The 57671-nt window shown below is 44.3% G+C and carries 49 protein-coding genes (2 of these 49 running past the window's edge); 27 read left to right on the top strand and 22 right to left on the bottom strand.

What is annotated here, in order from left to right; translation table 11 throughout:
* The 7 genes from F7Y48_RS01185 to purT all read left to right on the top strand — a co-directional run.
* A protein-coding gene (locus F7Y48_RS01185; RefSeq protein WP_005397784.1) for an NAD(P)H-binding protein crosses the window boundary here: on the top strand, positions 1 to 229 show its 3' portion. Its footprint begins 461 nt before the window's first position; 229 of the gene's 690 nt are visible here — the last part of the coding sequence; its start codon lies off the left edge, out of view; its stop codon occupies positions 227 to 229.
* Between the two features lie 200 nt (positions 230 to 429).
* Positions 430 to 1803: an L-cystine transporter gene (locus F7Y48_RS01190; RefSeq protein ID WP_258507966.1), complete on the top strand. Its 1374-nt coding sequence runs from the start codon at positions 430 to 432 to the stop codon at positions 1801 to 1803.
* A gap of 156 nt (positions 1804 to 1959) precedes the next feature.
* The gene (sbcB, locus tag F7Y48_RS01195; RefSeq protein WP_005397785.1) at positions 1960 to 3381 is read left to right on the top strand and encodes an exodeoxyribonuclease I; all 1422 of its coding nucleotides are present in this window, start codon (positions 1960 to 1962) and stop codon (positions 3379 to 3381) included.
* A 55-nt stretch (positions 3382 to 3436) separates the two neighbouring features.
* On the top strand, positions 3437 to 3811 hold the full coding sequence (locus F7Y48_RS01200) for a CidA/LrgA family protein (RefSeq protein WP_005397786.1): 375 nt from the start codon (positions 3437 to 3439) through the stop codon (positions 3809 to 3811).
* Position 3812: 1 nt separating this feature from the next.
* Entirely contained in the window at positions 3813 to 4490 is a 678-nt protein-coding gene (locus F7Y48_RS01205; protein WP_005377888.1) for an LrgB family protein, read from the top strand.
* 443 nt (positions 4491 to 4933) lie between these two features.
* A complete protein-coding gene (gene cdd, locus F7Y48_RS01210; RefSeq protein WP_316679709.1) occupies positions 4934 to 5821 on the top strand; it encodes a cytidine deaminase in 888 nt (295 codons plus the stop codon).
* Between the two features lie 145 nt (positions 5822 to 5966).
* Entirely contained in the window at positions 5967 to 7142 is a 1176-nt protein-coding gene (gene purT / locus F7Y48_RS01215) for a formate-dependent phosphoribosylglycinamide formyltransferase (RefSeq protein ID WP_258507967.1), read from the top strand.
* 71 nt (positions 7143 to 7213) lie between these two features.
* Here purT and F7Y48_RS01220 read toward each other — a convergent pair whose 3' ends face one another.
* Positions 7214 to 7864, bottom strand: a complete 651-nt coding sequence (locus F7Y48_RS01220) for a thiopurine S-methyltransferase (protein WP_176320410.1) — start codon at positions 7862 to 7864, stop codon at positions 7214 to 7216.
* Positions 7865 to 8180: 316 nt separating this feature from the next.
* Here F7Y48_RS01220 and F7Y48_RS01225 point away from each other — a divergent pair, with 316 nt between their 5' ends.
* A complete protein-coding gene (locus F7Y48_RS01225; RefSeq protein ID WP_006741655.1) occupies positions 8181 to 8960 on the top strand; it encodes a RelA/SpoT domain-containing protein in 780 nt (259 codons plus the stop codon).
* Between the two features lie 123 nt (positions 8961 to 9083).
* Here the strand turns inward: F7Y48_RS01225 and ihfA are convergent, their stop codons facing one another.
* Positions 9084 to 9380, bottom strand: a complete 297-nt coding sequence (gene ihfA / locus F7Y48_RS01230; RefSeq protein ID WP_005377899.1) for an integration host factor subunit alpha — start codon at positions 9378 to 9380, stop codon at positions 9084 to 9086.
* 533 nt (positions 9381 to 9913) lie between these two features.
* Between ihfA and F7Y48_RS01235 the strand changes: the two genes are divergently transcribed.
* The gene (locus tag F7Y48_RS01235) at positions 9914 to 10795 is read left to right on the top strand and encodes an AEC family transporter (protein ID WP_258507969.1); all 882 of its coding nucleotides are present in this window, start codon (positions 9914 to 9916) and stop codon (positions 10793 to 10795) included.
* A 217-nt stretch (positions 10796 to 11012) separates the two neighbouring features.
* On the opposite strand, the gene pheT is transcribed toward F7Y48_RS01235, so the two are convergent.
* The 12 genes from pheT to thrS form a co-directional block, all read right to left on the bottom strand.
* Positions 11013 to 13418 carry a phenylalanine--tRNA ligase subunit beta gene (pheT, locus tag F7Y48_RS01240; protein ID WP_006741657.1) on the bottom strand — a complete coding sequence of 802 codons (2406 nt, stop codon included), beginning with the start codon at positions 13416 to 13418 and terminating at the stop codon, positions 11013 to 11015.
* Positions 13419 to 13436: 18 nt separating this feature from the next.
* Positions 13437 to 14420, bottom strand: coding sequence for a phenylalanine--tRNA ligase subunit alpha (pheS, locus tag F7Y48_RS01245; protein WP_005385470.1), 984 nt, complete (start codon positions 14418 to 14420; stop codon positions 13437 to 13439).
* A gap of 191 nt (positions 14421 to 14611) precedes the next feature.
* Complete coding sequence (locus F7Y48_RS01250) at positions 14612 to 15787, bottom strand: hypothetical protein (RefSeq protein ID WP_258507970.1); 1176 nt, start codon at positions 15785 to 15787, stop codon at positions 14612 to 14614.
* 10 nt (positions 15788 to 15797) lie between these two features.
* The gene (locus F7Y48_RS01255) at positions 15798 to 16589 is read right to left on the bottom strand and encodes an outer membrane lipoprotein-sorting protein (protein WP_005395903.1); all 792 of its coding nucleotides are present in this window, start codon (positions 16587 to 16589) and stop codon (positions 15798 to 15800) included.
* Between the two features lie 18 nt (positions 16590 to 16607).
* Positions 16608 to 18986 (bottom strand): efflux RND transporter permease subunit, encoded by a 2379-nt coding sequence (locus F7Y48_RS01260; protein ID WP_258460573.1) that lies wholly within the window; start codon positions 18984 to 18986, stop codon positions 16608 to 16610.
* Positions 18987 to 19232: 246 nt separating this feature from the next.
* A complete protein-coding gene (locus tag F7Y48_RS01265; protein WP_005395898.1) occupies positions 19233 to 20021 on the bottom strand; it encodes a TetR/AcrR family transcriptional regulator in 789 nt (262 codons plus the stop codon).
* A gap of 486 nt (positions 20022 to 20507) precedes the next feature.
* On the bottom strand, positions 20508 to 21317 hold the full coding sequence (locus tag F7Y48_RS01270) for a helix-turn-helix domain-containing protein (protein WP_006741660.1): 810 nt from the start codon (positions 21315 to 21317) through the stop codon (positions 20508 to 20510).
* Between the two features lie 354 nt (positions 21318 to 21671).
* The gene (locus F7Y48_RS01275; protein ID WP_005377919.1) at positions 21672 to 21989 is read right to left on the bottom strand and encodes a heavy metal-binding domain-containing protein; all 318 of its coding nucleotides are present in this window, start codon (positions 21987 to 21989) and stop codon (positions 21672 to 21674) included.
* Positions 21990 to 22177: 188 nt separating this feature from the next.
* Complete coding sequence (gene rplT / locus F7Y48_RS01280; protein WP_004727974.1) at positions 22178 to 22531, bottom strand: 50S ribosomal protein L20; 354 nt, start codon at positions 22529 to 22531, stop codon at positions 22178 to 22180.
* A 40-nt stretch (positions 22532 to 22571) separates the two neighbouring features.
* A complete protein-coding gene (gene rpmI, locus F7Y48_RS01285; RefSeq protein WP_005377932.1) occupies positions 22572 to 22766 on the bottom strand; it encodes a 50S ribosomal protein L35 in 195 nt (64 codons plus the stop codon).
* 121 nt (positions 22767 to 22887) lie between these two features.
* Entirely contained in the window at positions 22888 to 23439 is a 552-nt protein-coding gene (gene infC, locus F7Y48_RS01290; protein ID WP_074191168.1) for a translation initiation factor IF-3, read from the bottom strand.
* 3 nt (positions 23440 to 23442) lie between these two features.
* The gene (gene thrS, locus F7Y48_RS01295; RefSeq protein ID WP_005395892.1) at positions 23443 to 25371 is read right to left on the bottom strand and encodes a threonine--tRNA ligase; all 1929 of its coding nucleotides are present in this window, start codon (positions 25369 to 25371) and stop codon (positions 23443 to 23445) included.
* Between the two features lie 423 nt (positions 25372 to 25794).
* Here thrS and F7Y48_RS01300 point away from each other — a divergent pair, with 423 nt between their 5' ends.
* A complete protein-coding gene (locus F7Y48_RS01300) occupies positions 25795 to 26772 on the top strand; it encodes a DUF3187 family protein (RefSeq protein ID WP_316679882.1) in 978 nt (325 codons plus the stop codon).
* A 6-nt stretch (positions 26773 to 26778) separates the two neighbouring features.
* Here the strand turns inward: F7Y48_RS01300 and F7Y48_RS01305 are convergent, their stop codons facing one another.
* Positions 26779 to 27522 (bottom strand): sporulation protein, encoded by a 744-nt coding sequence (locus F7Y48_RS01305; RefSeq protein WP_134646802.1) that lies wholly within the window; start codon positions 27520 to 27522, stop codon positions 26779 to 26781.
* A gap of 247 nt (positions 27523 to 27769) precedes the next feature.
* Between F7Y48_RS01305 and hutC the strand changes: the two genes are divergently transcribed.
* The 6 genes from hutC (at position 27770) to F7Y48_RS01335 (ending at position 35250) form a co-directional block, all read left to right on the top strand.
* On the top strand, positions 27770 to 28477 hold the full coding sequence (gene hutC / locus F7Y48_RS01310) for a histidine utilization repressor (RefSeq protein ID WP_046874833.1): 708 nt from the start codon (positions 27770 to 27772) through the stop codon (positions 28475 to 28477).
* Between the two features lie 129 nt (positions 28478 to 28606).
* Complete coding sequence (gene hutI, locus F7Y48_RS01315) at positions 28607 to 29857, top strand: imidazolonepropionase (RefSeq protein ID WP_301570582.1); 1251 nt, start codon at positions 28607 to 28609, stop codon at positions 29855 to 29857.
* A 1-nt stretch (position 29858) separates the two neighbouring features.
* A complete protein-coding gene (gene hutG / locus F7Y48_RS01320) occupies positions 29859 to 30869 on the top strand; it encodes a formimidoylglutamase (RefSeq protein WP_085343159.1) in 1011 nt (336 codons plus the stop codon).
* Between the two features lie 73 nt (positions 30870 to 30942).
* On the top strand, positions 30943 to 32640 hold the full coding sequence (gene hutU / locus F7Y48_RS01325) for a urocanate hydratase (protein WP_114322442.1): 1698 nt from the start codon (positions 30943 to 30945) through the stop codon (positions 32638 to 32640).
* 11 nt (positions 32641 to 32651) lie between these two features.
* A complete protein-coding gene (gene hutH, locus F7Y48_RS01330) occupies positions 32652 to 34187 on the top strand; it encodes a histidine ammonia-lyase (RefSeq protein ID WP_316679889.1) in 1536 nt (511 codons plus the stop codon).
* Between the two features lie 337 nt (positions 34188 to 34524).
* Complete coding sequence (locus F7Y48_RS01335) at positions 34525 to 35250, top strand: DUF3581 domain-containing protein (RefSeq protein WP_005395883.1); 726 nt, start codon at positions 34525 to 34527, stop codon at positions 35248 to 35250.
* 110 nt (positions 35251 to 35360) lie between these two features.
* Here the strand turns inward: F7Y48_RS01335 and F7Y48_RS01340 are convergent, their stop codons facing one another.
* Positions 35361 to 35822: an isoprenylcysteine carboxylmethyltransferase family protein gene (locus F7Y48_RS01340; protein ID WP_316679890.1), complete on the bottom strand. Its 462-nt coding sequence runs from the start codon at positions 35820 to 35822 to the stop codon at positions 35361 to 35363.
* Between the two features lie 73 nt (positions 35823 to 35895).
* A complete protein-coding gene (locus tag F7Y48_RS01345) occupies positions 35896 to 38931 on the bottom strand; it encodes an FAD-binding and (Fe-S)-binding domain-containing protein (protein WP_258643993.1) in 3036 nt (1011 codons plus the stop codon).
* A gap of 264 nt (positions 38932 to 39195) precedes the next feature.
* On the opposite strand from F7Y48_RS01345, the gene F7Y48_RS01350 reads away from it, so the two are divergent.
* The 7 genes from F7Y48_RS01350 to F7Y48_RS01380 all read left to right on the top strand — a co-directional run bounded on the left by F7Y48_RS01350 (position 39196) and on the right by F7Y48_RS01380 (position 45177).
* Positions 39196 to 39876: a DUF3334 family protein gene (locus F7Y48_RS01350; RefSeq protein ID WP_006742601.1), complete on the top strand. Its 681-nt coding sequence runs from the start codon at positions 39196 to 39198 to the stop codon at positions 39874 to 39876.
* Between the two features lie 209 nt (positions 39877 to 40085).
* Positions 40086 to 40781 carry a DUF2786 domain-containing protein gene (locus tag F7Y48_RS01355; protein ID WP_005395879.1) on the top strand — a complete coding sequence of 232 codons (696 nt, stop codon included), beginning with the start codon at positions 40086 to 40088 and terminating at the stop codon, positions 40779 to 40781.
* Between the two features lie 209 nt (positions 40782 to 40990).
* Positions 40991 to 41650 carry an OmpA family protein gene (locus F7Y48_RS01360; RefSeq protein WP_005377956.1) on the top strand — a complete coding sequence of 220 codons (660 nt, stop codon included), beginning with the start codon at positions 40991 to 40993 and terminating at the stop codon, positions 41648 to 41650.
* A 76-nt stretch (positions 41651 to 41726) separates the two neighbouring features.
* Positions 41727 to 42704 (top strand): J domain-containing protein, encoded by a 978-nt coding sequence (locus tag F7Y48_RS01365; protein WP_257897346.1) that lies wholly within the window; start codon positions 41727 to 41729, stop codon positions 42702 to 42704.
* A gap of 177 nt (positions 42705 to 42881) precedes the next feature.
* A complete protein-coding gene (locus tag F7Y48_RS01370; RefSeq protein ID WP_005377960.1) occupies positions 42882 to 43064 on the top strand; it encodes a hypothetical protein in 183 nt (60 codons plus the stop codon).
* Positions 43065 to 43477: 413 nt separating this feature from the next.
* Positions 43478 to 43870: a SulA-like leucine-rich domain-containing protein gene (locus F7Y48_RS01375; RefSeq protein ID WP_012841914.1), complete on the top strand. Its 393-nt coding sequence runs from the start codon at positions 43478 to 43480 to the stop codon at positions 43868 to 43870.
* Between the two features lie 203 nt (positions 43871 to 44073).
* Positions 44074 to 45177: a phosphoribosylaminoimidazolesuccinocarboxamide synthase gene (locus tag F7Y48_RS01380; protein ID WP_046874826.1), complete on the top strand. Its 1104-nt coding sequence runs from the start codon at positions 44074 to 44076 to the stop codon at positions 45175 to 45177.
* Positions 45178 to 45256: 79 nt separating this feature from the next.
* On the opposite strand, the gene F7Y48_RS01385 is transcribed toward F7Y48_RS01380, so the two are convergent.
* The 3 genes from F7Y48_RS01385 to F7Y48_RS01395 form a co-directional block, all read right to left on the bottom strand.
* Positions 45257 to 46930 carry an alkaline phosphatase D family protein gene (locus F7Y48_RS01385; protein ID WP_124008754.1) on the bottom strand — a complete coding sequence of 558 codons (1674 nt, stop codon included), beginning with the start codon at positions 46928 to 46930 and terminating at the stop codon, positions 45257 to 45259.
* A 329-nt stretch (positions 46931 to 47259) separates the two neighbouring features.
* Positions 47260 to 47637 (bottom strand): hypothetical protein, encoded by a 378-nt coding sequence (locus tag F7Y48_RS01390; protein ID WP_005377965.1) that lies wholly within the window; start codon positions 47635 to 47637, stop codon positions 47260 to 47262.
* 288 nt (positions 47638 to 47925) lie between these two features.
* The gene (locus tag F7Y48_RS01395) at positions 47926 to 50280 is read right to left on the bottom strand and encodes a helicase-related protein (protein ID WP_316679903.1); all 2355 of its coding nucleotides are present in this window, start codon (positions 50278 to 50280) and stop codon (positions 47926 to 47928) included.
* Between the two features lie 213 nt (positions 50281 to 50493).
* On the opposite strand from F7Y48_RS01395, the gene F7Y48_RS01400 reads away from it, so the two are divergent.
* The 3 genes from F7Y48_RS01400 to F7Y48_RS01410 all read left to right on the top strand — a co-directional run bounded on the left by F7Y48_RS01400 (position 50494) and on the right by F7Y48_RS01410 (position 54661).
* On the top strand, positions 50494 to 52182 hold the full coding sequence (locus F7Y48_RS01400) for an NAD-dependent malic enzyme (RefSeq protein WP_005395857.1): 1689 nt from the start codon (positions 50494 to 50496) through the stop codon (positions 52180 to 52182).
* A 154-nt stretch (positions 52183 to 52336) separates the two neighbouring features.
* Positions 52337 to 53071 carry a vancomycin high temperature exclusion protein gene (locus F7Y48_RS01405; protein WP_031780501.1) on the top strand — a complete coding sequence of 245 codons (735 nt, stop codon included), beginning with the start codon at positions 52337 to 52339 and terminating at the stop codon, positions 53069 to 53071.
* Positions 53072 to 53290: 219 nt separating this feature from the next.
* Positions 53291 to 54661: an SLC13 family permease gene (locus tag F7Y48_RS01410; protein WP_005395853.1), complete on the top strand. Its 1371-nt coding sequence runs from the start codon at positions 53291 to 53293 to the stop codon at positions 54659 to 54661.
* A 142-nt stretch (positions 54662 to 54803) separates the two neighbouring features.
* Here F7Y48_RS01410 and F7Y48_RS01415 read toward each other — a convergent pair whose 3' ends face one another.
* Entirely contained in the window at positions 54804 to 56141 is a 1338-nt protein-coding gene (locus tag F7Y48_RS01415) for a GGDEF domain-containing protein (protein ID WP_114322450.1), read from the bottom strand.
* 336 nt (positions 56142 to 56477) lie between these two features.
* Between F7Y48_RS01415 and F7Y48_RS01420 the strand changes: the two genes are divergently transcribed.
* Complete coding sequence (locus tag F7Y48_RS01420; RefSeq protein ID WP_065645312.1) at positions 56478 to 57302, top strand: DUF2797 domain-containing protein; 825 nt, start codon at positions 56478 to 56480, stop codon at positions 57300 to 57302.
* Between the two features lie 97 nt (positions 57303 to 57399).
* Here F7Y48_RS01420 and F7Y48_RS01425 read toward each other — a convergent pair whose 3' ends face one another.
* On the bottom strand, positions 57400 to 57671 hold the end of the coding sequence (locus F7Y48_RS01425; protein WP_316679908.1) for a cysteine desulfurase-like protein. It continues 964 nt past the right edge of the window; the window shows 272 of its 1236 coding nt (coding positions 965-1236); the start codon falls outside the window, past its right edge — the gene reads right to left on this strand; its stop codon occupies positions 57400 to 57402.

Below are 57671 nucleotides of genomic sequence, written 5' to 3' on the forward strand. Positions count from 1 at the left end.
AGGCCCGCTTGTTGGTCAACGTCAAAGCCCAAGAACGGACGAGAAGTTAGTGCAAACTCTGTTTAAGGTAATTCGCCCATTCATGCTTGGCAAACTGTCCAACTTTTTACCTATTCGAGCGGAAGATGTCGCCAAAGCGATGATTTATCAACTTTTCAGTTATCAAGAAGACTCGGTGGTTTACTTACAAAGGCAAGAAATGCGTGACTTACTGCATCACTACGAATAACCATTTTGTACATTTAACGTGCTAATTCACACTCTCACGCGACTTAGATCTCGTTTTTATATTCATTTTAGATCTAGCTAATACCCGTTTGTCATTTTTAAAGTTATATCGCGAGCGTTATCTTACGCCCCATAAACAAATCCGTATAAAACCCCGTATAAAAAACAACCGCCATTTCGGCAGGTTGATAAGGTCAGATTATGAATTTTGCAGTGATAGCCTCTCTAGCCGTCTTTGTTGGCATATTGTTCTTTCTTTTTAACCAACAACAAAAGAAACACACACTTTCTCGTCTCGTTTTAATCGGTCTTGTTACTGGTTCTCTTTTTGGTCTTGCTTTGCAACTCATTCACGGTGAAGGCAACAGCGCAATTGCTCAAACACTTGAATGGGTAGGCATTGTAGGCAGTGGCTACGTTGGTCTACTGAAAATGGTCATCATGCCACTAGTATTGGTATCGATGATCTCTGCAGTTGTTAAATTGGAGAAAGGTGGATCATTAGGTAAAATTTCTGGCCTGACCATCTCTGTTCTTCTAGTAACGACTGCAATTGCTGCACTTATCGGTATCTTGGTGACAACAACATTTGGCCTGTCAGCAGAAGGGTTAACTGAAGGTGCGCGTGAAGCCGCTCGTATCGCCGTTTTAGAAAGCCGTGCTGGTACAGTAAGTGACCTGACTATTCCTCAAATGCTAGTTAGCTTCATTCCAACCAACCCATTTGCTGATCTAACAGGTGCTCGCTCGACCTCAATTATCGCTGTCGTTATCTTCGGTGTATTAACCGGTATCGCCGCTCGCAAAGTGATGATGGAAAAAGCAGAGTTAGAATCACCGATTCGTACTTTCGTAGAAGCAGCTCAGTCAATCGTTATGCGATTAGTGAAGATGATCATGGCGTTAACGCCATACGGCATCGCAGCACTGATGGCAAAAGTGGTAGCGACATCAAGCGCAGGCGACATCCTAAACCTACTTGGCTTTATTGTGGCGTCTTATGTTGCTATCGCTCTGATGTTTGTTGTTCACGGTGTATTAGTCTCGTTTGTCGGCGTTAGCCCTGCGGAATACTTTAAGAAAATCTGGCCTGTACTGACCTTTGCGTTTACATCTCGTAGCTCAGCCGCAACGATCCCACTAAACGTAGAAGCGCAAATCACCAAGCTTAACGTTCCACCAGCGATTGCAAACCTATCAGCATCGTTTGGTGCCACTATCGGCCAAAACGGATGTGCAGGTATCTATCCTGCAATGCTGGCAGTGATGGTAGCTCCGACAATGGGCATCAACCCACTGGATCTACACTTTATCCTGTCATTGATTGCGATTATCACCATCAGCTCATTTGGTATTGCAGGTGTTGGCGGCGGTGCAACGTTTGCAGCCTTGATTGTTCTTCCTGCAATGGGCTTACCTGTGACCATCGCGGCGCTGCTTATCTCTATTGAACCATTGATCGATATGGCACGTACCGCACTGAACGTTTCAGGATCAATGACTGCGGGTACGATTGCTAGCCGAGTGCTGAAGTCACCAGAAAGCGAAACAGCATTGGAAGAAACACGAGCGTAAAGCTCAAACTACTTCCCAACCAATAAAACGTAAAATATCAAGCCGATGGTTCACCATCGGCTTTTTCATTTTCAAAAATTCAACTTGCATCTTTCGTTGCTAGTCAAGGCGTTGAATGGTCTAATACTGTTATCGGTTTTGTAAACGGTAAGCAGAATGCACCAAGATAATCAGCCCACTTTTTTCTTCTTTGATTATGAGACATGGGGAACAAACCCCGCGAAAGATCGCCCAAGCCAGTTCGCTGGTGTTCGTACAGATGAAAACTTTAATATCATCGGCGAGCCTTTAGTCATGTACTGCCAGCCACCTGCTGATTATCTTCCGTCTCCTGAAGCTGCGCTTATTACTGGTATTACTCCGCAAAAAACGGTTCAAGAAGGCCTTTCTGAGCCTGAGTTTATCGCTAAGATTCACGCTGAACTCGCGAAACCAAATACCACCAGTTTAGGCTACAACAGCATTCGCTTTGATGACGAAGTGACACGTTATACTTGTTATCGCAACTTTATCGATCCATACGCATGGAGTTGGCAAAACGGTAACTCGCGTTGGGATTTACTCGATGTATTACGCGCGTGCCATGCCCTTCGCCCAGAAGGCGTAGAGTGGCCAGAAAACGAAGATGGCTTCACTAGTTTTAAATTAGAGCACTTGTCTGTTGCTAACGGCATAGAACATAGTAACGCGCACGATGCGATGGCAGACGTGATTGCGACTATCGAAATGGCGAAAAAAGTCAAAGCAGCGCAACCAAAATTGTTTGACTACTTCTTTTCTATGCGCCAAAAGCGCAAGCTCAATGAATTAGTCGACATCGTCAACATGACGCCGTTGATGCACGTTTCAGGCATGCTAGGGCGCGAATGCCAGTACACTAGCTGGATTGTGCCTGTTGCTTGGCACCCAACCAATAATAACGCCGTTATCACTATCGATTTAGCGAAAGACCCTCAGCCTATTCTAGAGCTATCCGCAGAAGAGCTACACGAAAGACTCTACACTAAGCGAGAAGATCTTGGTGAATTGCTACCAGTGCCTGTTAAGTTAGTTCATTTAAACAAATGCCCTATTCTCGCCCCTGCAAAAACGTTAACGGCTGAAAATGCGGAGTCTATTGGCATTGATCGCCAGCAATGTCTCGCTAATCTCGCTTTGTTGCGCCAACATCCTGAAATTAGAGAAAAGCTGATTAGCCTCTTTTCAGTCGAGCGTAAATTCGATAAAAGTGATGACGTCGATACGCAACTTTACGACGGATTCTTCTCTCCGGCCGATCGCGCAGCCATGGATATCATTCGAGAAACCGACCCGAACAATCTTGCCGCATTGGACATTGAATTTGATGACAAGCGCATTAAACCTCTATTGTTCCGCTATCGTGCGCGTAACTTCCCAGGCACATTAGACGAGCAAGAACAGAGACGCTGGGCATTACACTGTCGAGAAGTGTTTGAAAGCCAAATTGAAGAGTACATGCTGAATTTAGAAAACTTAGTTCACGAACATGAAAGTGACGAAAAGAAGATTGCGATATTAAAATCCGTGTACCGTTATGTAGAGAGCTTAGCTTCTTAACTCCTCCCAATACAAGCGCACCTTATGGTGTGCTTGTTGTTTATATACTGTCAAAATGATTAAAGAACGATTCTTACAACTGATCCAACTGCTCATTTCAATCTTCCTCATTATGGGGGCACTTGGCATCGGAATTACCATTCAAAAGTTCACTGGCGTTTCCGTCCCAGGAAGTGTCATCGGTATGCTCGTACTGTTTTTCTCCATGACTCTTGGGCTTGTAAAGGTCGATTGGGTCAAACCGGGCGCCACGCTATTTATCCGCTACATGATTTTGTTGTTCGTTCCTATTAGCGTGGGATTAATGCAACATTTCGATATGCTACTCGCTAATGCCCTCCCTATCATTGCTAGCGCAGTTGGAGGCTCACTCATTGTACTGGTCAGCCTCGCTTGGCTGCTGGACTACTTGCTAAAGGAGAAGCACTGATATGTGGTTAGTTGTTACCATTGCGGTTTTTCTTGTCGCGCGCCAAATCGCAATCAAAGTGAATAATCCTCTAGCAAATCCTTTGCTAATCAGTATTGCAGTGCTCATTCCTTTGCTTACTTACTTAAATGTACCGTTTGAAACGTATTATGCGGATAACGAAGGGATCAGTTTTTTACTTCAACCAGCCGTAGTTGCTCTGGCTTACCCGTTATATGAACAACTACCACAGATTAAAGCAAACTGGCGAATCATCACTTTTGCTTGCACAGTAGGCAGTGTGATGTCGATGATGACAACCACCTTGATCGCAGTCGCTTTCAAAGCGGATATCAGTTTAATCGCAAGTCTAGTGGGTAAATCCGTCACTACGCCAATAGCAATGGAAATTTCGAGTCACCTCGGTGGTGAAGCTGCCGTTGCGGCGATCTTGGTTCTGATTGTTGGTTTATTGGGCGCGATTTTGGCATACCCAATTTACAACTTAATTGGAATTAAACACCCGATTGCACGTGGCCTAACAATGGGTACCGTGTCTCATGCCTTAGGCACCGCGACATGTGCAGAGAAACAGCCCATTGATGCCGCGTTCTCATCACTCGCATTGGTTTTATGCGGCATCATCACTTCTATTTTGGCTCCAAGCTTTTTTGCTTTGGCTGTCTGGCTATATCAATAGTTAAGCGCTCTCGGTCTGCCCTCCTTCCGGCAGGCCGTGGCCTTCCCGTTTCTTCCTTATCCCTTCCAAAATTCTGTATTACCTCATCTAACAACCCGTTCTAGTAAGATCGTTAAGGTACTCTGACGAGATACACACTAATAACTTTAACATTCAGTGCAATATTACTGACTCAACGTTGCTTAGATATCTAGGAATAACGTTGTGTGGACATGTAGGCATCGTAATTAACATATCCCAGCGTCTTGGTCATATGAATATATACTGATATGGTTAATTGTGAGACGGAGATAACGCTTCACGTCAGTGCAATCGAATACATGTGTGAGCTCACTCTAATTATGTAACAGAATTATCAATTGCATTATTTATCGTGATCTAACGCACGGAACATTTCTATCCTTCACATAGAATAACTGTCCATGCAATAACAAGGATTCAACATGAAAAGTCGCATTGAACAGGCGCTAGCAGGCGCTCCAGAAGCACTTTCCAAACAACTTGCTCCTATCATCCAAGCTGATGATTTTGATGCTACGCTTTCAGTTCAACAGTTTGAGCAGTTGCTTTCAGCTACCGGTCTATCAGATAAAGAGCTTCGTGTTGCTCTACTTCCTTTTGCCGCAGCATATTCCTATGCTCCTCTTTCTGAATTTTATGTTGGTGCTATCGTTCGTGGTCTCTCAGGTCGCCTTTACTTCGGTGCCAATATGGAATTCTTTGGTGTTCAGTTAGGTCAAACAGTTCACGCTGAGCAGTCTGTAATTAGCCACGCTTGGATGAAAGGTGAACGTGGTATTAAAGATATCACGATTAACTTCAGCCCATGTGGTCACTGCCGTCAGTTCATGAACGAGTTATCTACCGCAAACGAGCTTAAAATCCAGCTCCCAGAACGCGAAGAAAAGTCGCTGCATGAATACCTACCTGAAGCCTTTGGACCAAACGATCTCGGTATCGAATCCGGCTTAATGGCAGAAGTAAAGCATCAGTTCTCATGCGATGATGAAGACACTCTAATTCAAAGCGCTGTTGAAGCGATGAACATGAGCCACTCACCATATACCAACAACCTGAGTGGCTTAGCATTAGAAATGGCTAGCGGCCGTGTATTCCAAGGTGCTTATGCGGAAAATGCGGCGTTTAACCCTAGCTTGCCGCCGTTACAAGTTGCGCTGATCCAAGTACTACTTGCGGGTGAAACTTTTGACAATATCAAAGCCGCTGCTCTGGTAGAAAACTCAGAAGGCAAGATCAGTCATTTGGCTGATACGCAATCAACGTTAGAAGCGTTGAATCCAGATATTCCACTTAGTTTTGTCAACGTATAAGCTACAATTTCAGTATAAAAAGCTCTACGGCATGTAGAGCTTTTTTATTGCCTGAAAACCAAAAGCAAACGTTTGCTTTGTCATAAAACTTCAGTATGATCTCCTGCAATTTCTGTCTCACCACTCTATTTTGTAAGGGAACACTATGTTTGGCACTGCAACCAGCGCAAATGCTACCCGTGTATTACTTTTAGGCTCTGGCGAACTCGGTAAAGAAGTCGCAATTGAATGTCAGAGACTTGGTTTAGAAGTGATTGCTTGTGATCGCTATGCTAATGCTCCAGCGATGCAAGTTGCTCACCGTAGTTACGTCATCGATATGTTAGATGGAAGCGCCTTAGAAGAAGTTATTGCGAAGGAACAACCTACTTACGTCGTACCTGAAATCGAAGCTATCGCAACCGACAAACTGGTAGAACTTGAAGAAAAAGGGCTGAATGTTGTTCCAACCGCTAAGGCAACCAAGCTAACAATGAATCGTGAAGGTATCCGACGTTTGGCTGCAGAAGAGCTAGAACTGACGACATCACCTTATCGTTTTGCAGATACTTTTGAAGACTTCAAAGCCGCGGTTGAGCATGTAGGCATCCCGTGCGTAGTAAAGCCAGTTATGAGTTCTTCAGGTAAAGGGCAAAGTGTCATCAAGACCGAAGACGACGTAGCAAAAGCATGGGATTACGCACAGGAAGGCGGACGTACGGGTGCAGGTCGCGTGATCGTGGAAGGTTTTATCGACTTCGATTACGAAATCACTTTATTGACCGTAAGAGCCGTTGACGGTGTTCACTTCTGTGCTCCAATTGGCCATCGTCAGGAAGATGGCGACTACCGCGAATCATGGCAACCGCAAGCCATGTCAGAAAACGCAGTAAAAGCAGCAGAATACACGGCAGAGAAAGTAGTCAACGCACTCGGTGGCTACGGCATCTTTGGTGTAGAGTTATTTGTTAAAGGCGATAAGGTCATTTTCAATGAGGTCTCTCCTCGCCCACACGATACAGGCATGGTCACAATGATTTCGCAGGAAATGTCTGAGTTTGCTCTCCACGTACGTGCATTTACCGGAATGCCGATTAATAATATCGTACAATATGGTCCATCTGCGTCGGCCGTTATTCTTGGTCAAGGGACTTCCACAAACATTCGCTTTTACAACCTAACCAAAGCCTTAGCTCAACCTCAAACGCAAGTTCGTCTATTCGGCAAGCCAGAAATCGATGGTCGCCGTCGTTTAGGTGTTGTCCTTACGCGACGAAAAACCACCGAAGAAGCCGTTCAAGATGCTGTTGAAAGTGCTTCAAAAGTTAATATCACTTATTAAATACGAACCACTTATACAAAAATAGCGCAGCTCAAATTGCTGCGCTATTTCGTTTTACAAACCAAAAAAACCTATTCACTCTCGATTAGGTACACTTCTTCAGAAAAGCGACTTAAGCCTTTTTTCGCAATTTTAGGATGGTTTTCATCAGCTTCATCTACGTTCAAACAGGTAACTTTGTAACCTGAAAATAACTGCTCAATCTCTTCGACTGGCACGCTAAATGGAGGCCCTGCCATCTCTTCTTGAGGATAGTTGAGTGTAACAAGCAAAATACGACCGCCTGGATTCAAAAGTTGCTTGAGACGCTCTACATACTCCTCTCGCATATCTTGCGGTAAAGCAACCAACGCGGCGCGATCATAAATGATATCGGCTTGAGATACTGGTGCAGTGAAAAAGTCCCCAGTATAAATAGAGAGCTCATCAAATTGATAAAGCTCGTGCATACCATTAACAGTCGTCACGGTTGGCGTATAAAAATGTTCAGCAAAAAAGGCACGAACAGCGATATGGCTCAGCTCAACACCTTCAACTGAATCATGCTTCATCGCCAACCAAATCAAGTCTTCTGACTTTCCACACAAAGGCACTAACACTTTGTCTTCACGCTTTGGGTTTGTGTGTTGCCAATATGCAGGTAATAACGGGTTTACATCTTCCAAGTGAAATCCGATTTGATTACTGGCCCATTTATTATGCCAAAACTCTTGGTCTCTCATTTTACTTTCTACTTGTCGGCTGATTTTCATTTTGAGAAGTAAGACTAACGATTTTTTTCAATTTGTCTATGCCATTCATCTTTGGTTAATACAGCGGTGATAGGATGTAAACGTTCTTATAGGAACCACGCCTTTATCTGATAAACAGAATAAAGAAAAGAGAAATGGTGATCTAACGCACGATTCCACTTCAAGACAAAACTGAAACCTTGGAATCTTTCGTAATGACCCCATTAATAAGTTAGTACCTGATTTGCCGAACTTAGCGACCTTTATGTTCCCTATTTTCTAAGTACAAGCAAGTTAAGGAGAGTGAATGAGCTTATTTCTTCGTACTACAGCATTGATGCTTTTGGTACTTAGCCGTGCACCGGCATTTGCCGCACTTCCAATTACCCCAGCGCCGAGTGGCGATCAAAATCGTTCAACAAGTCAAAACGAAGTTTGTTCGAAACTCTTTAAACATAGCCTTAGCGGCTTGTATGGTATTCAGTCAATCGACGCAACTCCAACTCAGCCATACACTGACTTCGACATTCTTTACAGCAAAGCTCACCAAGCACAATTTGAGCTTGAAACTATCTGTAAAAGTACCGCACTTCTTAATGATGCTCAGCCATACTTCGCAGGCGTAAAGTCCAAACAACGAGCAGAAGAAAAAATAGCTTTGGAGTTAGATGGAAAAGTCGAACGCATTACTGACCTAGCCCGTGCCACGATTGTTGCTGAAGACGTCGCGAGCTTAGTCTCCATTTATGAAACCTTAGAGCGTGAAACAACAATTGTTAAAGTAAAAAATCGCTTCAAAAAACCTGGTCCTTCAGGCTATAGAGACTTGAACTTACTCGTTCGTTTACCAAAGACAAATCTAGTTGCCGAAGTTCAACTGCACTTAAAAGCCATCGCAGATGTGAAAAGCGGTCCTGAACACGACCTATACGAAAAAATCCAGAAACTAGAACGCCAAGCGATGATGGAGAAACGCGAACTAAGCGAACTAGAACTCGCTTCTATTCGCAACATGCGTGCACAGTCTAAAAACTTGTACCAACAAGCATGGCAACCATACTTAACAACGCACCTAGAAGCAGCGTAATCCATATCATTAAGATATACTCAAAAACAGAAAAACCACCGCATTGCGGTGGTTTTCGTTTATATGCGACACAAGTTTTACGCAAAAAAAAGACCACGCCTTAGCGTGATCCATTTATTCGGCTTACTGTACTTTCTTCAGGTTTTCTACACGAGCTTTTAACTTCTGACCCGGGCGAAAAGTCACTACACGTCGAGCAGTAATTGGAATATCTTCACCGGTTTTCGGGTTACGACCAGGTCGTTCATTCTTGTCACGAAGATCAAAGTTACCAAAACCTGACAGTTTTACCTGTTCGCCACTTTCCAGTGCCTTACGAATCTCTTCAAAGAACACTTCCACCGTTTCCTTGGCGTCCCGCTTACTAAATCCTAATTTATCAAACAGGTTTTCTGCCAGTTCGGCTTTTGTGAGCGCCATAAAACTTTCCTCAAAGCTATGTTAAACAATGCTACGTTAGTGTAGCGCCAGAGCAGTTTTACCCTACCAATTCAACAACATATCGGGGTTACATCAGGAAGTGTATGACAAGCTTATGATTTTCGCCAACTTTTTTCTTGGCGAACGAAAGGAATAGCACTATGTAAATTATTGTTAAACGCCAACATTTTGATATTTTTGTTTTTGTTTTCTCTTTAATAGGAAAAACATCCAGCTGATAAAACTAAAAGTAGTTTAAATATCAACATTAATCACTATTTAATAAAAATATCAGAGATTGGTTATTTAACAGACACTTGACATAGAACTTGTCGTAAATTCAGTGATTTGTATGTAACTCGATACGTAACAATTGAACTAAATGGTATGACCACCTGGCTTTGCAACTGTGCTTAGAAAGCTTGATTAAACCCACGCTTCTCACTGTTCAGCGATGACGCAATATATAAAGGTTGATAATGTGGTTCTTCGTGTATCTCCACATTAGCTCCTTACACTTCATCTAGGCGACCATGATTAATCAAATCATAAATATTCTTTTCCCTGTTTTTGCTCTTGTCGGCGTCGGCTATTTGGTAGGTCGTTACATCAAGCCTGACTTTCGTCCAATCAACCGCATTAACATTGAGGTTTTCACACCTGCGCTGGTGTTTTCTTCGCTCGTTAGCATGCCGTTAGACTCGAATCAGGGACCACTCCTTTTTGCAGCAATTGTCGCGGTTTTGGTTCCCGCACTACTCATGATCCCTGTATGTCGATTGACGTCACTGTCGTTTAAAACTTGGGCACCACCACATATGTTTCGCAATAGCGGAAACCTTGCTATTCCTTTGTTTACCTATACGTTTGGAGAAATTGCGCTATCCCCAGCAGTACTGCTATTTGTCGTGTCAGCATGCTTGCACATTAGTTTAGGTGTAATGCTACTTAGTCATGGCAACCCTTTTAAGCAAATAGTCAAGATGCCAATCTTTTTAGCTGCGTCGTTGGCTCTGTTTCTCAACGTGTCAAATGTGGGTGTATGGGCACCTTTATACGAAGCGACTGCTCTACTTGGCCAAGCGGCAGTACCCGTGATGCTTTTATCCCTGGGGGCGCAAATGTGTCATTTAAGAGTGGACGGTTTAAAGGTTGGTGTATTGTGTACCGTGCAGTCGCTTGCAACTGGGGCGGTTGCATTTGCACTTATTTATTGGTTAATTCCCCTTCCAACGATGCAATTGCAAATGATGGTACTCTTCACAATGCTGCCACCAGCCGTCATGAATTACCTATTTGCGGAAAGGCTGAATATAGAGCCCATGAAAGTGGCGTCAATGGTACTATTTGGCAACTTTTTCAGTATTCTTACGCTCCCACTTCTGCTTAGCTATACCCTCTCACTCGCCGCCTAGCCGCCAATAAGCTAGCGTTAGCGTCTGTTGGCTGAAAAACGATATATGCCAAGTCTCGATTAAGCGTTACCTCGAGTTTGGTCCAGATTTTTGAGGTTGTTGGAGGTGACGTAAACGGCCTAGTACGTGAATCACAATAAGATAATGCTCAACATAAAAAAACCCTGCCGATTTGACAGGGTTTTTAGTTTCTTAAGAGAGATAGTTCGTCTAACGCTTAGTCACGTAGAGACGCACCAAACTTCTCAGAAACGTGAGCAACGATAGCGTCAACCGCACCAGCTATATCTGCATCTTCAAGCGTACGCTCAACTGACTGTAGAGTCAGAGCGATTGCTAGGCTCTTCTTACCTTCTTCAACGCCTTTACCTACGTAAACGTCGAACAGCTTCGCATCTTTAAGGAACTCGCCACCTTGCTCTAAACAAGCATTAACGATGTCACCAGATGCTACCGCTTCGTCCACAACTACAGCGATATCACGACGGTTTGATGGGAATTTAGAAAGCTGAACCGCTTCTGGGATCACTTTACTGTTGATTGCAGACCATTCGATTTCGAATACGATAGTACGACCGTTTAGACCGAACTTACGCTCAAGCTCAGGGTGAACGGTACCGATCACGCCCACTTCTTTGCCATCTACGATGATTGCCGCAGATTGACCTGGGTGAAGTGCTGGGTTAGCTTTTTTGCTTTCAGGTGACAGTGCAGCGAAAGAGTACGCTTTTTCGTTCGCAGATAGCTCTAGAATCGCTTCTAGATCGCCCTTAAGGTCGAAGAAATCAACGGTGTTAGTTTCGATATCCCAGTGCTCTTCACCACGAGTACCAGCAATAACACCTGCAAGCATAGGCTCTTGGCGCATGCCGTTTTCTGCAGATTCACATGGGATGAAACGTAGGCCGTATTCGAATAGACGAACGCGTGGCTGTTGACGTTTCTGGTTGTGAACAACCGTGTTCAGCAGCCCTTGGATAAGACCAAGACGCATTGCTGACATGTCTGCAGAAATTGGGTTTGGAAGCACTAGAGGCTCAACACCAGGTACAACTAGCTTTTGTTGTTCAGGCTCAACGAAGCTGTATGTAATTGCTTCGTGGTAACCACGGTCAACAAGAAGATCACGAACGCGTTTCAGTGGAAGATCCGCTTCAACGTGGTTGTGCATCTTAAGTGCTGCAGCTGGGTGTTGGTTAGGAATGTTGTCGTAACCGTAGATACGGCCAACTTCTTCAATCAGGTCTTGCTCGATAGCGATATCGAAACGCCATGTTGGCGCTACTGCCACCCAACCTTCTTCTGAAGCTTCAACAGTCAAACCTAGGCGCTCTAGGATTTCTACTACGTCAGCATCAGCAATGTGGTGACCTAGTAGGTTGTCTAGCTTCGTACGACGTAGAGCAACTTTGTTTGGCTTAGGTAGGTCTGCTTCAGACTCTACTGCAACAACAGGTGCTACTTCACCGCCACAAATTTCAACAAGAAGCTGAGTTGCACGCTCCATTGCGCTCACTTGCAGTGCGTAATCCACACCACGCTCGAAACGCATTGAAGAATCAGTGTGCAGACCGTAGCTACGAGCGCGACCACGGATGTGGTCAGGTGCAAAGAATGCACACTCTAGTAGAACGTCTTTAGTCTCAGTTGTTACACCAGACTCTTCACCACCAAAGATACCTGCGATTGCAAGTGCTTTGTTGTGGTCAGCAACAACTAATGTATCTGCGTTTAGTTCTGCTTCGCTGCCGTCAAGAAGTGTTAGCTTCTCACCTTGCTCAGCCATACGAACTACGATGCCACCTTCGATCTTCGCTAGATCGAATGCGTGCATTGGTTGACCTTGCTCTAGAAGCACGTAGTTAGTGATGTCTACAACAGGGTCGATAGAGCGAATACCACAACGACGCAGTTTCTCTTGCATCCATAGTGGCGTTTCAGCTTGAACGTTTACGTTCTTAACAACACGACCCAGGTAACGTGGACACGCAGCTGGCGCTTTCACTTCAATAGACACTTTATCGTCGATTGAAGGGGCAACTGCTTCTACTGATGGCTCAGTCACGTCAGCACGGTTTAGTACGCCAACTTCACGAGCTAGACCACGAATGCTGAAACAGTCAGCGCGGTTTGCTGTTAGATCTACGTCTACCGTTACGTCATCTAGACCTAGGAATTCACGGAAATCAGTACCGATTACTGCGTCTTCTGCTAGTTCCATGATGCCGTCTGACTCAACATCAATGCCTAGTTCAGTGAACGAACAAAGCATGCCGTGAGATGGCTGGCCACGTAGTTTCGCTTTTTTGATTTTGAAATCGCCTGGAAGAACAGCACCAACTGTTGCAACCGCTACTTTCAGACCTTGGCGACAGTTAGGTGCGCCACAAACGATGTCTAGAAGCTCTTCTTCGCCTACATCTACTTTAGTAACGCGAAGTTTGTCTGCGTCTGGGTGTTGACCACATTCAACAACGTGACCCACTTTAACGCCAGTGAAAGAACCCGCTACAGGAAGAACGTCGTCTACCTCTAGGCCGGCCATTGTAATTTGATGAGTGAGTTCGTCAGTAGTAACCGCTGGGTTTACCCACTCACGAAGCCATGATTCGCTGAATTTCATGTTGATGAACCCTCTGGATTACTTGAACTGTTTTAGGAAACGAAGATCGTTTTCGAAGAACGCACGTAGATCGTTCACGCCGTAACGAAGCATCGTTAGACGCTCAACACCCATACCGAATGCGAAACCAGAGTATTTTTCAGGATCGATGCCTACACTACGTAGTACGTTCGGGTGAACCATACCGCAGCCTAGTACTTCTAACCATTTACCGTTTTTGCCTTTCACGTCTACTTCAGCTGAAGGTTCAGTGAATGGGAAGTAAGATGGACGGAAACGTACTTCTACTTCTTCTTCGAAGAAGTTACATAGGAAATCGTGCAGGATGCCTTTCAACTGTGCAAAGTTTACGTTCTCATCAACCAGCATACCTTCCACTTGGTGGAACATTGGGGTATGAGTTTGGTCGTAGTCGTTACGGTATACACGGCCCGGAGCGATGAAACGGAATGGTGGTTTACCATTTTCCATCGTACGGATCTGTACGCCTGACGTATGAGTACGAAGCATCAAATCTGGATTGAAGAAGAAAGTATCGTGATCAGTACGCGCTGGGTGGTCAGCGGCAATGTTTAGCGCATCAAAGTTGTGGAATGCATCTTCGATCTCTGGGCCAGCTTCGGTGTTAAAACCAAGTTCGCCAAAGAACTTCTCAATACGCTCTACAGTACGAGTTACTGGGTGTAAACCACCGTTCTCAATACGACGACCTGGTAGTGTTACGTCGATTGTTTCTGCTGCTAGTTTCGCTTCAAGCTCTGCACGTTGTAGTGCGTCTTTACGAGCTGCGATAGCTTGCTGAACTACGCCTTTCGCTTTGTTGATTTCTTGACCAGCTTCACGGCGTTCTTCTGGTGGTAGTTTGCCTAGGCTTTGAAGTTGAGCAGTTAGCTCACCTTTTTTACCCAGATACTGAACACGCACTTCATCAAGTGCGACTAGCGATTCGGCAGCTTCAATTGCAGTGCTCGCGCTAGCAATGATCTCTTCTAGATGTTGCATCGTTTCCTCATCTACCTGTTGGTAGTGTCCATAAGGGAGTGATTGGTTTTTTGATAGCTGTACATAGTAGCCAAACCAGGCACCAATGCCAAATTGAATTACGAAAAGAAGAGGTTATTGAATAAAAAGAGCACAAAAACGTCAAAAATGTCATCTTTCATTAATCTGACGTTAAGTTGTGCCCTTTTGTTTTAGAAATAGTATTGAATAGATAGCTCGATAAAATCGTCATCTCGGGCGAAATAGAGCAAATCGTTTGGCGTTTCATTTTTGAACAACCAAGCATCAATTTGCCACTTAAAGCTATTCGATATTCGGCTCGAGGCTTCTAACTTGGCATTGTAAACATCGGCGTTATCTAAATCCTTTGTGATTCCCGTCAATACTTCCGTTCCGTCCTCGTCGTTGAGCGCCCAACGAATGCCTGCAAACACATCATTTTGACCGATAGTTTGTGCATTATTCCCACGACTGTCATAGAGGTATTCACCAATCACACCCACATCCCAAACCGTGTCAAATGCGCCAACGAAGGTGTACTCAAATCCCGTCACAAGGCCAACATGATTATCAGCACTATCTCGATAAACACTTTCGAGTTTCCATAACCAATCGCCAACGATTCCTTGTACATCGAGACCGACATGACTCATCAGAGCGTAGTAAGGCTTTAATTCCCCGTACTCAAAACGAAAGTAAGGATCCCGGTTTGTTCCATATAAATAGCTCAGGCCTACGTCCCAATCGCCAAGCATTTTCGAATATCGAAAAGCCACATCTACCTGCTTTTCTTCTCTGCTTGATTCATAGATAGCATCATCTGAGACAACAGGTTCGGTTCGTAAACGACCGTCAGTACCCGCAAACGTTCGTTCCCTAAAGTAAGGTAATAACATTGCATGGACGGTGCCCCAGTATTTGAATGAGGTGAAATGCAACATTGGCTGACCGAGTTTATCTTCACCATCGACGGCTTCAATGGCGTCTGTCTGGTTTACTACATCAACCAAATGGGCGGATTCCGTCACTCCCCAAAAGACCTTACTAATCCCAACTCGAAGCTCATAATCATCCCAATAAGTCAGATAAAGCGCCTCTCTTATGTCTCCATGACTTCGCTCCTCGTCTAGACTATCCAAACGATAGAAAGGTGTGAGGGTAAAGCTCGCATCACCATTTTGCATCTCCCAGTAAAATTCTGGCTGCAAAACCAATGACGTTTGCGCTTTGCTCTGACCCTGAGAGCCAGTTTCAAAAAACTGACGATGCTCAATATTGACTTGTCCAGCAAGCTCAACGGCGGCAAGAGGCATCGAGTAAAAAGAGGTTGCTGCGCTAAGCAACAACCCAACATTTGATCGGTTCATTTCTCCTCCACTACCTCACTCGTTTTAACACATTCTTATGAAAATCATTGTCTTCGAGCCCAGTGTTAAAGCGCATTTCACTTGTTGTTAGCTCAGTGCTTTTTCCTGTTTGATGATTTGTCATCGCCATGGTGTGCGCTCGCCAATATTGGTTGAGGTACTGCTTGTAATCTGAGAAAGAAAGCGTTTTTAACAACGACCCTTTGCGATCGTAAAACTCAACTTTCAGTGGGCGATAATGCGCTTTATCTAACCACACCGTTTGCTTGGTATAACCTGAATTTTTGTCTGTAGGGATTTGCTCTATGACGAAAACATCTTGCCCATTTATGGTGTCATCTTTTAAGTAATTGAAACGATATTTTTCGATCTCAAAAGAACTGAGATCCTCATACGCAAATTCACTGCCCATAAAAGGGCCTGATTTGTTACGCGAGGAAATACGTTTCACACGCTTCAGTGCTGGAAGGTAAAGCCACTGGTCATCGGCACCCACTGTATGAGAGTGGTTGAGAAACGCGGTGCCTTTCACATCTCTTGGTTCATCAAATATTGTGAGTCCTTTGTCACCATCGTCCTCAACTTCGAGTGATTGGAGGCGCATTAAACGTGTGCTACTTTCTCCTTGTGCGTTCCGCAGAATCATTTTCATGGTAGCAACAGAATCCCCCCACCCTTCATCACGGGCTTTGCGCTCTTGAGCAATTTCTAATCCTTTCGCTTCATCCGCTAACACCGCATGACTCATAAAAAGCGAGACAGAAAGTGCAGATACTTTTAAGGCATTTTTTAGTAAATTCATGTTCAATCCTTTGATTCGTTATGACTGAGTAACAGCCGTGGTTTGAGAGTCAGTTGATTTAAGCTTGTTTCGGCGGTCCACCTCGTCGTAGACGCCTTTGTCAAACAACATCAGTAGAGTCGGTAGAAAGATGAAATCCACAACAAGAGCAATGAAGATAACAATGGCACTCAACTGCCCCATATCGGCATTTAAGCGGAAGCTCGACATCGCCAGAACGGAGAAACCAGCAACAAGCACGACAGTCGTAATCCAAAGCGCGCGCCCCACGGTGCGAAAAGCGTAACGAACCGCTTGTTCCGCGCTATGGCCATCTTTACGAGCGTGTTGGTATTTAGAGAGAAAATGAACGGCATCATCAACCACAACGCCAAGCGTCAACGTCACAACAACAGACAACCCCAAATTAATTTCACCAGAAACCAGCGCCCAAATACCAAAACCAATAAGCGCTGGGGCGATATTCGGGACCAGGCTGATTAAACCGAGCTTGAACGAGCGTAAGGCAAAGATCAGTAATGCCGAAATTAAGACCAGAGTGATAGGCAAGGTTGACAGCATGCTAGCCATATTCGTTTCGCCAATATGCGCAAACATCAGTGATGGACTAGAAGCAACAACATCATACTGAGGCGCGTTTTCGTTAAACCATTGGTAAATACGATTTTCCAAATCAACAAGCTCGACGCTGCCCAAGTTCTCCACGGTGAGAACCATCTTGATTGACGACTTATCAACATTGATTTGGTTGTTCAAATCTAAGCCATACGGTAGTGACATTTCATAAAGCAGCAGATATTGAGCCGCTAATTCTCTGTCTTGAGGGAGCGAGTAATAAGCCTGATCATCTCCATGCATGTTCTTGTTTAGGCGCTTATAAACATCGCTCAAGGTCGCAACATGGTCCGTTTCTGGCTGCAACCTTAGCCAGTCAGTAAATTTACCCACGGTATTGAGAAAATTAGGATCCGCAATACCCTGCGATTCGTTAGTTTTTATCGCGATACTGATGTTCGCCATGCCACTGATTCGCTCTTCCATAAAATCAGCCGCTCGACGAAATTCATTGCTATGACCAAAATATTCGACGGATTCATCGTTGACTTTATTCAGCGGAATCAAACTCGCACTCGCGACAATAACAAGCACAGACAACGGCAATAACGCATGTCGCTTTGACACCACGAAATCCCCTAAGTGATCCATAAAGTGCTTTCTTTCATCAGCAGTGTCTGACTTCATCCTAACAGGAAGGATATGAAGTAACGCCGGAAGTAATGTGATGGACAGGAAACAAGCAATCATGACGCCAAGGGCTGATAGGTTGCCGAAATCTCTCAGGATTGGAGAATCCGACATATTCATCATTAAAAAGCCGATCGCGGTGGTAATGGAGGTAATCAGGATGGGCATGAAATTGAGCGCAATACTTCGTTCAATAGAATGGGCTTTACTAAAGCCGTTTTGCATTGACTGACGCATCGTCGCTATGATGTGTACACAGTCGGCGACGGCAAGCGTCATCACCAAGGTAGGCACATTAACTGTCGCCGTGCTTAAGAACATACCAGCCCATCCTGATAAGCCCATTGTCACCATAACTGAGCCGATAATAACGATGAGTGTCGCGATGACGCTAAGCAATGAGCGCAACATGAGAGTCAGGAAAACCAATATCACTAGTAGCATGGTCGGCACTAGCGTCGCGCTGTCATCTTGAGCTGCGGTCATAAACGCGTAGTTCATTGCAATAATACCGGCTTTGTGGAAATCAGTATCCGGGTACACTTGCTGATAACGCTCAATCATTCCGTTTATGTAGGCAACCACTTCTTGTACTTCAGCGGTTTTATCGACCTCAGGGAGTTGGACCGTAATATTCACGACCGTGACATCCCCTTTTTCGGAAATCAGTGAACTTTTCAAAACCGGCTCACTCAACGCAATACTTTTGACTTTCTCGATTCGCTGAGGCGTCAATTCATATTCGCTATACAGTAAATCTTCGACAAGAAGATCATCTTCAAACGCTTCGGTATGCTGGTAGTTAGCAAGGGAATCAACACGGGTGGAGTATGGGACTTGCCACGCCTCGTCAGTGATCTGCTGAATAAGAGATAAGGTGTTAGGAGTAAAAACAGTGCCACTTTTTGGCGCTATGACCAAAGCAAGACTGTCAGATTTTGCAAAGGTAGTCTGAATTTCATCAAACGCAAGTAACTGCTCATTTGTTCCATCAAAAAAGATGTCGTAATCCCCTCTAAAGTAAAGATTTTTTCCTCCAATAGTTGCTATAACAATCAATAAAACGGTAGCAAGCACAACCAACACACTGTAATTCGTTGGTAGCTTGACCCAGCTCATTCGGGCTTGTTGTTGAACGTTGTGATGTGGCATCACACTCTCCTTTTGTGACGTTTCGTCAAATTTAAAAACTAAAAAAACAGCGAATGCTGTGATAACCAGATAACTTCAACATATAAAAATCAGATCGAATTTATTTGGTTATATAAGTTAGTTTTTGAGTAACTTCCTATACTTCTCGAGATCGGTAACTTGAGTACCAATTTCTATTTTTTTGACGATTCGTCACAATAGTGTAATAAAAAAGCCAACTAAAATATTAGATGGCCTCTATAACGATTAGCGATTCACAGACTCTAAATAAGCAAGCTCTTCGCTGAACAATTCCTGTTCCACTCGACGCCACGTTTTACGGTAATCCCACTCTGTCGATAAAGGTGACCACCCTAAACCATCAAGTAACATATTCGCGTTATGCAGTACTGAGAATGGATCTTGAATTCGCTGAATACATCGACTGTTCGATGCATTTTGCGCTAGAGCGTTTGAACCGAAGGCAATAGACCAGTTAGCAAATACGATGGCATCAGAACCAATTGCGGGAGAGAACTTAAGGTCTCCACATTCCACCGCATTATTCACCAACGCATCAGCACCATCTATTACTTGTTCTTCTAAGTTGTTCAATTCATTCACGCGCTTAGGCGAAGCTTTCTCTAGGACCCAAGGCGTCTTTGCAACAATCGCACAGGTTGATAGTACAGGCTCCATACGAGCGTAAATACGATAACCTACATGCATAGCAATGATTTTTTCTCTGGTATTGCCATTGAACTTAGCGGTACGTTCGAAAAATATTGCCTCGCTTCTCAGCGAGTGAATACAAAGCGCAAGAATCACATCTTCTTTGCTGCAAAAATGATTGTAGATCGTTCCCTTCGAGTAAGGGCTTGCCGCTGTGAGCTTGTCCATCGTTAAGTTGGCAAAGCCTTGCTCTTGAACCAGAGACTTAGCCAATTGAATAAGCTCTATTTCACGATCAGCAATCGCCTGTTGTTTTTTAGTTAGCCCTGAAGACGTACGACATCCGTCTTGCTTGCTATCTTTTTTACAGCGAAAGTTAAACATAATCCTTTGATCCGTATACCAACACACTCCCAATAATTGTAACACGATTCTTGAATACAGGAACGCCACTAAATTTGACGAACCGTCACAAATGACACTTCGTCATAATAGATCAAAAAACAAACATTGCAAGTATGAATTTATAGCTAACCGAAAAATAAGCTTTAATTATATATAACCAAGTAACATCAAGATGCTTGGTTCAGCGAGAATGATTTGATTGTAAGGAAAGGCTAGAGTGGAGTGCGGGGACATAACCCCAAAAATCAGAACCTTAAAAATTGGACAACGAGTGATATTGAAATGATGTTATTCAAAAAAGCCCAAAACACTTAAAGTTTGGATTCAAAACAGTAGATAGATGCTCTATTTACAAAGTGTGCTCTGTCTTGGGCTTTTCTTTTACTGCTTCCTTTCAATATTAGAGCTGCAAAACTCAATAACATAATGAGAAAAGCGATTCTCTTTAAGTAAAAGACTGAATTTCTAAATCGAGAGGCTTGGTTTATCACCTGCAGATGCGATGGCATAACGAATATCGTCAATAAATCGCCCTTCTGTCTCGATAATTCCATCAGAGAATGTGACTGGTTGATGTGGCCCTGCAAGTAGAACAATATTAGTAAAATCAGAGACGTTGAAGTTCTCTGCCACAACATTTTTGGAATGAAAATCGATAACCGTTTTTGCGACTTGATCTTCCAATTGCAAAAGCTGCTCTTCGGTAATTTTCATGCGTGCCAAAGCCACACGAACACATTTATCGTGGGTTGTTGTCTGTTCTTTTATGATTTCCGTATATTTATCATTGAGCTTGGAGTTTTCTGCATAGCTGTAATATAACGGCCCGTGCAACGTTATATTTTTATCTTCATCAACGTAAACAAGATCCAATAACTCCAAAGCTTTTAGGTAATCAGACATGCTCTGCTCAGACAAATCATACTTTTTCTTTAAAATGGAATATCCATCTTTGCCTCGCAGCATTCTCAATTCACGATAAAAATCGTAAAGATGGGGAAATTGAAAAAAAACTTCATCTTGCGTACGGCTAAAGTAATCCTCGTCTTCGCCTTGTAATTGATTCGCAAGCTTTTGTAGTTCATCTAACGTGCAATCAACAGCTCTACAATATTCAAGCAGTTTATCCAAAGCGAGATTTGTGCTTGTTAAGTGTCTCTTAAAAGTGGACAGCGGCATGCCCATTTTCTCAGATAGCTCTCGATATGTTAGCCCTTTTGTTTTAATCGCTTGGCGTAATGCGGCTAGCAAGTATTCGGGAGTCAGATCTCTCATCTACAATTCCTTTTGGCAATGTTACAGCTGTATAGTATTTGTAACAATTTAGAACCGCTTGGCAAGGTATAAGTTCATATTTTTATAAGAAAAACATGAATTAATATATCGAAATCAAAATTCACACGATAAATGGAAAATTCAATATGAATTCAATTTCATTATGAATATAAAATGATACACAAAACAAAAGTGAAGCAATTACTCTAAATTATTAGGATTAATTTTAATAGTAACGTAAAGTTAAGAATATAAGCCTATTCGCTCTGCGAAAATCTAGAATAATTAACCTAAAAAGAAAAAACGACAAATGAATAAAAATTCACCATCCCTAGCGACGCTTTTCCTCGTATATTAGTCCGCAAGTTTCACCGCAGTACCAAATGCCAAAATTTCCGAAGAACCATCTACGATTGAGCTCGTGGTAAATCGAATCCCTACAATCGCATCCGCACCTTTAGATTCAGCGTCTGCTACCATGCGCTGTATAGCTATATCACGCGCGTCGGTCATCATTTCCGTGTAACCGCGAATTTCGCCGCCAACAATGCTTTTGATACCCGCCATGAGGTCACGGCCAATATGCTTTGATTGAACAACATTACCAGTTACAACCCCTCTGATTTCAGAGATCTGCTTGCCTGGAATGCTTTCGGTCGTTGTGTAGATCATTTTTAATCCCTTATAAACGTAAAAATTTATACCCAAGCTACCTTATAACTAACATAAGTGCTAACCAATAAGTTGAGAAGACTGATAAACAATACTCTAAATAGCCAAGCTAAAAGTCATTTGGGTATATATTTTAGCAATAAAAAAGGAGAGCTAATGCTCTCCTTCTCTTAATCCTAAACTGCTAATTAAAGAGCAGCTTTCGCTTTTTCAACTAGAACTGCAAATGCAGCTTTGTCGAATACTGCGATGTCCGCAAGGATCTTACGGTCGATCTCGATAGATGCTTTCTTAAGACCGTTGATGAAACGGCTGTAAGATAGACCATTTTGACGAGATGCCGCATTGATACGTGCAATCCATAGTTGACGGAATTGACGTTTCTTAGCGCGACGGTCACGGTAAGCGTATTGACCAGCTTTAGTAACTGCTTGGAAAGCTACGCGGTAAACACGTGAACGCGCACCGTAGTAACCTTTAGCTTGTTTTAGAACTTTCTTATGACGTGCACGAGCTTGTACACCACGTTTTACGCGAGGCATTATGCTTCTCCTAAACTAAACGATTGATAACTAAAAAGAATTAAGCGTATGGCAACATACGGATTACTGCAGCCACTTCACATTTTGGAAGGATTGCATTCGGACGTAGTTGACGCTTGTTCTTAGTAGTACGCTTAGTCAGGATGTGACGTTTTGTAGCGTGCTTGTACTTAATACCACCAGCAGTTTTCTTAAAACGCTTAGCAGCACCTTTGTTGGTTTTCATCTTAGGCATGATGAATAACTCCGCATTGAGTAGGTTTAATAAACAACGTAATTAGGGCGAACAAAACCCAGCCGTTATGCCTTTATCGAAAGGAAAGCGGCTAGGTTTTAATTACTTGATGAGCCGTTAATTACTTCTTTTTAGGGGCTAGCACCATGATCATCTGGCGACCTTCAATCTTCTTAGGGAAAGATTCAACTACAGCAAGTTCTGCAGTATCTTCCTTAAGACGATTTAGAACGTCAACACCGATGTCTTGGTGTGCCATCTCTCGGCCACGGAAGCGAATTGTTACCTTCACTTTGTTGCCTTCTTCAAGGAAACGCGTCAGGTTGCGTAGTTTTACCTGATAGTCTCCAATATCAGTTCCAGGACGGAATTTTACTTCCTTGATCTGGACCTGCTTTTGCTTCTTCTTCTGCTCTTTAGCAGTTTTGCTCTTCTCGAAGAGGAACTTACCATAGTCCATCACACGACAAACAGGTGGCTCGGCGTTAGGACTGATCTCAACGAGATCCATACCAGCTTCTTCAGCAGCTGCAATGGCTTCTTGAATCGATACAACACCAACTGATTCACCGTCAGCGCCTGTTAGTCGAACTTCACGAATACCACGAATTTCACCGTTGATACGGTGCGGGTTTTGTTTTACCGGCTGTTGGCCACGTCTTCCGCCTTTAATAGCTTATTCCTCCAGATTGAGCTTACGGCTAGAGATCTCGTCTTGGATGTATGCAATAAAATCATCCACTTTAAATTTACCAAGATCTTTACCTTTACGAGTACGTACTGCAATTTCGCCAGCTTCCATTTCTTGGTCACCAACAACAAGCATATACGGTACACGCTTCAAAGTATGTTCGCGGATTTTAAAGCCAATCTTCTCATTTCTCAAGTCCGCTTTAGCTCTAATTCCACTTTTTTGTAGTTTTTGTACTATTTCTTGAACATAACCTGACTGTTTATCAGTAATGTTCATAAGAACTGCTTGTTCTGGCGCCAACCAAGTTGGGAAGAAACCAGCATATTCTTCGATAAGGATACCGATGAAGCGCTCTAGTGAACCTAGAATCGCACGGTGAATCATTACCGGTACAAGACGTTCGTTATTTTCACCTACATAAGTAGCGCCTAGGCGACCTGGTAGGTTGAAGTCTAGCTGGACAGTACCACACTGCCAAGCGCGGTCTAGACAATCGTATAGTGTGAATTCAATCTTAGGACCGTAGAACGCCCCCTCACCTTCTTGAATTTCGTATGGGATATCCATCGATTCAAGAGACTGCTTCAATGCTTCTTCAGATTGATCCCAGATTTCATCTGAACCTACACGTTTCTCTGGACGAGTAGACAGTTTCACTACGATGTTGTCGAAACCAAATGTTTGGTACGTATCGTACACCATCTTGATGCAGTTTGTTACTTCTTCTTGGATTTGGCTCTCAGTACAGAAAATGTGAGCATCATCCTGAGTAAAGCCACGTACACGCATAATGCCGTGCAGTGCACCAGATGGTTCGTTACGGTGACATGAGCCGAACTCAGCCATACGTAGCGGTAGGTCGCGGTACGACTTTAGACCTTGGTTGAAGATCTGTACGTGACCTGGACAGTTCATTGGCTTAATTGCGTATTCACGGTTCTCAGAAGAAGTTGTGAACATTGCATCAGCGTATTTATCCCAGTGACCTGAGCGCTCCCAAAGAACACGGTCCATCATTAGCGGACCTTTTACTTCTTGGTAACCGTACTCATCTAGCTTAGCGCGGATGAATACTTCCAGATCACGGAAAATAGACCAACCATTGTGATGCCAGAACACCATACCTGGTGCTTCTTGCTGCATGTGGAATAGGTCTAGTTGCTTACCAATCTTACGGTGGTCACGCTTCGCCGCTTCTTCTAGGCGAGTTAGATGCGCTTTCAGTGCTTTCTTATCGTGGAAAGCCGTACCGTAGATACGTTGAAGCATTTTATTGTCGCTGTTACCACGCCAGTAAGCACCTGCCACATTCAATAGGGTGAAGTGTTGACAGAAGCTCATGTTAGGAACGTGAGGACCACGACACATGTCGATGTATTCTTCATGGTGGTAAAGACCTGGACGATCATCACGAGATACGTTTTCGTCTAGGATTTCCACTTTGTATGGTTCGCCACGTGATTCAAACGTATCACGCGCTTCCTGCCAGCTTACTTTTTTCTTAACAACTTCGTACTTGGTTTTCGCTAGCTCTTTCATACGCTTTTCAATCTTTTCAAGATCTTCTTGCGTTAGAGACTCATCTAGGTCGATATCGTAGTAGAAGCCGTTGTCGATGGTTGGACCAATCGCCATTTTAGCTTGTGGGTAAAGCTGCTTAAGAGCGTGACCAAGAAGGTGAGCACAAGAGTGACGAACGATTTCTAGACCGTCTACTTCATCTTTTACGGTGATGATTTCAAGGCTTGCGTCTTCTTCAATTAGGTCACACGCATCAACGCGGTTACCGTTTACACGACCAGCGATCGTTGCTTTTGCAAGACCAGGACCGATCGATTGCGCAACTTCCATAGTAGAAACTGGGTTGTCAAATTGACGCTGACTGCCGTCAGGAAGAGTAATAATAGGCATGCTATGTCCTTTACAGTGGTGTTGCACACCAAGCAACACATGTTATTCAAATTAGAAGCTATTTGTTGAAAATAGTTGAGAGTCAATAAAGGCCTCTCGGTAACACGAATACCGGACCGTTATCGAAAGTGGGATTGTACCTAGCTCACATTTAGATTGCAAAGCGCGATTTTGTTTTATCATAAGAACTTAACCTCAACCCTCGTGGCAACAACTCGTGGCAACAATCTGATGATTCTTCTTAAGGGCTCACATCACTTGTAAACAGAGTTCCCCCCTCCCAATAGAACTTGAATACACAACTGGTATAATAGTTCCTGATACATATTAACCAACACAGGACCCAGCACACCTAGTTCCACCTCAAAGTGCAATTTAGGTATATAGTTGTTTTATTGAGTAGTTTGCATGTAGGTGTTCATCATGATCTATTTCAAATCGCGCTTTATGGGGCTTCTAAGCATTTCGATATGCTGTGTACCAGCCATGGCATCAGATGACCTGTATGGGCCGCTACGTTCTTACGCACAATCTCCGATGCAAGTGGTTAGCCATACCAATATACTGCGCTCAGGACATAGCCTTCCCTCTGACTTTGTCGAAACCTATGGCTCAGGAACCGTGGCTAGTGTTTGGGCTCATACTGATGAATACGCACTGGATTATTACCACAACCAAATCGAAATTGGCAGCAAGTGGCAAATCAATAGCAGTTGGCAATGGGAACTCAATTATCGGTGGGTTTTTGCCGCTGATAACCATTTAGATGGACTGACGAAAAGCTTCCATAACCTTTTCGGTATCGGACAGAATGGCCGAGACAAAGTAGACAGAGATCGTTTTCACATTTCAATGCCGCAATATGATGTGCTAGAAGACGACTTCGAAGGACAAACGCTTGCCAACAACTTATCTACTTATTTGCAATATCAAGTGTTTCAGAATGAACATCACGGCCTATCTATTGGTGGCAGCTTATATTTTAATGATGTTGCTCACGGGACTTTTCAAGGCAGTAATTTCGAGCAAGGCTTCCAAATAAATTACAGTTATTTGAGTGACGCCCATGCATTTTACTCGATGGTTGGCATGACTTTTCGCTCAGATGATCGCGCCTTGCTGGATCTACCCTATCGGCATAATACGATTGCCGTTGCAGCTGGGTACCGTTATGCGTTGGAAGATCACCACCACCTGATGTTTGAATACCATTGGTATCAAGGCTCAACAGAAGGACCCGCAGAGTTTGCTGATGCCTCTAATGAACTGGTATTAGGCTATCGATATCTCATGGAAAACTCCGCGCTTGAGTTTTTAGCCGTTGAGAACGCACGAAACATGGATAACAGTACCGATATCGCTTTCACAATAGGATATCGGTACATATTCTCATCAAGTTGATGAGAACTATAGATTTAGCGTTGGTGCAACCGCGGCAGCGACTTGAGCATCAGTTGCATTGATCGGTAACGTAAACGAGCGATATTGGTCACCAGCCAAGCTGAGCGAACGGTCAATCTCCGCCAAACAATGCATGACCTGCCCTTCCAGAATAAAAGAAAGCTCAATTTCTTTTGATGAGATAAAGCCGTTATTTCGGAACTCTAGCTCTTGATAAATTCCAGAGCGAGAAGCAAACGAGCCACCGCGCAAAAAGCCTTTTTCAACATCGGCTTTAACCATAGTGAAACCAGCTTGCTCGATCGCTTGAATAACCCGAGATGCTACTGGTAGTGGTTTCACTTCAATATAGTCACGGTCACGCGGGTCAATCGCAAAATCAATATCTAACGTCGTTTCAACCCAAACATGGCATTGATTCTTAAGTGCGCTAACCGCAGTAATTGGCGTTTCATCATGCAGTTTTAGCTCAAACGGAATCTGCTTCTCTTCATTCGGTTGAATCACAAAGGGGTCTACCGCCTTCAGCTGATCAATAGTGAACGTTTGGTAACTTACGCTATCATCCACTTCGACTTTCATCTCTGTGTTCAACTTAATAGTAATAGCATCAATTTGTTGTTCGACGTCTCCGCCTTTGATATGAACATGCCCTTTCAGCGTCGCTCCTTGAAACACGCTCATTTCGTCTAAAATCGTATCTACTTTTGCAGAACCGATCCCCAGTGATGCTTTCAATTTTTTAAACATGTTTTTCCTTTTTAGCGACTTTTCTTCTCATAATCGTTTGTTTACACAATTGTTTTATACTCTGCAAGCAATAGACCACAAGAAAATGTTCGAATTCCATCATCAATCCAAATAATGCTCAACAGCAAGAATCATTCAGCCCCACAATAGGATTGTTCTGTCACGAAGAGGTGCATTCGTCGAGAAATGTTTGCAATTTGTACCTAAATTAAGCAGTATTTGTATAGTCAAATAGAAGGGAATCATTATGTCTGCACCACTCTACATTCAAATCAAACAATTTATCCTCGATAAAATTGATGCTGGAGAGTGGATAGTCGGTCATCGTATCGCCACAGAGATTGAGCTTACCGAGCAATTTGGTGTCAGTAGAATGACAGTGAACAAAGCAATTCGGGACTTAGTTAATGAGGGCCGCTTACAACGTCGCCCACGCTTAGGTACGTTTGTGTGTGATCCTGGTGAAAAGTCAGAATCTCCTCTGTTAGACATTCGAAACATTGCCGAAGAAGTCAGCGACCGAGGGCGACAATATAGCAGTAAAGTGCTCAAACAAGTTGCCATAAAAGCAGATGATAGCATTGCGACAAAACTCGGCGTCATGCTTGGCACAACGGTGTTTTACAGTGAAATCATTCACTATGAAGACCAAACGCCTATTCAATTAGAACTCCGCTGGGTGAACAGCCAATATGCCCCGAGTTATTTAAATCAAGACTTCACACAAATCACTCCGAATCAATACCTGTCAGATAATTGCCCACTCAACGCTATTGAACATACTGTAGAGGCAATTGTGCCTGACGGCCGTATTAAGCAAGACTTAAAAATGCAAGCCAATGAGCCTTGCCTTCTCTTGAATCGCAGAACGTGGAGCCAAGATAAGTTAGTCAGTACCGCCCTACTTTATCACCCTGGTAACAAATATAAGCTGAGCTCAAAAGTGCTCATTTAATGACAAGATTGGTCCTCTAGATCTACGTTTTGATCACATTTTAGCAACATCAATCTTGTCAGTGTTCTTATTTTGCTCTATTTATTTGTATATACATTTAATGATACAAATAAACACAGGGACACAAAAATGGATTTGCTGATTGAAAACGCACGTCTGGTCACCATGCAGTCGGGAGAGCGCGGTTATCTTCCAACGTCTCCTGCTCGTATTGGCATTCAATCTGGAAAAATCGTTGCGATCAGCACCTGTGCAATTGGTGAAGACGAACCGCAAACCGAGTCTCTGCTGTCTGCCCAACATTACGCTCAGAGTATCGACCTTCAAGACAAGTTAGTTCTGCCAGGTTTGATCGACTGCCACACTCATCTTATTTACGCGGGCAATCGTGCCAACGAATTTGAAATGCGCTTAAACGGCGTGCCATATCAAGAAATTTCCAAACAAGGCGGTGGGATACTTTCAACGGTGCATGCGACGCGTTCAGCAACCGAAGCGCAATTAGTTGAGTTAGCGTTGCCACGTTTAGACGGGCTACTCGCGAGCGGCGTCACTTCTGTCGAAGTGAAATCAGGCTACGGATTGACACTGAATGACGAAGTAAAAATGCTCCGTGCAGCCAAAATGCTTGAACAAGAGCGCAAAGTTAAAATCACCACTACACTTCTTGCCGCTCACGCCATTCCGCCGGAGTTCCAAGGCCGTGCAGATGATTATATTGAGCACATTTGTCAGGACATAATCCCTGTTGTCGCAAAGGAAGAATTAGCCACAAGTGTCGATGTTTTTTGTGAATCGATTGGTTTCAATCTTGAACAAACAGAAAAAGTGTTTGTAGCTGCAAAACGCCACGGCTTAAAGGTTAAAGGGCATACAGAGCAACTTTCGAATCTCGGTGGTACAGCCCTCACTGCGCAATACAACGGTCTGTCAGCGGATCACATCGAGTTTTTAGATGAGCAAGGTGTTAAAGCACTTGCTCGATCAAACACTGTCGCCACTCTACTGCCTGGCGCTTTTTATTTTCTAAGAGAAACTCAGTTACCACCGATTGAGTTGTTGAGAGAGCATAACGTGCGAATGGCAATTGCTACGGACGTCAACCCAGGTACATCACCGTTTTCTGATCTCACACTCATGCTGAATATGGCGTGCACACTATTTCGCCTTACACCGCAAGAAGCACTGCGTGGTGTAACGCAACATGCAGCCAAAGCTCTAGGTTATCAAAATTCACGTGGCGAAATCAAAGTAGGGTTTGATGCGGACTTCTCTATCTGGGATATCGAAAGCCCTGCAGATTTAAGCTATCAAGTCGGAGCAAAACGTCTGGTAGGTCGTATAGTAAATGGTGAATACATTTCACACGGAGGCCAATAATATGTCTCAATTCGACTTACACTCTCCCCTATTTCATTGGCAAGGCCGTCATGATGCCGAGGACGGCAAACTTGGTCAGCGAATTCATCACGTGGTTCAACGCCAGAAAGCAGATGAGTTAGGGGCAGTTGCGCATGGCGTCTCATTACTGGGTTTTGCTACCGACGCTGGCGTAGCCAGAAACAAAGGACGCATTGGTGCGAAAAAAGCGCCAGATTTAATCCGACGAGCACTCGCTAATTTAGCATGGCACCAAGACGTCCCACTATATGACTTAGGCACCGTGGTGTGCGAAGACGACTTACTGGAAGAGAGCCAATCTCTATGTGCGGCAACCATTTCAAGCGCACTACCTCATACGCCTGTCATCGTGTTAGGTGGCGGGCATGAGATTGCGTGGGCCTCGTTTTCCGGCTTAGCGGAGTATTTTAAAGCGCACTATCCAGAGAAGAAGCCTAAAATCGGTATCATAAATTTCGATGCGCATTTCGATTTACGCGCATTCGAGAGCAGCATCGCCGACATCAAACCAAGCTCTGGCACTCCCTTCAACCAAATTCATCATTTTTGCCAACGCAATGATTGGGACTTTCATTACGCTTGCATTGGCGTAAGCCGCAGTAGCAACACTAAAGCGCTGTTTGAAAAAGCAGATGCGTTAAATGTTTGGTATGTAGAAGACAATCAGCTTTGTTACCTAAACCACAGTTATCACTTAACTCAGCTTCAACATTTTATTGACGACTGTGATTACCTCTATTTGACCATTGATCTGGATGTATTTCCTGCGGCAACCGCACCTGGGGTCAGCGCCCCTGCGGCTCGAGGAGTAAGTTACGACACAATTGCACCATTTTTAGATCGAATTCTTCATTACAAAAATAAGCTCATGCTGGCTGATATCGCCGAATACAACCCTAATTATGACGTCGATAGTCAAACTGCACGCTTAGCTGCCCGTTTGTGTTGGGATATCGCCAACGCGATGGCGGAAAAGCAACACAAACCATAACGCATCCTAGATGCCACTTATTATTACGACCAAGCAAGTACTTGGTCATCACGAGAAACTAAAGGAGTCTGAAATGACACAGCGCCAGGGACAAGATCCACGACTTGATACAAGCAGAACAATTCGTGCACCTCACGGAGATAAACTGCGCGCAAAATCTTGGCTAACCGAAGCCCCTCTTCGTATGCTGATGAACAACCTCGATCCTGATGTTGCAGAACATCCACATTCGCTGGTTGTATATGGCGGCATTGGCCGTGCGGCACGAAACTGGGAATGTTACGACAAGATTGTTGAAGTACTTGAAAGACTCGAAGATGACCAAACGCTTTTAGTTCAATCAGGCAAGCCTGTTGGTGTTTTCCCTACCCATAAAAACGCCCCACGCGTGCTTATCGCTAACTCAAACCTCGTTCCTCATTGGGCAAACTGGGAACACTTCAACGAGCTAGATAAACAAGGCTTGATGATGTACGGCCAAATGACCGCTGGCAGCTGGATATACATTGGCTCGCAAGGTATCGTACAAGGCACATACGAAACATTCGTATCTGTTGCGAAAAAACACTTTGACGGTGAAGCAAAGGGCCGTTGGATTCTAACCGGTGGCCTTGGTGGCATGGGTGGTGCTCAACCTCTAGCTGGTACAATGGCGGGCTTCTCCATGATTGCAGTAGAGTGTGATGAATCACGTATCGATTACCGCTTACGTACAGGCTATGTCGATAAGAAAGCGACATCTTTGGATGAAGCGCTTGCTATCATCAAAGAATCGGACACACCAGTATCGGTTGGTCTACTAGGTAATGCAGCAGACGTTTTCTCTGAGTTGGTAGAACGTAATATCACGCCTGATGTAGTAACAGACCAAACGTCTGCACACGACCCGCTCAATGGCTACTTACCACAAGGCTGGAGCATGTCTCACGCTGCAGAAATGCGTTTGCAAGATGAGGCAGTGGTCGTTAAAGCAGCCAAAAAATCCATGGCAGTGCAAGTTCAAGCCATGTTAGAGCTACAAAATCGCGGCGCCGCAACACTCGACTACGGTAACAACATCCGCCAGATGGCCTTGGAAGAAGGCGTAGAAAACGCATTTGATTTCCCTGGCTTTGTTCCAGCCTACATTCGTCCATTGTTCTGCGAAGGTATTGGTCCTTTCCGTTGGGCTGCTCTCTCTGGCGATCCTGAGGACATCTATAAAACCGACCAAAAAGTAAAAGAGCTAATTCCAGATAATCCGCACTTACATAACTGGCTAGATATGGCGCGCGAGCGCATTCAGTTCCAAGGTTTACCTGCACGTATTTGCTGGGTCGGCCTGAAAGATCGTGAGCGTCTTGGTCAAGCATTCAATGAAATGGTGAAAAATGGCGAACTTAAGGCGCCTGTTGTCATTGGTCGTGACCACTTAGACTCTGGCTCCGTAGCAAGCCCGAACCGAGAAACAGAAGGCATGATGGACGGTTCTGACGCCGTATCAGACTGGCCACTATTAAACGCACTACTCAATACGGCGGGCGGCGCAACTTGGGTTTCACTGCACCACGGTGGTGGCGTAGGTATGGGTTTCTCGCAACACTCAGGTATGGTTATCTGCTGTGACGGCAGTGAAGATGCCTCAAAACGTATTGCCCGCGTGCTGCATAACGACCCAGCAACAGGCGTGATGCGTCATGCTGATGCGGGATACGATATTGCTAAACAATGTGCAGCAGAGCAAGGGCTAGATTTGCCAATGCTCAACGAAGAACTGAAGAAGCTCAAGTAAGGATGAAAGAGATGTTAAATTTAACGCTAAAGCCAGGTCATATTAGCTTAAACGAACTACGCCAAGTGAGCCGTTCACCAGTCAACCTTACTTTGGATCCTGAAGCCATTCCGGCCATTGAAGAAAGCACGCAAGTCGTGGATCGTGTCATCGCGGAAGATAGAACGGTTTACGGAATTAACACTGGTTTTGGTCTATTGGCTAACACACGAATAGCACCAGAAGATTTAGAAACTCTGCAACGCAGTATCGTTCTTTCTCATGCGGCAGGTATCGGTGAGTTTATGTCAGACGAAACGGTTCGTCTGATGATGGTATTGAAAATCAATAGTCTGTCTCGTGGTTTTTCTGGTATTCGCCTAAAAGTCATTAATATGCTGACCGACCTAGTTAACGCACAAGTTTACCCTTGTGTACCTAAAAAGGGCTCTGTTGGCGCATCAGGTGACTTAGCTCCTCTGGCCCACATGAGCACAGTATTACTAGGTGAAGGACAAGCTCGTCACAACGGTAATATCATTTCTGGGCAAGAAGCGTTAAAAATCGCAGGTCTAGAACCCATAACTCTGGCGCCGAAAGAAGGTTTAGCGCTGCTAAATGGTACCCAGGCATCAACAGCGTTCGCATTAGAAGGTCTGTTTATCGCGGAAGATCTTTTCGCTTCGGCTACAGTATGTGGGGCAATGTCTGTCGAAGCCGCTCTCGGCAGCCGACGTCCATTCGATCCGCGCATTCATCGTGTACGTGGTCATCGCAGCCAAATGGACGCTGCACTGGCCTACCGTCATCTATTGGATACATCAAGTGACATTGGTGATTCGCATACTAACTGTGAAAAAGTACAAGACCCGTATTCGTTGCGCTGTCAGCCTCAAGTAATGGGGGCGTGTTTGCAGCAAATCCGCAACGCCGCCGAAGTATTGCAAGTAGAAGCGAACTCCGTATCAGATAACCCGTTGGTGTTTGCTGAAGATGACGACATCATCTCTGGCGGTAACTTCCACGCTGAGCCTGTTGCAATGGCAGCTGACAACCTAGCACTGGCGATTGCTGAGATCGGCAGCCTGTCTGAACGTCGTATGGCATTGCTTATCGATAGCGCATTATCAAAATTACCACCGTTCTTGGTTGATAATGGCGGTGTGAACTCTGGTTTCATGATTGCCCAAGTCACCTCTGCTGCGCTAGCAAGCGAAAACAAAACGCTCGCTCACCCAGCGTCAATAGACAGCTTGCCAACATCAGCAAACCAAGAAGATCACGTGTCAATGGCAACCTTCGCGGCTCGCAGATTGAAAGAAATGGGCGAAAACACTCGCGGCATTCTGGCGGTCGAATACCTCTCAGCAGCACAAGGCCTAGACTTTAGAGCACCAAACAAGTCTTCTGAACGTATCGAGATTGCCAAACAAATGTTGCGTGAAAAAGTATCGTTCTACGATAAAGATCGCTACTTTGCGCCGGACATTGAACAGGCGAATACTCTGCTTAAGCTAGCTATCCACAACACGCTTATGCCAGAGAGTCTGTTACCAAGTGTTCAGTAATCCAGCATTACCAGCACTTAATCTAAAAACCGGATGATAATTTGAAGGCTCCACGTTTCGCGTGGAGCTTTTTTATCTCCTCATTAAACGTATTCCCAGCGATCTTTATGAACACTTGCATATTGTTATTGCTATACTTTTAAATACAGCCGGCGTAATAAAGTCGCTGTTTATTGCTTTCACAAATAAAAGCGTTGCTAAAGTATGCGTTTTTAACGATTTATCCGCCGAAATAGTGTCTTATTGTTAGGATACGGTGAAGTTTTCACTGGATGGACCATTGCTACGCAGATATTCGCATATAATCCCACACAGTTTTGGTTACTACGTAAAAATTATGTTTCTAACACCTTATTTTTCAAACACTAATCACCAGTTTCAGTTCACTCGCGAACAAGCAAGCCACTTTGCAAAACGTGTCGCAGGTGACTACAACCCAATCCACGATGAAGACAACAAACGCTTTTGTGTCCCTGGGGACTTACTTTTCGCAGTGCTTCTTAGTAAAGAAGGCGTCAGCCAAAAGATGCGTTTTAACTTCTCTGGCATGGTAAACGATGGTGTAGCACTTCATATTGAAAATAAGTGTGAAAAAGAAAGCGCCGTTGTTGACGAGGCCGGTAAAGAATACTTACACATGTCCCGTGAAGGTGAGACTAACCACGATCCCGCATTTATTGAGCATGTCGTAACAAATTACGTGCAATTCTCTGGCATGAACTTCCCTCACATCATGGTTCCTCTTATGGAAGAGAAGCAAATGATGATCAACTGCCAACGTCCATTGGTTATTTATGAAAGCATGGAAGTTGAATTTTCACGCTTAGACCTTACGCATCCAGAAGTGGATTTCACTGGCGCAACATTCGACGTGGAAGGTAAACGTGGGGTAGTCACCTTAAACTTTGCGTTCAAAGAAGACGGTGAAGTCGTTGGCAAAGGCATCAAGCGCATGGTTGCAAGCGGCTTGAAGCCATATGACCAAGAAGCGGTTGACGATCTTGTACGCCGTTTCAATGAACGTAAGGATGCATTCCTAGCAAAGTTCGTTAAGGCAGCCTAATCGACTGCCCTATCAGAAGCGCTCAAAAAACGTGTTTACTAAAAGAAAGCCCAACGTCGGTCGTTGGGCTTTCTTTTTATGTCTCATCCAAATAAAACTAAACGCAATGCTTAGATCCAGCGGCGGACGTGGTTTTTGTAATCCACATACTCTTCACCAAACAATCGCTCTAGAATACGTTCCTCTGGCTTGATTTGAAATCGATTCATATAACTGACAAATACGACGCCACAAAGCACCACGCTCAAATGCTGCCACCACAAACCAATTGCAATGATTAGAAGCAGTAGCGCCATATACATCGGATTGCGCGAAAAAGAAAATACGCCAGTTCTCACCACGGAAGAGGCCGTGTCAGGCTTTACAGGGTTAACCGTCGTTTTTACTTTATGGAATTCATACACACCAGCAATGCCCATATAACCAGAGAGCAAAGTTAACCCGCCAACCACAACCTCGACAAAGGGCACGCTAATATTCAGGCTCGGCACCAGAACTGTCAGTCCATACATGAGTAGTATGACCAACAAAAACACCGCAACAGGTGGGACTTTGAGTTCAAGTTTTCTCAAGATTCATATCCTTTGAAATTGTTGTATGTGACTTCTAAAAAAGCCCAGTAAAACTGGGCTTAATTTGATGTGATTATATCAAAGTTAACAGCGCCTGAACGGGATGTTTGGGCTTTGTTCCTTCAAAGCGTTTCACTTGGCTGCGGCAAGAGTAGCCAGTAATCAAACATCTCTCGTTATCTAACTTATCTAAGCTTGGCTTCCAGCTTAAATTGTAAATGTCTTTCGACATCGACAACTTATCGACCTCGTGACCAAACGTACCCGCCATACCACAACAACCAACAGGAACCGTATTTAAAACTGCACCAAAGTGAGCAAAAATAGCGCCCCACTCTTTTTCCGCATTCGGCATTTTGGTTTTTTCAGTACAGTGCGCAAACAGATACCAAGGTTCCTGCGCCTTATGCTCTCCGCTTTCAAACGCTTCTAGTCTTGGGTAAAGCCATTCGTGGGCCGTTAGTACATCGAAATCACCTCGCTTACTGCCAAGTACTTCAGCGTATTCATCTCGATAACACAGCACCAACGCAGGATCGACACCAACTAAAGGAATATCCAGATCCGCTACCATAGCCAAGAACTTCGCTGTATCGGCGGCTGTATCCTTAAACTGACGTAGAAAGCCTTTAATGTGTTGTGCTTTACCATTCGGCTTAAATGGCAGAAGCACCGGATGCATGCCCAGCTTTTTCAATAATTTAACGAAGTCTTCTACGACATCGGCGTCGTAGTAGCTAGTGAATGGGTCTTGAACAATTAAAACATGCTTGCTCTTTTCAGACGAAGACAAACCGCTGAGCGCTTGCAGATCATAAGGCGTTGTCAGCGACTCTACTCGTTGTTTCAATGTAGGTACTGATAACAACGGCGCATCGACATACCCAACTGTTGAAGCCGTTAAGCTCTTGACCCACGACTGCTTCAAAACACCGTTTACGACACCTGGCGCTTTCGCCATCATCGGCAGCATAGTCTCTATGTTCGCAACCAGATAATCTTTGGCTGGACGTTGGTAACGAGAGTGATAAATGTTTAAAAAGCGTGAGCGGAAACTCGGAACGTCGACTTTAATCGGACACTGGCTCGCACATGCTTTACACGCCAAACAACCATTCATCGCTTCATACACTTCGTGAGAGAAGTCATACTCGTGACGACGATTGATAGAATGACGTACGCGGTCAATCATGGTTTTGATTGATGTTTTGTTTTCTAGTGTTTGCTTTTCTAAGTCAAGAATATCAATGCCTTGCTCAGTAAGCTGACGCAACCACTCGCGAACCAAACCTGCACGACCTTTTGGTGAATGACGACGATCGGCTGTTACTTTCATCGATGGACACATTGGCGAGCTGGTATCGTAGTTAAAACACAAACCGTTACCGTTACACTCCATCGCTTGTTTAAAGCTGTCACGTACTTGAACGTCAATCTGACGGTCATAGTAACCACGTTTGGTATCGGTAACTTTGACAAGCTCTGCATCACTATCTAGCGGTGTACAGATTTTGCCCGGGTTCATTTTGTTGTGTGGATCGAATGCCGCTTTCACACGTCTCAGTTCAGTAAACAACTCGTCGCCGAAAAACTCAGGGCCATATTCTGAACGGAAACCTTTGCCGTGTTCACCCCACATCAAACCGCCATATTTCGCCACCAGCTTGACCACCTCATCAGAAACTTCGTGCATCAATGCTTCTTGGTGCGGGTCACACAAATCCAACGCAGGACGTACGTGAAGCACCCCGGCATCGACGTGGCCAAACATGCCGTAATTCAGAGACTTGCTGTCTAACAGCTCTCGAAACTCTACAATGAAGTCTGCCAGGTTTTCTGGTGGCACACAGGTATCTTCAGCGAATGCGACCGGTTTAGCACGACCTTTTGCTGCGCCTAACAAACCCACCGCTTTTTTACGCATGTTGTAAATACGCCCAATGCTCGCTACATCGTTACAAACCTGGTAGCCGATGATGCCCGCTTCTTCTGTTTCCAACATGGTATCGAGCTTGGCGGTCAACGCTGCAACCTGAGCAGCGACTTCCTCTTCGTCCTGACCTGCGTATTCCACCATATTGATGCCAAGCATCTCTTTGTTTGGAACATCGGTAAGCAAATCACTCACGGTGTGCCAGACGATATCTTGCTTCGCGAGATTAAGTACTTTCGAGTCAACGGTTTCTACAGATAGCGCTTTCGCTTCGACCATAAACGGTGCATTACGCAGCGCAGAGTCAAAACTGTTGTATTTAACGTTAACCAAAGTACGTGCTTTCGGAATTGGCGTCAGGTTTAGCTTCGCTTCAGTAATAAATGCCAATGAACCTTCCGCGCCACACAGCACTCGTGTGATATCGAAACGATCATCGTCTTCATCTAGCGCGTTCTTTAAGTCATAGCCCGTTAGGAAGCGGTTGAGAGGAGGAAATTTATCCACGATCTGCTGGCGTTTTTCACGACATACGGATTCCGTTACTCGTAGCGCCTTGGCAGCAAACTCGCCCTCTTTTGGGTAACCATGAGACAAGTCCGACTCTAAAACTGAACCATCAGCAAACACCGCTTGTAGCGACAATACATGATCGGATGTTTTTCCGTATTTCAGAGATCCTTGACCAGAAGCATCGGTGTTGACCATTCCGCCAATCGTGGCACGGTTACTGGTAGATAAGTCTGGAGAGAAGAAGTAGCCATAAGGGCGAACAGCGTCATTTAACTGGTCTTTCACTACACCAGTTTGTACACGAACCCAGCCTTCTTTCTCATTAATCTCAAGCACTTTGTTCATGTGGCGAGACATATCCACCACAATACCTTTGGTTAGCGACTGACCATTGGTCCCTGTGCCGCCACCACGAGGTGAAAAGGTAATTCGTTCGTACTTTTCTTTATTGCTCAGTTTCCCGAGGAGAGAAACATCTTCTGTCGTTTTGGGATGAACGACAGACTGAGGAAGTTGCTGGTAAACACTGTTGTCAGTGGCAACCGCTAGTCGGCTTGAATATTGGCTTTCGATATCACCAGTGAATCCGGCGTGCTCAAGCTCTTTCAGAAAACTAAGAACAAGAGGATCGACATCAGTTTGCGAGTGTAATCTTGGTAACATTTGCTTCCTGCCCCTACGACGCTGAATCCGATCAGCTGCGGGTTATGTAATTATTTGCTCACTTATCATACAAGTTGGCGTTCAGCGAAACAAAACACCACAAAAGAGTAAGTGAAGTAATATTCTTTGAATTTCGTCACTTTACAACATTTAAAAAGACGAGCAAATCAGAATCTCGATACAATAATTAAACTTATGCTTTATTTTTTCACGCTTGATGCCTTACATTGGGGAACGAATCGCGTTTATAGATGAGTTTTCAGAATGAAAAAAAATAAAATTGTGACCACTGAAGATATCCTTCTCAAACTTTGCCAGTCTGTTTCTGGCGTCCTTACCTCGGCGACATCTTCTCAAGTAAATTACTCTGCAATGGTGCAAAAAATCCACAAGACTAGCCTCAAGCCAGATTTTGGCTGTTTTGTTCTGTTTGATGGCGGGTTTACCGGGCTGGTCGTAATTAATTTTACGGCAAAAGCCGCATTAGAGATCTACACCAACTACATGCGTAATATGGGTATGCCAGAAGAAGAACTGGCAATATCTCATACTTCTGACGAGGTGGGAGATGTTCTGGGTGAGCTAATGAACCAACTGGTTGGAGATTTCACCAATAAAATTCGTAAAGAGCTGCAAACGAACATCACACAAAACCAGCCAAAAATGATGGCGCTGAATAAGCAAGTCATCTTACAAGTGGATACCAACCTTGACCGCCCTCAAGCTCGCCGAGTGACGTTCTCCACCGAAAATAACAACATTTTCTACCTAGAGTTGGCAATGGACAAAACTGAGTTCATCCAACTAGAAGAGTTTGAAATCGCAGAAGACGAAAATCCAGACGATATTTTAGAAGCAACACGTAAAAATATGGCTGAGAAAGAATCTAAATCGTCGAGTTCGAACGATGACGCCGATGATTTACTCAACCAGCTCGGGTTGTAATTCCAACTAATCTTAATGAAGAATGGCTTCTTAGACACAAGTACGACTTCATACTGATTATGACGAACTAAAACGCCTAGCCTCGCCTTCCGTGGGGCTTCTTTTTATGCCCATAAACCACCTTCACTCCCACCTTGTATTTCGTTTTTATGTCAAAAAAGGTAATATGTCTGACTTCATAAATTTTCTGCTTTCGTTACTGGTTGTCGATGGATAAACAAAAAGCTCTGAAAAAAATCGCCAAGTGCTTAGAACTGGGCAATTCCGCTAATGTTAATGAGGCTGCCAATGCTATCAAAATGGCACATCGCCTCATGCTCAAATATGGTCTGGATAAGGACGATATTGAGTTTATCAGAATGGGGAAAACACAATCTTCCCACCTACTACCAGCGAATATCAGTTCTACCATATTGCGAGTGATTCGCGGCATTAACACTAAATTCGGTGTTGAAGCGGTGTTGTTGAATCACAAAGGGCTCAAACGTGTCGAGTTTATCGGTGAAGCAGATCGCGCGATTTTTGCTGCATTTGCTTTCGATATTATTTATCGCGAGATGAACGAAAGTACCGGACAATTCCGAAATAGTTTCGCAGGTACGGGCACCTCTTCTCAAGAAGTGACTCGCCGCGTGAACTCATTTGTATCTGGCTGGGTAGAGGGCGCAATAGAGAAACTTCCAGTCATTTCTCCAGACGAAGAGTCGGCCAACAAAATCAATGATTATATTGATAAAGAATTCCAAAACATTGACCGCGAAACCTTCAAGAAGCAACTGAAAGAAGCGATGAAAAACCTAACCGAAGACTACGAAGTGGGCTTGAAAAAAGGTAGAAGAGTCTCCGTTAACCGTGGTGTTGGCGGCGAGCAAGCGCGTAAAATGTTGGGCAATCCATCGAAATAACCAGAGCAGCAATTGATTGACGTAGGTTCCAATGTTATTGGGACCTACTTTTTGAAGTTGTGATAGTAACGAAAAGAATTTTCTTACAGAAACTCTTATCAATCTTACTTTCTCATAACAAATATCAATGCTTACTTATTCATAATTCGCATCCCATTATGAGGCATGGTTTCGCCTCAGTTTTATACGGAGATTTTCCCTTGAAAAAGATGCCTATTGCACTAGCTCTAGTGCTAGCTCTTACTGGCTGTCAAGCCACTCAACGCCAAAATGCAACAACGGGTGAATACGAAACTAACTCAACCACGCAAGGCGCGCTTATTGGTGCTATCGCTGGTGCAGCAATCGGTCTAGCAACGGGCGATGACGCTAAAGAACGCCGTCAGCATGCACTCATTGGTGCGGCCGCAGGCGGAGCGACTGGCGCTGGCGTTGGTTACTACTTTGACCAACAAGAAGCAGAATTGCGTCGCGCTTTGCTAAACTCTGGTGTACAGGTTCAGCGTGTTGGTGAGAACCAGCTTTTACTGCGTATGGAAAATGGTATCGGCTTCTCTTCAAGCTCTTACCAGCTTGATGCTAGCATTCATAATACGCTACGCGGTGTTGCTCGCATCTTGGTTGAATACCCAGATACCAGCCTTGTTATCGACGGTTACACTGATAGCACGGGCAGTGAGTCATACAACCAAACGTTGTCTGAGCGTCGTGCAGAGTCCGTACGTCAATTCCTAGTATCTCAAAACGTTGCACCTGGTCGTGCAATTGCACGTGGCTACGGCGAACGTAACCCAATTTGCTCAAACCAAACTTCTGAAGGTCGTGCGTGCAACCGTCGTGTTGAAATCCAGATCTTGCCACTGAAGTAATTTGGTTGCACCATAGCGGTAATAATAAAAAATTACCGGAGCAGGCCTAACCATAATCGTTAGGCCTGACATATCAATGTCTGTCAAAACGTCTGCCCTACTCTGCTTATTTAGCCTCAGCTTTTCTGGTTACTCGCTTGCCTCTCAAGCTCCAAATGACCCCATAGAACAATACGAGTACGCACAACAATTATTGGCATCAAACAAAGCTGAAGCCTCAACAGAAACACGCTACTGGCTAGAGCAATCCGCCAACCAAGGCTACCTCCCTGCGCAAAAACAGCTCGCGAACGACTTTGCTGAGGGGATATATGGCGAAAAGAATGAAACACAAGCGTTATATTGGCTAACCTCTATCGCACTCAATGATCCAACCGATCGGGGCTTTCTTCTCGCTAACTTTATTCAGCGCAATCAAGATAAGGTCACAGCTTCTCAATTGACTGAAGCTTTGTATCAAATGGCTTCTCAGCATAATCCAGCAGCAGAACAGGCTTATAATCAACTGTTAGAGCAGCGCTTCAATCAACTGCGAGCTAAACAAGTCTCGCAAATAAAGTCGCTCGATAAAAAGGCAGAGCAAACACAAGAAGAGAAAAGCACAACAACTGCAAAACCCAACGTAGAATACTCGCAGTTTTTATGGCTGATCTGGCTAGCGGCGATACTCATCATCAGCGGCTTAAGCTTCCTCGTAATCAAGAAACATAAGCAGAATAGAAAAGCGCTTGAAGCCAAAGAGGAAAACCAAAATCAGCGAATGGCGGCAAAAGTTAAAGAGCTAGAGTTTACGAACAAGCAACTGAAACGCCAGCTAGAGAAAGTATTCAAAGAATTTAAGAAATCCAAAACCCAGGCAGAGAACCATAAGCTAAGCGTCGCGTGTGCTATGTTTGGCTACACACCACAACACATCCCTGATTTACAAGCAATAAAGCTACGCTATAGACAGCTATCAAAGCTTTATCATCCGGACACAAGAGGCAGTGAAGAAGAAATGAAGCGACTCAATCATGCCTTTAAGCTTGTCTCACAAAATGTTACAAAACAGTAAAAACAGGTCAGAAAACTTTGGCTAGCATGCTTCTAGAGCCATATAATCAAGCGCCGCAATCGATCTCCCTCTCAAACAAATTAACAGACATTTAACTTAAGTCTCGCTTTTATGCCATAATGCTCAGCGCAAAATAACACCTAACGACTCAAATTAATCTAGGTGGGGAGAAAATCAATGTTCACTGAAGAAGGCACCTGTGATTGGTGTAAAAAACCTAGTCTTGTAACTCGTCACGATTATTTAGATGGCAAGCACCATTACTCATGTAAAGCTTGTTACGACATGGCAAAAATCGACGTGCGCCTATTTAACCAAGGCGAATTGCAAATGCGCGAACGCTTGCAACGAGCGAGCTAAGCAAGACGGAATCAACGGAACTGATTTTCAAAAGCGCCTTTTAAGGCGCTTTTTTGATCGGCCAAGCCCTATTTTCAATCTCTATCTCGTATTCCCTCCTATCCTACATAGCATGTCGCATCGGTTATCAGCCCCTCTCCTACTGTATACAAACCACTGCCCGTGAAAAAACACCTGTATATACAGTAGTGACCCCCTGTATGTATCTCGTCCAATTTTCTACTCATCTCACATTTTTAAATTGATGTTAGACATATCAAAAATGAAAAATAATCAAATAAATTCAGATACTTAAAATAAAATCCTTTTGTTTCCTTCTCAAAGAAACGCAAATAACTTTTGAGAAACGGGTTGATCAGGTCGTCAAAACAAACTACTGTATACACATACAGCATGTATAAAGGAACAGTAAGATGCAGTTACAAAGTCAATCTCATACATACTCTCGTTACAACGTATTGGCACAAGCAACTCAGCCCATGGCCGTTTCGGATCAGCTTCTATCTAAGCTGGCTGTTTTATCGCAGCAGAAACAATGGATTTTGTTTACAGCAGACTGCCCTCGTCCAGACTTTGAACAACTCACTGCTTCTAATATTTGCTGTAAAAACGTGATTCAAATGAAGCCTTCTCAACAGCTTTCAGAAGTCGAGATCGTGATCAAAGCCATCCGATCAGGTAATGCCAGTGCTGTTGTCGCATCAAATAAAATTGCACTTATGAATCAATCTATGTTGCGCGACATGGCGCAGCGCTATCAGTGTGAGGTTTTTTTCGTCGAAGGCAGAGTTAATAAGTACCACTAATAAGTTCGACGTTATCCATCCTGCATCTCGCCTCCTTTTTAAGGGGGCTTTTTTTGTATTAAAGAAAATAAGCAAACGTTTGCTTTTTCTCTGGCGAGTTAAAATAGTTCTGGTATGATGCCCACATTCGATTTATTCAGCGCCCACATTTTGCTGAATATCTTCTCTTTCTGACGTTTGATTAAGATGATAGGAATGTCGCAATGAGCCTTGCTAATCAAGTACTTGCCGTCAATGACGACCTGCCAATTCGCACCCATAAACCCGTTCATAGCGGAAAAGTTCGTTCAGTTTACTGGTTAACTGAAGAAGACAGCGCCCGACTGATCAAAGAAAAAGGATACGATGTCGCTCCAGATGCGCCTTTGGCTATCATGGTGATTAGCGACCGAATCTCTGCATTCGATTGTATTTGGCATGCTGAAGGTGGTCTTAATGGTGTCCCTGGTAAAGGGGCTGCGCTTAATGCGATTTCTAATCACTGGTTCAAACTATTCAAAGAAAATGGCTTAGCAGATAGCCACATTCTAGACATTCCTCACCCTTTTGTTTGGATTGTACAAAAAGCCAAACCTGTAAAAATCGAAGCCATCTGCCGCAAATACATCACGGGTTCGATGTGGCGCGCTTACGCAAATGGCGAGCGCGAGTTTTGTGGAATCCAACTTCCTGAAGGGTTAGGAAAAGACAAAGCACTGCCAGAGTTGCTCATGACCCCATCCACAAAAGGCATTCTAAAAGGTATTCCCGGTGTGCCAGAAGCGGATGACGTTAATATTACTCGTCAAAATATCGTAGACAACTACGAAGAATTTAACTTCTCAAGCGCTGACGATATCGCACTCTACGAAAAACTGCTGAAAGAAGGCTTTAACGTTATCAGCCAAGCGTTAGAAGAAATCGACCAAATCTTTGTCGATACCAAATTCGAATTTGGTTATGTTCATGATGCTGCTGGCAATGAAAAGCTGATTTACATGGATGAAGTGGGTACACCAGACTCGTCTCGTATATGGGATGCTAAAGAATACCAAGCAGGTCACATCGTAGAGAACTCAAAAGAAGGTTTCCGCCAGTTCCTACTTAACCACTTCCCTGACCCAGATATCTTGCTAAACAAAGAACGTATGCCAGAGCGCGAAGCACTCGCTCGTGATAATGCTTTACCCGTCGAATCTTTGATGGCGATTTCGAGCACCTACATTGGTATTGCCGAGAAGATTACAGGAAAGCCGATTCATTTGAGTGAGAATCCGAAAGCGGAAATCATCGAAGTACTGAGCAAAGAATACGGATTGATTGACTAGCACTGTCGCTAGATTAGCTAAACGCTTTCCAATAAAAAGTCCGCAATAGCCTGCGGACTTTTTTCGTATTAGGCTCATTTTAGCCGATATTTAACGTAGTACCATCAGTTGTGGAGGCTGACTTGGTCGTCACCTGATATGTTTTGTCTTTAATCGTTGATACGAAATACCAGGTCGACTCTGCTTTGTCGGGCGTAAAAGTAACGCGCATAAAGCCACGCTGCTTGATATCTGCCCACTGTAATTCTGACACTAAGTGCGGCAACGTGTATTCCATTTGAGCGATCGCAACAGGATCTAACGCTAGGTAGGCCTCTAGCCCAGGGGAACTCACCGAGCTAGTTGCAAACTCTATCCCGATAGGATGCTTAGATACGTCTTTAAGCTCACTTGCCCATGCGTTGTGCGTATCTCCTGCCAAGCAGACAAAGTTACCACTGCTGGCTTTGGCCAGTTGATAAACTTTCTCTCGCTCAACGTAGTAACCATCCCATGCATCTAGGTTATATGGCAAAGCAATGGTATCTAAACTTGGGTCAGAGAGATAACCCGTAATCGCAGAGTTTACCGCTAATAACGCCTCTGTTTTTTGGTCTTCAGTGGCAGTAAACAATTGAAACATAGCGGTCATCACCGAACTTGGCAGCTCCATACGAGACATTAACACTTGTTGCCCTAGCACATTCCAAGTTGCGTCGTGCGTACTGAACGCATCCATCAGCCAAGCGAGTTGGTCAGCGCCTAACAGCTCTCGGTCTTCACTGCGCGACTGAGCAACTAAACCGCCAATCGCTTCCATCGTTGGAGAGCTAAGCGAGAAGTAATCCAACGGTTTATCACGCCCCACAAGTCGCGTATCGAGCATCATCAAATTGACTAAACTTCCAAACGAAAACTGACGGTAAATCAGCATGTTTGAGAAAGTGTTTTCACGAACGGGCAACCATTCTGTCCACGCGGCAGCCGCAGCTGCACGACGATCATTAAAACTGCCTTCCTCTTCTTGATGGTTTTCCGCACCATTTTTCCAAGTATCATTTGCAAGCTCATGGTCATCCCAGACAGCAATCATTGGTAGGCTCGCATGTAACGCTTGCAGATCAGCATCTTGGCGATATTGCGCATACCGTTTTCGGTAATCATCTAAGGTAATACATTCAGTGCCTTTGCTTGGCTCTCGCCCTAGTGCCTCAGCATCTTCACTAGCGTAGCCACCAGCACCATACTCATAAATGTAATCACCGAGATGAAGCACCACATCAAACGGGTCTTGCTCATGTTGATTTAAAATCTCTCGATACACATGGAAATAGCCTGCAGGATAGTTTGCACAAGATACAACCGCCATGGATGCCTTTTCTACACCATCCTCTGGTAATGTTTGAGTTTGCCCGACTTCGCTAGTGACATCTCCAACCATGAATCGATAGTAGTAGCGAGAATTTGCGTTGAGATTTTGAACATCGACTTTTACCGTGAAATCTCGGCTCGTGTCTGTGGCAAAAGTGCCACTTTGCACGATATCAGTAAAATTTTCGTTAGATGAAACTTGCCAGCTTACATCTGCGTAGCTCGCTGAGGTTGTAACACGAGTCCAAATGATTACTTGTGTTTGAGTAGGATCTCCACTCGCCACTCCGTGCTCAAAGGTAACCGCAACAGATTCACTAGCATCGCTACCACAGCCCACCAGCCCGGTAACAATCGCCGTTGAAGAGGCAGCTTTCATAAAGTCTCGACGAGACAAAGACATATTGACTTCCTTTCTTATTGTGTTTGTTTTTATGCCCAAATGACGTGGTGACTCAATCATCCTTGTGTGCCAATAAGGGACGTTAATTCGAACTTACAGTACCAACCACTTAGTCGGTAATTTGTCCTAAAAACACAAAGTTAGAAGCTAGTTATGACAATTGCATTTCCAAACGTTACATTTTTGTTAATTTAAGTGCAAATACTCTATATTCATCACACTTCCAAGACCTGTGACAAAAACCTCAAAATAAAAAAGCGACCTACTTTGAGGTCGCTTTTCATTGCACTATTGTTAAGTAGTACATCGATGAAGTGGAAATACTCAGCCTAAAACTTGATGTTAAGGACATCTTGTTCTGACGTGTCCACTTTCAACTGACTGCGAGATTCTATGTACTCGATTTGCTGAACATCGAGCGAATATGGCATAACGACTCGCAATTCATTGATCCCTTCATGTTTAGCTAACTGGGTTAAGCGGACCAAATTGGATTCATCACTTTTACGAGAAGACATCGATTTTAATGCGGCATCCCACAACCGATCTTCAGGCTTGCTCAATTCCGCAATGTTCTGTTTCCACATCAAACCGAAAATAGGCGCGATGGTGGCAAATGCCTCTAAAAAGGTCCATTTTTTACTACCTGTCGCTCCTAAAAAGCTAGTGTAGTCGAATTCAATGCACGTCTTTCCTTGTTGATCCATTCTATGCCCCCGACACTCGAAAATGAGATATACCAAATATCGTTCAACTGTTTTGATATAGCAATGGGATATAAAACATTCGTCTTTTATGCCCTAATTTACATACAAAAGGAAATATTAAAACCAGCTTTGTAACAACTGATGTACAGCTTCGCCATATATAAGCATTCAATTGATTAATATTTCAATTAAGAAACTAAAAACAACACGTAAGTAACGCTATCAATATGAAATTATTATAGATTCACCAAAAAAATATCCATTCTTGTCACAACGTCATCCGCCTACCTACTTCACATCAATCACTCGACTGGCCTTTTTATACTGTATCTTCCAACCAGCCCAGCGTGGCAGCTCCCAGCGCTTCGGGTCTCCCTTACGGTTTCCCTCTCGATAAATGACCTGTACCAGCTTGCGAGACGCGTAATACTCAACATCCAGTTGGAGTTCTGGCAGCGAAAGTTCTAAAGGGTACTGCTCCGTGAAATCGTCGTATTCCCATTCCGGAACACCGTTAAATGTTAAGTCTTCCGGTTCAAACAACGCCATATCATCGACATTTTCAACGCCTAATGTTTCCAACTGATCCTTTAACCAGCTAGAAAATGTCAAGGAGGCCAAGTCGTTAACCTCTTCTTCTTCGACATTAAGGCCCAATGCGTTGTAGAGTTTCCAGTGTTGGATTTGTTGTTTTCTTTGAGAAGCAAAACCTGGTAACAGTGTCTCATCTTCTATCATTTCGACAATAGACTGAACAGCAACATCACCTTGTAACGCTTGGTATTCAGAACAGACTGTTCGCCCGGCGTAGACCAAATGCATTGTTGCTCTTGGCGTCTCTTCTTCATAATTCGTCTCGCCTTGTTGCCACTCCCCAAACTCAAGTTCGCGTAATAATGTTAGCGGGATAGGCATCATGACCGATGCGAGGTTCAGTGTTTGCTTAACGCCTCGTCCTGGCACGCTATGGCTATCTAGCACGATGGCCGCTTCTTCTTTATCAGGAAAGCGGCTGTTACGCCCAACCAGCATTTCGACAACACCATTTCCCAATGCATCTCTTCGACGAGTTCGTCGGACAAACACAAGCTCAGGGTGCAATGAGGCGATGGAGGAAAAGAGCGCTTCACGTTTATATCGAGAGGCAACGTCAAGTTCCGGTAATTCAAATACTTCTCGCATTTGTTTCGCTAAACCTTGTGCCTCTTCGAGTGCGCTGGCATCAATGACAGTGCCCGGAAGTCGCTCCCCCCGAACCAAACGGATAAGCAAAGAGGCATCACATCCGTATGGCTCCTCTTGAGATAGAAGCTCAGCGATTTCGCCACTTTGTCGCTGATAGAGCTGCGCAGGCACAGATAAGGCGGCAGCCAAATCAATCATTGCTTCCTTCTCTGGCTTCGCTTGAATTCTGGTAACAAGATCGGCAAACAGTGCATCAATGGGTAGTGGATATACTTTTCTCCCGTGCTGCGTAACATTGCCATCCTCATCAATTGCTTCCATAGATAACAACGTCGAATGAGATGCCTCTAGCGACTTTGGAGGAATTGAGTCGAGAAAATCGAGTGTTGAAAGACGGTATCCACAACAAGCCGCTGCCAGCATGGGCTCGACGAGCTCTTCTCTGTGCAATTCTGGAGGCGTCACTAATTCTAAAGGCGCGTGTTCACCATATAGACGAATACAAGCTCCTTCAGCAACTCGGCCCGCCCGCCCCATTCGCTGCGCGGCGCTGGCCTTAGAAATGTGGGTCAGCGTTAACGCTGTGCGACCGTTACGTTGAATGGTTCGACGCTCTAAGCCGCTATCAATGACAACTCGGATGTTAGGTATCGTTAAGGAGGTTTCCGCAACATTGGTTGCCAATACGACTTTTCGTTGTTTTTGCGTAGTTAACGCGCGGTGCCGTTCTTCATCACTAACCGAGGCATGAAGTTTGACCACCATGACATCGCCGCAACTTTGTAACATCTGAGCACATTGGGTGATCTCTTTACGTCCTGGGAGAAAAACAAGAATATCGCCATCTTCATCTTCCAATGCTTCTTTTACCGCTCTGACAACCTCTTGTTCACATCCCTTCTTATTCGGTAAATAACGGCTGTCTAAAGAACGATGTGTCACCGTGACTGGAAAGCAACGCCCTTCAGATCGCAGACGCTTCGCATTCAGGTAACGCGCTAGCTTTTCGCCCTCCAGCGTAGCGGAAGTGACGATCAACCGATGTTGATTTTCTTGCTTCAAAATTGCGGTTAATAGATCAATATCCCAGCGTCGCTCGTGAAATTCGTCCACTATCACGATATCGAAACCTGCTAGCTTGTTTTCCGCAAACCAACGCAGTGCGACTCCCGGAGTCACAAATACAACTTCGGTTTTTTCATCAAAGTAGGCATGAAGCTTGATCGCGTAACCAACTTTGCGACCTATTGGCTCACCAGATTGCTCCGCAAGATATTCAGCCAACGAGGTACAAGCAATTCGACGTGGTTCAATAACCAGCACGCGTCCGTGTTTTGCCGCCCACATAGGCAAACGGGTAGATTTACCTGACCCGGTTTCGGCTTCCACCACGAGATGGTTTTGGTTCACATGTTGGTCAAACTCAGCTTGCAGGCTGTCGATAGGTAGTTGAAACATATAAATTGGATTTGATTTGATGATGCAGAACATTATACCCAAGTAAAAAAATCCTGCTTTAGGTATCTCTAAACAACCAATATTGCCGATATTTTCGGCGGTATCTGAGTTTTTTTGCGACATTACATTGATGTGCATCAACGCATGTTTACAACTAAATGGTGAACCCGTTAAAATTTGGTGCGCATCCTTCAACCCTACATAAGGCACCCAATGAACAACGATAAACGCCCACTATATATTCCATATGCGGGTCCGGCTCTTTTAGCAACCCCTCTTTTGAACAAAGGCAGTGCATTCTCTGCTGAAGAACGTAGTTCATTCAACTTAGAAGGCTTGCTTCCAGAGTCTACCGAAACAATCCAAGAGCAGGTGGAACGTGCCTACCAGCAATACAAGAGTTTCGAAAGCGATATGGATAAGCACATTTATCTGCGTAATATCCAAGACACCAACGAAACACTGTATTACCGCCTAGTGCAAAACCACATTTCAGAGATGATGCCTATCATCTACACGCCAACTGTCGGCGCAGCATGTGAAAACTTCTCTAACATTTACCGCCGTGGTCGTGGTCTATTCATTTCATATCCGAACCGTGACCGTATTGACGACTTGCTGAATAATGCAGCAAACCACAACGTTAAAGTGATTGTTGTGACAGATGGTGAACGTATCCTTGGCTTGGGTGACCAAGGTATCGGCGGCATGGGCATTCCTATTGGTAAACTGTCACTTTATACCGCGTGTGGTGGTATCAGCCCAGCTTACACGCTACCAATCGTGCTTGATGTGGGTACCAATAACCCACAACGTTTAGCTGATCCGATGTACATGGGTTGGCGTCACCCTCGTATTACGGGTGCAGAATACGATGCATTTGTAGAAGAGTTTATCCAAGCAGTACAGCGCCGTTGGCCTGATGCCTTGATCCAGTTCGAAGACTTTGCTCAGAAAAATGCGATGCCTCTTCTTGAGCGTTACAAAGATCGCGTGTGCTGCTTCAATGATGATATTCAAGGCACGGCGGCCGTTACTGTTGGCTCTCTACTTGCCGCCTGTAAAGCAGCAGGCACTCAGCTGTCTAAACAGCGTATCACCTTCTTGGGCGCTGGCTCTGCTGGTTGCGGTATCGCAGAAGCGATCATCGCACAAATGGTATCGGAAGGGATTTCTGACGAGCAAGCTCGCTCACAAGTTTACATGGTTGACCGTTGGGGTCTGTTACAAGAAGGCATGCCTAACCTTCTTGATTTCCAACAACGCCTGGTGCAGAAACATACCAATACGAAAGAGTGGGAAAATGAAGGAAATGGCTTCTCACTACTCGATGTTATGCGTAACGCCAAGCCAACGGTACTAATTGGTGTTTCTGGTGCTCCTGGCCTATTTAGCCAAGAAGTCATCGAAGAAATGCATAAACACTGTAAGCGTCCGATTGTCTTCCCACTGTCGAACCCAACAAGCCGCGTAGAAGCAACACCGAACGACATCATTCGTTGGACAAATGGTGAAGCACTGGTTGCAACAGGTAGCCCATTTGAGCCTGTGGTTCATGAAGGTCGCACTTACCCTATTGCCCAATGTAACAACAGCTACATCTTCCCTGGCATTGGCCTTGGTGTACTTGCTGTAAACGCAAAACGTGTCACCGACGAGATGCTAATGGAATCAAGCCGTGCGCTCGCAACATGCTCTCCTCTAGCAATCAACGGTCGTGGTGCGCTACTTCCACCGTTGGAAGAGATCCACTCGGTATCGAAAAAGATCGCGTTTGCTGTTGGTAAGAAGGCAATCGAACAAGGTGTGGCATTAGAAATTACTGATGAAGCATTGAACGTAGCGATTGAACAATCGTTCTGGCAACCGGTTTACCGTCGTTACAAACGCACTGCGTTTTAAGCTTGAGACATTTCGTTTAATAATTAGCCCCTACCATGTAGGGGCTTTTATTTTTTTATCATCCTAACCAGATTTTGGCATAAATGGGCTTCTCTCTTTTTGTTTCTATCAGATATGATGAGAACTACATTTTTAGTTAAGGATATAAAACGTTTTGTTGTTTTCTCGCATAAGATCAAAGTGGAAGCTGAAATTTTCCTGGAAGCGACTTGCTTTGATTTTGTCGATCTCTGTACTTAGTCTGCTTGTTTCTGTTATTGCCATCGACCGGTGGGTGGTTTTACAAGCCAAAGAAAGCATTTTCACTGAATACGAACAAATACCTCAACATGAGGTTGCTGTGGTTCTCGGTACCAGTAAATACATCGGTAAGATCCTCAACACTTACTACACTCATCGCATTAATGCGGCGATTGAGCTTTACAACCAAGGCAAAGTAAAACAGTTTTTATTGAGTGGCGATAACGCCCATCGCTCCTACAACGAACCGTGGACGATGAAACGCGACTTACTTAAAGCCGGTGTGCCTGAGGAAGTGATTCACCTTGATTATGCTGGCTTTCGTACTCTAGATTCGATTGTGAGGGCGAAAAAGATTTTTGCTTCGGAGCGCTTTCTGATTGTGACTCAGCGCTTTCATTGTGAGCGAGCGCTGTTTATTGCCGATGCTTACAACATTGATGCGCAGTGTCTTGCGGTAGCAGGACCTACGACAAACAAACAAAAAACATCAATGCGTATTCGAGAGTTGCTCGCCCGTGTGAAAGCCTTTTTAGACCTCTACATTATTAATACGCAGCCCAAGTTTCTTGGTCCTCAAGAGCCTATCGTTGCAGTAAAAGAGCCTGAAAAAATATCTAATGAGCCTCTGCAAGTTCCCGTCGAATAGAGGAACAACGCAGCTCACAAGGCTAATAACATTTCTATAAAACAAATGGGTAGTTTTCTACCCATTTCCAATTCTCAACATCACATTTTCTAATTTGCTCTACGATTCAGGCAAAACTCTTTTTTGTATTCCAAGTAACATTTAATCAATAAATAACTGCAAGTCAGTTACTTTGCCATAAAAAAACCGACAAAAGGCAATGCAAAAGGAGCACTACCCATGACCGCACTCGCTGTGACATTGAAGAACTGGTTCTTCACTCGCAACAGCATGATTTTGAACGCGAATATCGTATTGTTCATTATCTTGTTTAATACCCTACCCTTTGAGCCACAAGTAGTAACCGGCCTGAGCATCTTAGTTTTTGTTGCTATTCTTTGGCTAACCGAAGCGATTCACGTCAGCATAACCGCGCTGCTCATACCATTACTTGCGGTATTTTTAGGCGTGTTTAACACTCAGACCGCACTGAACAACTTCTCCAACTCCATCATCTTTCTATTCTTAGGTGGTTTTGCACTTGCTGCAGCTTTGCATAAACAGAAGTTAGACCAAGCTATTGCTGATAAAGTGCTGTTACTCGCACGAGGCAAAATGTCTGTCGCTGTATTCATGCTATTTGGTGTGAGTGCTGGCCTATCAATGTGGATTTCAAACACCGCCACTGCTGCTATGATGCTGCCCCTTGTACTGGGTGTGATGACAAAGCTAGACGCGAAGAAAAATCACAATACCTTTTTGTTTGTTCTGCTCGGCATCGCTTACAGTGCTTCGATTGGTGGTATTGCAACGCTGGTTGGTAGCCCACCAAACGCCATTGCAGCAGCTGAAGTCGGCCTAAGTTTTACTGAGTGGATGAAGCTCGGTGTGCCTATCTCATTAGTACTAATGCCAATCGCTATTCTCGTGTTGTACACCATGACTAAGCCTGATCTTAGCCACAAGTTTGATCTTGACCATCAACCAGTCGAGTGGACAAACGGCAAAATGATTACGCTGGCGATTTTCTTACTGACGGTCACGCTTTGGATTTTCAGTAAGCCTATTAACGCTATGCTGGGTGGCTTCGCTAAGTTCGATACTCTTGTAGCCATTGGCGCCATCCTTCTACTTGGGGCTTCTCGCGCTGTAGAGTGGAAAGATATTGAGAAAACAACCGACTGGGGTGTGTTAATCCTATTTGGTGGTGGCATCTGTTTGAGTAACGTCCTAAAAGCAACCGGAACAAGCGTATTTTTGGCTCATAGCTTGTCAGGCTTCCTTGAGCAAGCCGGTATTCTTCTAACGATTCTTGCAGTGGTTGCTTTTGTTGTCTTCTTGACTGAGTTTGCAAGTAACACCGCTAGTGCTGCACTGCTGGTCCCTGTATTTGCAACCATCGCAGAGGCCTTAGGCATGTCTCCGGTCATTCTCTCTGCATTGATTGCCGTCGCTGCATCTTGTGCATTTATGTTACCAGTTGCAACACCTCCAAACGCGATTGTGTTCGGTACGGGTCATATCAAGCAAAAAGAAATGATGCGAATTGGCTTCGTCTTAAACATTGCCTGTATTGCTGCACTAACGCTTTTCGCTTGGTTGTTCTGGTAAAAAATAGCAAGTTCGATTAGCACTACACTGCTGCTCACGGTAATCATATCGATGACCCAAACTTCCCCCTAAGTGGTGTTCAGCAGTTTCCCTCTTGGTGGCCAGTTGGCCACCTTTTTTTATTCCTTTGAGTGACGAATCGTTAGGCTTGCTTCTTTTCGCAGGCAAGCAAACCATAATGAACCTCGACCCGGTTACGACCATTGCGCTTCGCTTGATAGAGCACTTCATCTGCTCTCGCCATGGTTTCTGAGACGCGTTCATTTTGCATTTGGGCGACGCCAATGCTGCATGTTAATGATTCACCGTGTACCCACAAATGACTCTCCACATTTTTGCGAATCATTTCCGACTTCTTCACAGCTTGATCAATATTGGTGTCAGGGCAAAATACAACAAATTCTTCTCCCCCCCAACGAACAAGTCGGTCATCTGGGTAGATGGAACTTGCCACCACCATGACAAATTCGCGCAATATGTCATCCCCCATTTGGTGCCCAAATTTGTCATTCACCTTCTTAAATTTATCCAAATCCATATAAAGGATACTGAATGTACTATGCCCCCAGCGAACTTGCCGTGATTGCTGCTCAAGCCAGTGCTGAACTGCGTGACGGTTCATCGCTCCCGTCAACGCATCGCGATGCGCCAACTCTGCAAACTCATAGTTTTGAGCTCGCAACGTACCATTCACCTTCTCTAAATGACGATGACGTTTTTTCGCTTTTTCATAAGCGACTCGATTTTTTCGTAATTCGTGCAGCGAAAATGCCAGTCCAAGCGCCATCCAAGAGAGTAAGAGCGCATACAGTAACGTTTCTTGTGCAAGGTAAGCGCCTTCAAACTCAATTTTATCAATCACAATTTTGTGCTCGCCAAGTGCCGCACCAGATCCGGTCGCGATATCAATACGTGTGATGTTTGAAAATTCAGGTGCAGAGTGTTCAATCGCGACTTTGTTGTCTACTAACCACCACGTCATCACCTGTAAATTTTTAATCGGAATTTCGATGATGTCGTTTGAACCGGACGGAGAAAACTGCATGCCATTGTATTTAATCGTGTACTCGTCGTCTGGTTTGGAATACTCAGGGTTATAGTTGCGCAGATATAAACGCAAATCATGGCTCGGATTGGGCCCCACCCCCGCCTCTTCATATCTCACTTTCAATCGAATCGTATGGTAATTGGAAAGGTCAATCCCCTGTGTTGGCGTTGTGGAATCGGTATAAACAGAGATTCCGCAATAAGGCCAAGCATACGAGCTTTGCTTTAAGTCACAGCTGAGAACTAGGCTTTGCTTATCGTAAATAATATCAGCCTCACTCAAGCCACCTTCGCTGGCGTCTTTAGTCGCATAGATATTGAAATGTTCTGGTGTAATGGTCAGCTTTCGTGTATCGCCAAGAACACTATAAAGCGCAACCAAACTAATAGTGCAAATAGAGAGGGCAAAGATAAATTTATGGATCCACTTCATGGGCGAGTGACCTGCTCAGCTTATATACAATACAATGTACTCAATGATTTTTCGAACTTCAAACAAAGTCATTTATCAAGAAACAAAATTACTTTTAGTCTTCGTTCTTACTTTCGATACATGGTAACGTGTTTTGAACCGTTATCACGTTTTTAAATCTCTCAAAAATGCGGTTCACTTGTTATTTGCGAAGCATTTCACAGCCGTATTTCCTAACCCATGAAGGCCAGTGCATAACATTTCAGAGCGATACATTTCGCTTTAATGTGTCTGTCAACCCTGCATCTCATCACCACTTCGGATATACTGTGCAAAAACACAATAATGAGTAATGTCATGTCATTAATTGCAACTGGTACGCTAAATAAAATGCGTGCATCTCTGGACGGTGCTGTTAGTTACCGTCTACCTGTTGGTGAGGAAGAGATTGATCTATCGCCGTTTCTGGGTAAAACGCTCACACTGACTCACACGGGCAATATTTTTTGTTGCTCATGTGGTAAGAAAACGAAAAAGAGTTATTCGCAAGGCCATTGTTTTGTCTGTATGAAAAAGCTAGCAAGCTGCGATATGTGCATCATGAAGCCAGAGACTTGCCACTACGACCAAGGGACTTGTCGCGAGCCACAATGGGGCGAAGAGAACTGCATGGTGGATCACTTTGTCTACCTATCCAATACATCCAGCTTAAAAGTTGGTATCACTCGTCATACGCAAATCCCAACTCGTTGGATTGATCAAGGTGCGACTCAGGGTTTGCCAATTTTTAAGGTAAAAACTCGACATATCTCCGGATTAATTGAAGTTGAACTGGCGAAACACATCGCAGATAAAACCAATTGGCGCACACTGCTGAAAGGCGATGGTGAACCAATGGCACTGCAAGATCGTTTTGCTGAGCTATTACCTTTAGTCGAAGACAAGATTGCTGAGATAAAACAGCAATTCGGTGAAGATGCAATTGAAGTATTAAGCGAAAGCATTACCGACCTTAGCTATCCGGTACAACAGCACCCAACTAAGATCACCTCGCATAATTTCGATAAAAACCCCGTTGTTACTGGCACTTTGCAAGGCATCAAAGGTCAATACCTCATTTTTGACACTGGCGTGATCAACGTAAGAAAATTCACTTCCTATGAAGTGGAGGTGAGCGCCTAATTGCATATACGCATATATAGCTGGTTTGTTGAAATAAAAACGAAAAAGCTCGAGTTTGACTCGAGCTTTTGTTTTTCTATCAGGAAGATATGATCAGTTACGCATCAAGGATGTTTTCTAGTACATCGAACAACATATCGACTTCTTCTATTGTGTTGTAATGCATGCAACCAATTCGTACCACACCACCCGACTCTTCTAGACCAAGTTGACGAACTAAGCCCAGCGCATAAAAGAGGCCGTTCCAAACACAGATGTTGTGTTCACCCAGCGTTTTCGCGATAAATTCTGGAGAATATCGGTCGAATGTTAGCGCAAAAGTCGGTGTGCGGAGTTGGCTATCTTCTTTCGCAATGCCAAATAGATTGA

The sequence above is a fragment of the Vibrio sp. 2-1-2a genome, assembly GCF_032648565.1.
GTDB lineage: Bacteria > Pseudomonadota > Gammaproteobacteria > Enterobacterales > Vibrionaceae > Vibrio > Vibrio diabolicus.

Coding starts and splice junctions, on each gene's coding strand:
- hutC (WP_046874833.1), top strand. CDS start 27,770: ATGTCTGCACCACTCTACATTCAAATCAAACAATTTATCCTCGATAAA.
- F7Y48_RS01360 (WP_005377956.1), top strand. CDS start 40,991: ATGCCTATTGCACTAGCTCTAGTGCTAGCTCTTACTGGCTGTCAAGCC.
- F7Y48_RS01395 (WP_316679903.1), bottom strand. CDS start 50,280: ATGTTTCAACTACCTATCGACAGCCTGCAAGCTGAGTTTGACCAACAT.
- F7Y48_RS01270 (WP_006741660.1), bottom strand. CDS start 21,317: ATGAGAGATCTGACTCCCGAATACTTGCTAGCCGCATTACGCCAAGCG.
- F7Y48_RS01415 (WP_114322450.1), bottom strand. CDS start 56,141: ATGAAGTGGATCCATAAATTTATCTTTGCCCTCTCTATTTGCACTATT.
- F7Y48_RS01365 (WP_257897346.1), top strand. CDS start 41,727: ATGTCTGTCAAAACGTCTGCCCTACTCTGCTTATTTAGCCTCAGCTTT.
- F7Y48_RS01200 (WP_005397786.1), top strand. CDS start 3,437: ATGATTAAAGAACGATTCTTACAACTGATCCAACTGCTCATTTCAATC.
- ihfA (WP_005377899.1), bottom strand. CDS start 9,380: ATGGCGCTCACAAAAGCCGAACTGGCAGAAAACCTGTTTGATAAATTA.
- F7Y48_RS01205 (WP_005377888.1), top strand. CDS start 3,813: ATGTGGTTAGTTGTTACCATTGCGGTTTTTCTTGTCGCGCGCCAAATC.
- hutI (WP_301570582.1), top strand. CDS start 28,607: ATGGATTTGCTGATTGAAAACGCACGTCTGGTCACCATGCAGTCGGGA.
- F7Y48_RS01225 (WP_006741655.1), top strand. CDS start 8,181: ATGAGCTTATTTCTTCGTACTACAGCATTGATGCTTTTGGTACTTAGC.
- thrS (WP_005395892.1), bottom strand. CDS start 25,371: ATGCCTATTATTACTCTTCCTGACGGCAGTCAGCGTCAATTTGACAAC.
- F7Y48_RS01380 (WP_046874826.1), top strand. CDS start 44,074: ATGAGCCTTGCTAATCAAGTACTTGCCGTCAATGACGACCTGCCAATT.
- rplT (WP_004727974.1), bottom strand. CDS start 22,531: ATGCCTCGCGTAAAACGTGGTGTACAAGCTCGTGCACGTCATAAGAAA.
- hutU (WP_114322442.1), top strand. CDS start 30,943: ATGACACAGCGCCAGGGACAAGATCCACGACTTGATACAAGCAGAACA.
- hutG (WP_085343159.1), top strand. CDS start 29,859: ATGTCTCAATTCGACTTACACTCTCCCCTATTTCATTGGCAAGGCCGT.
- F7Y48_RS01390 (WP_005377965.1), bottom strand. CDS start 47,637: ATGGATCAACAAGGAAAGACGTGCATTGAATTCGACTACACTAGCTTT.
- purT (WP_258507967.1), top strand. CDS start 5,967: ATGTTTGGCACTGCAACCAGCGCAAATGCTACCCGTGTATTACTTTTA.
- pheT (WP_006741657.1), bottom strand. CDS start 13,418: ATGAAATTCAGCGAATCATGGCTTCGTGAGTGGGTAAACCCAGCGGTT.
- F7Y48_RS01300 (WP_316679882.1), top strand. CDS start 25,795: ATGATCTATTTCAAATCGCGCTTTATGGGGCTTCTAAGCATTTCGATA.
- F7Y48_RS01385 (WP_124008754.1), bottom strand. CDS start 46,930: ATGTCTTTGTCTCGTCGAGACTTTATGAAAGCTGCCTCTTCAACGGCG.
- F7Y48_RS01375 (WP_012841914.1), top strand. CDS start 43,478: ATGCAGTTACAAAGTCAATCTCATACATACTCTCGTTACAACGTATTG.
- F7Y48_RS01190 (WP_258507966.1), top strand. CDS start 430: ATGAATTTTGCAGTGATAGCCTCTCTAGCCGTCTTTGTTGGCATATTG.
- F7Y48_RS01255 (WP_005395903.1), bottom strand. CDS start 16,589: ATGAATTTACTAAAAAATGCCTTAAAAGTATCTGCACTTTCTGTCTCG.
- F7Y48_RS01260 (WP_258460573.1), bottom strand. CDS start 18,986: ATGCCACATCACAACGTTCAACAACAAGCCCGAATGAGCTGGGTCAAG.
- sbcB (WP_005397785.1), top strand. CDS start 1,960: ATGCACCAAGATAATCAGCCCACTTTTTTCTTCTTTGATTATGAGACA.
- F7Y48_RS01275 (WP_005377919.1), bottom strand. CDS start 21,989: ATGATCTACACAACGACCGAAAGCATTCCAGGCAAGCAGATCTCTGAA.
- pheS (WP_005385470.1), bottom strand. CDS start 14,420: ATGCAACATCTAGAAGAGATCATTGCTAGCGCGAGCACTGCAATTGAA.
- F7Y48_RS01265 (WP_005395898.1), bottom strand. CDS start 20,021: ATGTTTAACTTTCGCTGTAAAAAAGATAGCAAGCAAGACGGATGTCGT.
- F7Y48_RS01305 (WP_134646802.1), bottom strand. CDS start 27,522: ATGTTTAAAAAATTGAAAGCATCACTGGGGATCGGTTCTGCAAAAGTA.
- F7Y48_RS01400 (WP_005395857.1), top strand. CDS start 50,494: ATGAACAACGATAAACGCCCACTATATATTCCATATGCGGGTCCGGCT.
- F7Y48_RS01420 (WP_065645312.1), top strand. CDS start 56,478: ATGTCATTAATTGCAACTGGTACGCTAAATAAAATGCGTGCATCTCTG.
- F7Y48_RS01355 (WP_005395879.1), top strand. CDS start 40,086: ATGGATAAACAAAAAGCTCTGAAAAAAATCGCCAAGTGCTTAGAACTG.
- F7Y48_RS01220 (WP_176320410.1), bottom strand. CDS start 7,864: ATGAGAGACCAAGAGTTTTGGCATAATAAATGGGCCAGTAATCAAATC.
- F7Y48_RS01235 (WP_258507969.1), top strand. CDS start 9,914: ATGATTAATCAAATCATAAATATTCTTTTCCCTGTTTTTGCTCTTGTC.
- F7Y48_RS01350 (WP_006742601.1), top strand. CDS start 39,196: ATGAAAAAAAATAAAATTGTGACCACTGAAGATATCCTTCTCAAACTT.
- cdd (WP_316679709.1), top strand. CDS start 4,934: ATGAAAAGTCGCATTGAACAGGCGCTAGCAGGCGCTCCAGAAGCACTT.
- F7Y48_RS01410 (WP_005395853.1), top strand. CDS start 53,291: ATGACCGCACTCGCTGTGACATTGAAGAACTGGTTCTTCACTCGCAAC.
- F7Y48_RS01335 (WP_005395883.1), top strand. CDS start 34,525: ATGTTTCTAACACCTTATTTTTCAAACACTAATCACCAGTTTCAGTTC.
- rpmI (WP_005377932.1), bottom strand. CDS start 22,766: ATGCCTAAGATGAAAACCAACAAAGGTGCTGCTAAGCGTTTTAAGAAA.
- hutH (WP_316679889.1), top strand. CDS start 32,652: ATGTTAAATTTAACGCTAAAGCCAGGTCATATTAGCTTAAACGAACTA.
- F7Y48_RS01345 (WP_258643993.1), bottom strand. CDS start 38,931: ATGTTACCAAGATTACACTCGCAAACTGATGTCGATCCTCTTGTTCTT.
- F7Y48_RS01370 (WP_005377960.1), top strand. CDS start 42,882: ATGTTCACTGAAGAAGGCACCTGTGATTGGTGTAAAAAACCTAGTCTT.
- F7Y48_RS01250 (WP_258507970.1), bottom strand. CDS start 15,787: ATGAACCGATCAAATGTTGGGTTGTTGCTTAGCGCAGCAACCTCTTTT.